A 57,671-nucleotide genomic window follows, 5' to 3' on the forward strand; every position below is an offset into this window, starting at 1 on the left:
GTGCGCGGCGAGGGCGAACCCGGCGTGCACGGCGGCCCCCCCGGCGATCTTTACGTAGTCCTTACTGTGGAGCAGGACAAGCGCTGGCAGCGTCAGGGTCAGGATCTTGTCTTCACGCAGGAAATCAGCTTTGTTCAGGCGGCTCTCGGCCACAGGGTAGAAATACCCGGTCTGGACAATCCCATTTCGCTTGAAATTCCCAAGGGCGTGCAAAGCGGCGCTGTACTGCGCGTGCCCGGCGAAGGCATGCCCTACCCGGGGCGCAGGCAACGGGGCGACATGCTGGTGGAAGTAAAGGTTCTTACGCCCACGCGGCTTTCTGAACGTCAGGAAGAGCTGCTGCGTGAATTTGCAGCCGCCGGGGAACAGACCCCGCTGCAAAAGGTCAAAAAAGCTGCAAAGAAAATCAGCAAGGCTATGGGGCTGGACTAGAGCAGATTAACTTTTTCAAAGTTAAAATGATCCAAGGGCTTCTCCGTCCCGCTGCCGCAGCCAGAGTGCATTCGAAAAAACAGCTGCAATGCACGGACAGGAAACCAGCACCCTGCCCTCACAGACATAAAATATGAATGACAGCTGTATGCAAAAAGGCCCCGGTCAAATTCTGACCGGGGCCTTGGCGTTTAATTCAAGCCCGCCTGATGCGAAAGGATTGCAAGGAACCTCAGGCTGTTGCCGATGTCAGAGCCGTTTGTTACAGCGGTGTACTCCCTCGGTCGCGCGGTCTTTGCCGTCGCCCGAGACCGCCCAAGCGGTTCTTTTTGGAAGCGCGATGCGGTTTGACCGTCAACGCGTCCGGCGGGTATGCGGTCCCGCCTTTTCCAGGTCAGCGTAAGTAAGCGGGCTTGTTCGCCAGTTTTCGGTGTGGAAAATCTTCCCACCGTAAACATTCAAAGCAACATAAAAGCTACAACTACCAATGCCGAGAGCAGTACGGGCATACGGGAAACGGAGTCTGGCATACCCGCTGGTTCCCTCGTGCCTGTCGGTAGATTCTGTCCTGCGCTCTGCCAATGGTTGAGCGCTCAGTCATACACTGTTTGTTTAATCAAGCTAGCAAATGATATCGCCATTGGCAAACTCTAATTTTCACAATATCCACAACTGCAACAACCCCTCCCTGCCGCTCAAAGTGCACCTGGGTCTACACACTGCCCTTCAAAACGCAAAAAGGGACCGTTGCAGGCAACGGCCCCTTTTTCAGTATTGTTCTCTCGGCTTATTCTTCAACAAGCTCGCGCACGGTTTCTCCGTAGGAGTCTGTAACCAGGGTCTTGGTTCCCATAAGTTCAGTCCAGCGGCGGAACGTGCCGACGATAACGAAGACCATAAGTACCATGACCAGGCAGGCCAGAGCGGCCAGCAGATACTTGCCATTGGGGATATAGTCGGTCGTCAGCTGCAAATAGCCAGCCCAGAAGGTCACCACCGTCATGAACACGCCGGGAATGGCTGTTACCAGGCAATACTTGCCCCTGTTCATGCGCAACAGCATGCTGGTGCAGACGATAAGGGCGCAGGCGGCCAGCAGCTGGTTGCTCATACCAAAGAGCGGCCAGATGTTGCTGATATTGCCGGTGTAAACCAGGTAGCCCCACATGGATGTGAAGACAAGGCTGGTGATGACGATGCCCGGTGTCCAGTTCTTGTCGCCAAAGGGCGCGTACACCTTACCAAGCATTTCCTGAAGGAAGAAACGGCCAACGCGTGTGCCGGAGTCGATGGCGGTCAGAATGAACACCGCCTCAAACATGACGGCGAAGTTGTACCAGTAGGCCATCAGGTGATCCATGTAGGGGATCTTGTGGAAGATGTGCGCCATACCCACTGCCAGCGACACTGCGCCGCCGGGACGGGCGTGCAGGTTGAGGCCGATCTTTTCTTCAAAGAAGCCAAGATCAACGGTGTGCAGGTTGGGGTGCACGGCCAGCAGGGCGTCATACTTGGCCGGAGTAGCGTTGATGGCAAAGTAGTCGCCGGGCATCAGCGTGCAGGCGGCGATAAGAGCCATCATGGCCACAAAGCCTTCAGTCAGCATGGCGCCGTAGCCCACGAAAAGAATGTCGCGCTCATTGCCGAGCATCTTGGGCGTGGTGCCCGTACCAATAATTGCATGGAAGCCGGAAATGGCGCCACAAGCAATGGTAATGAAGATGAAGGGCAGCACGGGGCCGCCGATCACGGGGCCGCCGCCGTTGATGAAGGGCGTGATGGTGGGCATGAGAATGGTGGGCTGCACAAAGATGATGCCCACAGTCAGCATAAGAATGGTGCCGATCTTCAAGTAGGTGGAAAGATAGTCACGCGGCACCAGCAGGAACCACACTGGCAGAACCGAGGCAAAGAAGCCGTAAACGGCGATGGCAATGGCCACGGTATTTCTGTCCCAGTCAAAAGCCCAGCCGAGCACATCCTGCTTCATAAGGTCATGCCCGCTCAAAATGCCCACAATCAGCAGCACCAGACCCAGAAGACTGGCCAGCAAAACGCTGTTCTGCTTGTAGCGCATGATGAGGCCCATAATCATTGCAATGGGCATGGTGATGACAACGATAAACAGCGACCAGGGCGCGTTATGCATGGCGCTGATGCAGGCCAGAGAAAGACCGGCCAGGGTCAGGATCAGAATACACAGAATGGCTATACCGGCCACTGTACCAGTGACGGGGCCAATTTCACGAGTGGCGATGGCGGCAAGGCTCTGGCCTTTGTGGCGTATAGAGGCGAAAAGAACCACCATGTCGTGCACCGCGCCGCCAAGAACGCAGCCAATAAGAATCCACAGCGCTCCAGGCAAATAACCGAACTGAGCTGCCAGCACAGGCCCCACAAGAGGACCAGCGGCGGCAATGGCCGCAAAATGATGGCCATAGAGGACATATTCGTTGGTTTTCACATAGTCGTGACCATCGGCAAATCGAACCGATGGCGGAGTGCGGCTGCCATCGAGCCGCAAGACCTTGTTTGCTAAGAAAATACCGTAAATACGGTATGAAATGGCAAAAATACACAATGCCGCAAACACAAGTGTTATGGCATTAATGTTTTCAAGAGCTTCCATTACATACTCCCGTCAGGGCTTGGCTTGGCTTTCTTAACCGGGCAGGCGGCCAGACGAATCGCAGCCCTGCGAAACTGCCCAGAACAACAAAAAAAACACATACCAAAATAGTATTATATCAGCGATGCATACCCTCCTCTTGAGATACTGCTGAAAAAAGTGTCGCGGCAAAGCCCGAATACTGTATCTAAGCCCACTACTACAGTTTATTCGGGCATGTGTTAATTTTCTGCTACACCCATTATTACTCTCTGTCCATGCCACTGGAAACGTTTTTTGCTGATTCCACTGTTGTTACGCTCATCTGAAAACATGCAATTCCCTTCTGAAAACCAGATTTAATATCATTAACATGCCATTTTCATTATCTTTTTTTCCCATAAACCTGCAGATTTTATTATGAGTTATAATCTCCAAAATTTTTCCCAACTTTGTTCTTTTTTGCACAAATAAACTGGCAGCCCCAATCTCTTCTTCGGATTCTGCCCTGTGCAGCCGCCAGCACAGCGGACAGTCCAACCGTCAGTACAGTCGGCATTACCGCAGCTTGCCCTGCCCTAACCAGCTGTTCACAACAAAAACAAAATACCGCCGTGTTATTGGCATTGCCGATGGGCTTGCATTACGCATGGCATGGGTCTATCTTTTTTTCACCGGCTGGGGGAGCCATTATGGCTGAGAAAGGGTGATCGCGCCCTGACCCCTAGGATCGCGTAAAAAGCGCGGTTCTGCACCTGACGCGGATAGTGCCGACGAAGGGAAGCTGGCCAGCCTGGAAACAGGTTTGTGCTTGCCCGCAGCCGCATTGGTTCTGCGGGTTTTTTTGTGGCCTCGCCGGTTGGCCGCCGCATATTCCCGCGAATCATGCTCTTGTAACCTGTGGAGGTTCTTCATGAACATCGTGGTTAATGGCCAGGCCGAAACCTGCACGCCCGGAATCAGCATCAGCGCTTTTCTGGCAGAACGAGGATATGAAGCCAGCGCCGTGGTGGTGGAGCGCAACGGACAAATCCTTGCCAGGGATACTTTTGCACAAACAAGCCTGCAAAAAGACGATTGCCTGGAAATCGTGCAGTTTGTGGGCGGCGGTTAAGCTCCGCCGTCCAGAGCAGATTAGCTTTGCGATGCTCTGCATTTCAAAGTTGGCGTTCTGCTCCAAACGCAATTTCCAGTAGAATCCACAACAGCAATCTTTCAGCAGCGCCTTTGCGCGGAGCAAGTATGAACGCTAATGATCCCTTTGTACTGGGCGGCGTCAGCCTTACCAGCCGTCTTTTTATCGGCACAGGCAAGTACGGAGCCGACAGCCTTATTCCTGCCGTGGCTGAAGCCAGCGGTTCGCAGGTTATCACTGTAGCCATGCGCCGGGTAGACAAGCCCGCCCCCCAATCTGGCGGATCTGCGCCAGCGCAAGGCTCACCGGGTATAATGTCGCACATTCCCGGCCATATGCGCCTTTTGCCCAACACCTCGGGCGCGCGCAACGCTGAAGAAGCCGTGCGTCTGGCCCGTCTGGCTCGTGCCGCTGGCTGCGGCGACTGGATCAAGATTGAAGTCATATCCGACACGCGCCATCTTTTGCCCGATGGCTACGAAACGGCCAAAGCCACTGAAATTCTCGCCAAGGAAGGCTTTACCGTATTGCCGTATATCAATGCCGATCTCTATGTGGCCCGCGCCTGCGCCGAGGCCGGAGCTGCCGCCGTCATGCCGCTGGGCGCGCCCATTGGCACCAACCGGGGGCTGCGCACCAAAGAAATGATCGCCATTCTGATTGAAGAAATGGACCTGCCAGTTATTGTGGACGCAGGTATTGGCCGCCCCTCGCAAGCCTGCGAAGCAATGGAAATGGGCGCAGCCGCATGCCTGGTCAATACGGCCATCGCCTCGGCCAACGATCCTGTGGTCATGGCCCGCGCCTTTGGTGAAGCTGTACAGGCCGGACGCAACGCGTGGCTTGCCGGAGCCGGATTTGTGCGCGGCATGGCAGGTGGAGCCGAAGCGTCTTCGCCTCTTACCGGCTTTCTGCGCTAGGAGGCATCGTATGAAAACATTTCAGGATTTCTTGCAGAACTGGCCTGCCCAAAGACGGGCTGAAGCCGTAGAAAAGGCCACGGAAGAACAGGTGTTTTCTGTTCTGAATAAAAACAACCTTCAGCCAGAAGATTTTCTCACCCTACTCTCACCCGCCGCCTCTCCGCACCTTGAGCGCATGGCACGCCGCGCCCATGAGCTTACCCTGCGTTTTTTTGGCCGGGCGGTGCATATCTTCACGCCGCTTTACATTTCTGACGTCTGCACAAATCAGTGTCGGTACTGCGGCTTTAACGCCAAAAACAAGCAGCCCCGCCACCACCTCAGTGTGGACGAGGCCGCCGCAGAAGCCAGAGCCATAGCTGATCTGGGTTTTCAGCATATTCTGCTGCTTACGGGGGATGCCCGCCACCTTTCCTCGCCCCAGTATATTGCTGACGTTGCCCGCCGCATAAAGCCCTTGTTCGCTTCTGTCGGCATTGAGGTCTATTCGCTCACAACTGATGAATATGCTCTGCTTGTGGACGCGGGTGTAGACAGCATGACTATGTTTCAGGAAACGTATAATCCTGAACTTTATGCATGGCTGCATCCCGCCGGGCCCAAGCGCGACTATGCCTTTCGCCTCAACGCGCCCCAGCGCGCCGCCGAGGCTGGCATGCGTTCAATGGGTGTTGGAGCGTTGCTTGGGCTGGAATCCTTTGAACAGGATGCCTTTGCCACGGGTCTTCACGGCTGGTGGCTCCAGCGCAACTATCCCGGCATGGACGTGAGCGTGTCCATACCGCGCATCTGCCCGCACGAAGGCAGTTTTGACGTTCCGCACGCGCTGGACGACCGTCATCTGGTACAGTATGTAACCGCCCTGCGCTGCTTTTTGCCGCGTGCTGGCATCACCTGCTCCAGCCGGGAAAGCGCCTTTATGCGCGACCACCTGCTGCCTCTCGGTGTCACGCGGGTATCTGCGGGCGTATCAACGGCTGTGGGGGGCCGCGTGACAGAAGATGCACACAACCCCGGCCAGTTTGAAATTACTGATGGCCGCAGCCTTGACGAAATGACCGCAGCCCTGCGGGGAATGGGCTATCAACCCGTGCTCAAGGATTGGGAAAACCCCGCATCGGCCTGTTAGAGCAGATTAACTTTGAGAATATATATTCTCAAAGTTTAAGACACGCTCGCTACGGCGTTTAACCGCGCAAATAAATTGCGCTTACGCCTCCGCAGCGGGCGTCTGCTCACGCAGCCACCTGAGCAGTTCAAAGTTGAAATGCTCTAGCGGCGCGCTCAGATCAGGCTTTCCACCGGGGTATGCGTGGGGGGGGCATCCTTGCCGCGCATGCCCCGAAATTCCAGACTCCCTGCCTTTCTTAGGGCAATGAGCTGACGGCCTTTGAGCGCGGAGATATAAAAGATTCAGGGAGATCACATGACAAATCCCCTTTATGACGGGCTGGGGCGCTACTTCAGCCCCGAGCAACTCAATGCCCTGCGCGCGGCCAAAGTCGGCATTGCCGGGGCTGGCGGCCTTGGCTCCAACGCAGCCCTCATGCTGGTCCGAAGCGGCGTGGGACATATCACCTTGGTGGACGACGATGTGGTGGACGCCTCCAACCTCAACCGCCAGCAGTATTGGCCGCGTCATGTGGGGCGTAGCAAGGTTGAAGCGCTGAGCGAGCTGTTGCTGGAGCTGAATCCGCAATTGTCCGTCGAAACGCACAAGCTGCGCATCACGGCAGATACCCTGCCCGGCATTCTGCCTGCCTGCCCCATTTGGGTTGAAGCCTTTGACAGCCCGAACGACAAAAGCCTGTTTGTTGAAGCGGCGTTGCTGGCCGGGCACAAGGTCGCCAGCGCATCCGGCATGGGCGGCTACGGCGGCGCGCCCATGTCCCGGCGAAACCTGGGCAACCTGATACTTGTGGGCGACTTTACCACGGATATTCTGATGGCCCCGCCTCTGGCCCCCCGCGTAACAGAAGCCGCTGCCCTGCTGGCCGATGCGGTGCTGGAAATGCTGTTGGGCTGATGCCGCTACGGCATGCCAATCTACTACCCCAAAAGGCTGTTCCAGCGAAGCTGCTCCCTTGGGATCAGTTTTGACGGAACAGCCTTTTGCAATAAATGCAGTGTGAGCTCATCCGCAAAAAAATGGGCTACGCCTGCAAAAACCATTGACACTGCTGCCTCTAGGCCCGGACGACCTTGGCCTCCTTGATGGGCAGATTTACAAGAGCCGCCAGAAGGGCCAACGCAATATCCACCTGCCAGACCCACAAGAGGCTGCCCGAATATTGTAATGCCACTCCTCCCAGCCACGCGCCAAGAAAAGCACCAATCTGATGCGTCAGCAAGGTCAGTCCAAAGAGTGTAGCAAGATAGCGAGTGCCGAAAAGCTTGCCCACAATCCCCGCAGTTGGTGGTACCGTGGCCAGCCAGGTAAGCCCCGTGGTTACGGCAAATATATAGAAGGTCAGTTCCGTCTTGGGTGAAACAAGATAAACGGCGATCATCAGCGCACGAAAGGCATAGAGTGCAGACAAAATAAATTTCATGCGAAAATACTTGCCCAGAATACCCGCCCCGATACTGCCCGCGATATTGCAGAGCCCGATAAGGGACAGACTGATGGCCGAAACGGAAGCCTCATGGCCGCACAGGCTGACCTCACCCGGCAAGTGGGTCGTCAGAAAAGCCACATGAAATCCACAGGTAAAAAACCCCGCATGCAAAAGCAAATAGCTCGGATTACGAAAAGCGGCCTTCAGTTGCTGCTTGAGACCTTCATTGCTGGCATGACTGGCAGCGCTTGTGGCGGCATGGGCCATTCCGCCTACAGGCTGGCTGTCAGAAGCCCGCGACATGCCCGTCTGACGGCACAGCAACCAGGATGGCACGATGGACGCCAATGCTGACACCGCCAAAAGCAGTAATCCGCCTGTGTACCCCTTGAGACTGATAACGGTCTGCACCAAAGGCGCAAAGGCAAACTGCCCCATAGACCCCCCGGCATTGATAATGCCGCTGGCCACCGACCGCTTGTCCTCTGGCAAACGCCCGGCCACAATGCCTATAAGTATGGAAAAACTGCCCGCAGCCGCTCCAGCCGGGCTTAAAAACCCTTGAGCAAGGGTCATGCTCCAGAAAGATCCTGCCTGAAGCGTGTATATCTGCCCAAGCGCCAAAAGCAGCGCACCTGTCAGCAGCACGGGAAGCGGCCCCTTCTTGTCGGCCCAGGCCCCAAAAATTGGCTGAAACACTCCCCACATCAACTGGCCGATAGCCAGAGCCATGCTCATTTCAGTGATGCTCATGGCAGTCGCGCTTATCAGCGGATGCACAAACAGACCTACAGTCTGGCGGATTCCCATTGTAATCATCAGCACGAGGCTGGACAGGGCGATGATTACCCATAAACCGCTTGCTGGAGCAGTAGGAGTAAGCTGGCCGTGAGTTGAGCGATTTTCGCTGGGATTTGTCACAGGTACTTTCCTTGGTCTTGTGATCGTTGGTTGAGACAGCACAATGACGACACCAGAGCATACTCAGCCAAAAGCGGCAGCAGGCGATAGCAGTCTTGGGCTACCACAGGATGATTCAGGGTAAACACTATTCCAGCGAGTCAATCTGCGTAAAAATATGCCAAAGCGTTTCATAGTTTTCGCCAAGATGCGCTTTGATACTCGTTTGGGCCTGCTGCCATAACGGCATAGCCTTGGCGAAAACGTCTTCTCCCAACGGACTGAGGTGAAGCTGGCGCTTCCGGCTTCCGGCGGGAGCCTTGTCCACGATGAAACCCTGGCTCAAAAGTGGCTGCAGGGTGCGCACCAGGGTACTGCGCTCCAGCCGCACCCGCTGCGCCAACTGTCCCGTGCCGCAACCCGGCATGCGCGAAATATTGGCCAGCAGGGAATACTGGGTAACGCTGATGCCAGCAGGTTCAAGCGCCGAGTCGTAAAAACCTGTCACCCTGTGAGACATACGGCGCAAATTTGTGCAGACGCATGGCGATTTGGGAGGGGGGGAAACGCTTTTCATTGTCCTGTCTCCATATAGTGTACATACACTATATGGAGACCAAGTTATCTCGTCAAGAAAAAGCGCACGTAGCAACCACTCAAAACTCGAATCGACGCGGGTACCAGGCCAAGCGATTTTGCAAACCCTTGAGCCTAGCGGCGTACAAGCAGCCATGCATGGCCCACGGCGTTTTGCGTCAGCCCTTGCGGGCTCAAACCATAAAAAAGCGCCGCCCCAGACGGGGCGGCGCTTATAATCAGCCTATACTAGATACTTAGGAAGGCAGCATCCAGTGGAGCACGCCAGCCTGCAGATAGGTGAGCGCGCAGATAAACAGGGTCATGGCGATACTGTGACCCAGGGTGAAGCGGAAGAGGTCGCCTTCATGACCCACCAGATTGGTAGCTGCGGTGGCCACACTGATGGACTGGGGCGAAATCATCTTACCGGTAACACCACCGGAGGAGTTGGCGGCCACGGCCAGGTTGGGGTCCATGCCCACAACTTCGGCGGTAGAACGCTGCATACCGCAGAAGAGAGCGTTGGACGAGGTGTCCGAACCAGTCAGGAACACGCCGAGCCAACCCAGAATGGGCGAGAACAGCGGGAACAGCGAACCGGTCAGGGTGAAGGCGATACCCATTGTGGAGCTCATGCCCGAGTAGTTCATGAGGTAGGCCAGGCCAAGAATCATGGCGATGGTCAGAATGGGGAAGCGCAGCTGGAAAATGGTACGGCCAAAGCAGTTGACGGCCTTGCCGAAGGAATAACCGGGCATGAAAGGCACGGCAATGAAACCGGCGATCAGAATGGCGGTGCCGCCAGCAGACAGCCAGTTGAAGGTAAAGACAGCAGCATAGGCGCTGTTCTTGGTCACAATGGGAAGGGTCTTTTCAACCATGCCGTCCAGACCGGGCCAGGCGAACTTCATGACGGCGCCGGGGATGGCGTTCAGCATGTTCTTGAACTGGGGCAGGCCCCACAGGAAGACCATGACGGCCAGAATGATGTAAGGCAGCCATGCACGCACGACAACGCCAAAGGCAGGTGCAGCACCTTCAATCTTGCTTTCCTGCTCGCCTTCAAAACGCCAGATGCGGGCGGGCTTCCACACGCGCAGCAGCAGCACCATGGCGATGATGGTGATCAGGGCCGACATGATGTCGGGCAGGGTCGGGCCGTGGAAGTTGGAGAACAGGAACTGCGAACCGGCGAAGGCCACGCCAGCCACAATAATGGCGGGCAGCACTTCCATAGCACGGCGGAAGCCGCACATAACGCAGCAGAGCCACAAGGGCACAAGAATGGACAGGAAGGGCAACTGACGGCCCACGATCTGGCTGACGGTCATTTCGTTCAGACCAGAAACCTGCGCGCCCACGATAATCGGAATACCGATGGCGCCAAAGGCCACGGGAGCGGTGTTGGCGATAAGGCAGATACCGGCGGCGTACAGGGGCTTGAAGCCCAGGCCCACCAGCATGGCCGCAGTGATGGCCACGGGCGTGCCGAAGCCAGCCGTGCCTTCGATAAACGAACCAAAGGCAAAGGCGATAAAGATGGCCTGCAGACGGCGGTCGTCTGTCAGACGGGCAAGCGAGTCTTTGATGTACTCAAACTCGCCTGATTCCACGGTCATGTTGTACACCCACACGGCCGTGATAACGATCCAGATGATCGGGAAGAGGCCGAAGGCCGCGCCGTAAGTCAGCGCGCTGAATGCCGTGCCTACAGGCATGCCCCAGACAAAAAGCGCGAGAACGAAGGCCAAACACACGGCCAAGGCTGCTGCGTAGTGCCCTTTGGCGCGGCGAACCGCCAACATGTAAAAAAGACTGATCAGCGGAATGCCCGCCACAAGAGCGGACCACACGGCACCACCCATAGGATCATAAACTTGCGTCCATGCCATAACAACTGCTCCCTTAACGCTGTGGGTTTTTGGATGACGAGTGACAGGCGCTTGTCCATCCCACGCGATCTGTACCCGTCCATCCCCAATGATAGCTCTTGGACGGATACCTGTTTCCCGAGCAAAAAACAATGCTTTTTTGAAAGTCGGACGGTATAAAGATAAAAAACCTGTGTTTAACGGCGCAGGCTGGCAGGGAGGGCAAAGTACAGACGGGCGGCAAAATCAAAAAAAATCCCGGGAAAAAAGCTGGCCCACCAGAACATCTGGTATTTTTTTCCGCTGTGCCGCCAGGGCGCTATGGCCTGGCGCGCTTCTGCATTTCTGCCTTCGCGCCACAGCGCCACAGCCTTCTGAAAGGCTGCCCGGCGGGTAAGAAGAAGAACAAGACCGGCATGTTCCTGATCGTAACCGGGGTAGAGGTTACGGTGTTTGTCAAGAATGCGCAGGGTTTCGTCCGCGAACTGGCCGAACTTGCGAAAGGTCGTATTTGATCCGTGTACGCGCCACACCGTAAGGGGTTCGTCCACATGATCCAGTTCCCAGTCATGCGCGATACGGTAAAAAACGTCAGCTTCTTCACAAACGTTGAGGCTTTCATCAAACCAGCCGCCGTTTTCTCCCTGCCCGGTGGGCGTGCCCCGGGCGGAAAGGCCAGCAAGGGCCTCGGCACGCACCGCGGCAGACGACATGGATATCCACTGCCGCTCCATAAGGGCGGCAAAGACCATGCCCCGCTCTGGCCCGGTCTCTGAAAATACGCGCTTGAGCACCCGCTTGCCGTCAAAAATTTCCGTATCCGTACACACAAGCCCCAGCCGGGGATTGTTTTCAAACAGGGCTACCTGCAGCTCCAGCTTGCGGGGCCGCCAAATGTCGTCGCAATCCAGAAAGGCAATATACCGTCCTCTGGCATGGGCAAGCGCCAGGTTGCGGGCAGCCCCAAGAGGTACGGTGGTTTCGCCCCGGAAGTAACGCACCTTCTCGCCATAGCTTTGCGCGATGGCCGGGCTTTCGTCAGTGGAGCCATTGTCCCAGAATATAACCTCGAAATCCGAAAACGTCTGGGCCATAATGCTGTCCATAGCTTCACGCAGATCGCGTGAGCTGTTGAGGCAGTTCATGATGATTGAAATGGCGGGAGCGCTCATGGTCATTCCTCATTGGTTGGGGGATGGACAGACGGTGGCGTTTGCTGCGCGGCCTGCGTTGATGGTCTTATATCCGCGCTTTGCCGGAACACCCAGTACTTGCACAGCAAATAGACCATAACCGGAACAAGCAGCACGGCTACGGGCATGGCGGCCTCATACGTCAGGCTCAAACGTATGAGCAGCCAGATGATGGCAGAATTGAGCCCAAGCCCCAGGGCCTGGGCAGCGGCAAACCGGGCCAGCCTGGTCCAATGGGACAGCCCGCTCGCAGAGCTGGCTGTCCCGAAAGTCCACAGGCTTTGCCCCAAGTAGGAAACAATGAAGCTCAGTGCATAGGCCAGAGCATTGCCCATCAGGACAGGCATGCCCCCAAAATTGACGAACAGCAGCCCCAGCAAGGCATAGGTCAGCGTAGCCGCTCCACCTACCATGCCGAAGCGTATCCACCGCTTGTCCAGCAGCCCCCTTACAAAGGCCGTGAGGTCAGCCAGACGGGGCGGCCGCAGCCCACTCACCGTCTCAAGGCCTCTTCTATGCCAGTGCACACGGCGTCCACATCTTCCAGGGTCAAAGCGGGATGCAGAGGCAGAGTCACCAGTTCGGCATAAAGCTGTTCCGTAACGGGCAGGCTTTCACCGTGACCGAAGTAGGTCAACAGATGGTTGGGCTTGTAGTGGACGCCCGTGGGCAGATCCTGGGTAGCCAGAAACTCTTTCACGGCGTCCTTGCGGCCATCAAGTATGCGCACTGGCATGATATGGCGCACCACAAAATCACGAGGATCCGTGTGCAGCAGGGCTACATGCGGCACAGCAGCCAGACGTTCGGCATAGCGGGCCGCGAGGGCTCGCCGGGCAGGAATGAATTCCTCTTCCAGACGCGAAAGCTGCACGCGTCCGATGGCGGCCATAATGTTGCTCATGTGGTAACGCCAGCCCTGCCGCTTCACGTCGGGGTCCCAGGAGCGGGCTCCGGCAAAGCGCTTTTGCGCGTCATTTTCCACAGAAAGCAGGCGGCCGTCCGAAGCCAGCTGGCCCGCCTCGGCGTCAAAAGCCACAAGGCAGCCGCCTTCGCCGCAGGTGATATTTTTAATGCCATCAAAACTGAAGCAGACCATATCGCCAAAACTGCCGATCTTGCGGCCGTCGTGCTTGCAGCCAAAAGCATGCGCGGCGTCTTCTATCACGCGCAGTCCCTTGCGCCGGGCAAAATCGTACACTTCGTCGAGATGCCAGGGGTTGCTGGCATAGTCCACATACATGAGCGCAATGGTATTGGGAGTAATACGCTTTTCAGCATCGGCCAGATCAAGGGTGCCGGTTTCTGCCAGCACATCGCATGCCACGGGCACGCAGCCCGCAGCGGTGATGGCCTGAAAGGACGCCACAAACGTCAGTGAAGGTACAAGAACTTCGGGTTTTCCGGGCACACGGCACTGGGCGGCCACGGCATCCACAGCCAGATGCAGGGCTGCTGTGCCCGTGTTTGTTGTGATGACCTGCTCTGGCTTTACACCAAGGTACTGGGCCAGTTCTTCTTCAAAAAGACGCACTTCATTGCCCATACCAAGATAGCCGTCCTCAAGAAGAACACGGCTGACGGCACGGGCTTCTGCTTCGCCCACAATGGAACGTGAAAGACGCATGGACATACAGCCTCCTGCTGCGCGAGCGGTTGCCCCGGTGGGCAGAGGCCCATCCGGGAGGCTGCGGCGCGGCATGCGCCGGATCGCCCGAGCGGCCCGACACACGGTGCATCGACGACGCCTAGCCCGCTTCGGCGTTCATTTCGCTCAATAACGTGTCCAGGTCAAGAAGAATAAGCAGGCGGTCATCCAGCTTGCCCACTCCCCTGATATACTCCGATCCAATACCGCAAATCACGGGCGGAGCAGCCTCCACAGTGGAAGCAGGAATGCGCAGAACTTCTGAAACGCTGTCCACAAGAAAGCCCACTATTTTCTGGCTGAACTCCATAACAACAATGCGGGTGTTGCTGTCGCGCTCCACGGCAGGCATGTTGAAGCGGGTGCGCATGTTGATGACAGGTATGACCTTGCCCCGCAGATTGATGACGCCTTCAATGAAGCGCGCCGCATGCGGCACCATGGTTATCTGCATGGGGCGGATAATTTCCTGCACGGAAAGAATGTCTACCCCAAACTCTTCTTCGGCAATGTTAAAGGTGACCAGCTGCAGCCTGTCGCCTTCGTGCTCGTCTTCGCCGTTCAGCTCAAGAGCGGCATCAGCTATATGATCCATGGTCTTACCTCCATCAGTGGCGGGCAAAAGGCCCCATTGGCTTTATCGGCAGAGATGCCCACAGCAAAAGGGGCGCATACAATTCAGAACAGACGAAATTTAAAATACCCTGTGTTCCGGCGTGCGCACAGCGTCTTTTGGCCCGGCGCGCGCTGCCTTGCGGCGGATTGCACCATTTACGCGGCGCTAAATTTTTCAAAACGTGCAGCACAAAGAACTTTGTTCCACAAAAATATCAGGCAACCTCGCGCAGCAGCTTTTCCCGCAGCCGGTCAGCACGCTCTGCCATGCCAGCCGTGTCGAAATCCTTGACCGCCGCCAGTATGGCCACCATATCCCCGGCGTGGGGCGTGCCCTCAACCAGCGACATCAGTGCTTCCAAAGCGCCTTCGACACCGCCCCAGTCCGTCTCCACGCGCTTGGGCAATTCGCCCAAAAGGGCCAGCAGCGCGGTTCGGTGTTCCTCGGCCAGTTGCAAATTGCCGCTTTTTGTTTCGCTGGCACGGGCGTCGATTGCTTGAACATACTCAAGCACCTGCCCCATTTCAATGTCAAAAGCCTTGAGCAACCCTGGGTCCAGCGGATTTTCAGGCAGCGCGTCTTCCATCATTCTGGTCAGCCGGTGTATGCGGTCAACGCCCAAGTTTGCCGCCACCCCCTTGACCGTATGCGCCATGCGGGCTGCGGCATTGAGGTCGCCGTCACGCAGCATGGCGCGCAACCGCACGGGGCTGTCGCCGTAGTGTTCAACAAAACGGAGCAAAAGCTCAAGATACAGCTTTCTGTTGTTGCCAACAGTGGCAAGGCCAGCTTCAATATTGATGGCAGGGCTATGCTGTCCCTTCATGCGGGCCTGCATGGCCTGCAAACGGCTTACGCTGCCATCTTCACTACTGGAACTGGCGTTATCCGTTTTGATAACCGCAGCATTTGCGAGCGGAGAATCCGCCTGCAAGTCCAGACAGCCCATATCCTCCGAAGGCGTTTCCCTGGCGGGATTGCGCCGGAGTTCCCCGGGCAGCCATTTTTCCAGGGTGGCATAGAGCATCTCAGGATTCACGGGCTTGGTGAGATAATCATTCATGCCCACGTCCTTGCCGTCCATACGCGAGGCAATGTCTGTATGGGCCGTCATTGCCACCACAGGCAGATCCTCGGGGCTGAAGCCCAAAGAACGGATGCGCCGGGTAGCCTCAAGGCCGTCCATAACCGGCATCTGCACGTCCATGAGCACAAGGGCAACGTCTGACGGTGCGGAATTTTCCAACTGGTCAAGGGCTTCCTGCCCATTGGCGGCCAGAATAACCTCAAGGCCCGCCTGCTCCAGCAGTTCACGCGCAATCTGGGCATTAATGTCATTGTCTTCCACCACCAGAACGGTGAGGGGCAAAAGCGCAGCAGGGTCTGACGTCATGTCTGCTGACTGATCTGACGGGCCTTCGGCAGTGGAAGCGCCCATATCAGCTGGTCCCGCAGCAGGCTCTGCGCCATAGTGCCCGTCGCCGGGGCTTTGCCCTTGCCCATTGAGCATCTCCACTGGCATTGCCGCAGATACCGTAAGCAAGGTGGCAGCCAGGGCGGCAGACCTGAAATCCCCCTGCCCCTCAAGCAACGTACTTTCTGACGTCACTTCCAAGGCATCGGGCTTTTGGGAAAAAAATGCTGAAGAAACGGTGGGACGGACAGGAATGGAAAAAGAAGTTTTTTCAGAAGAAGCTACGGGCGAGATGGAACGGTCTGCCTTGTCCATTTCTACAGAAAACGAAAAACGGCTGCCCTCTCCCGGCGCGCTCTGCACTGACAGCTCGCCGCCCATGAGGTTGACCAGTTGCCGCGCCAGGGCAAGCCCAAGCCCCAGGCCGCTGCGGGCACGGGTCATAGACTCATCCCCAAGGGAAAATGGCTCGAAAAGTTTTTTCCATTCTTCGCTATCAAGGCCGGGGCCAGTGTCCGACACCACAAAGGTCAGCCGCAAAACCCCTTCTCTTGTGGCCGGCTCGTCTGACGGCACCACGCGAAACTCAACGCCGCCGCTCACAGTATATTTGACGGCATTGTCCAGCAAAATACGCAGCACCTCTTCAAGGTGACGCTCATCGCCCACCACGGTAGCGGGTATGGCCGGGTCCAGCGTAAAATTGAGCAACAGCCTCTTTTCCAAAGCCGTGCCCGCCACGCTCTGCCGCAACAGCTCCATAAAGTAGGGCAAGGCAAAAACCTTGCGCTCCATACGCATGGACCCTTCGCTGGCGCTGGAAAAATCCAGAATCCGGTTGACCATATCCAGCAACACACTGCCAGATTTGTTGATCTGGGCGAGGTAATCGCGCTGCACGCTGCTGAGATCCGTTTGCAGGCTGAGGTAACTCATGCCGATGATGGCATTGAGCGGCGTTCTGATTTCATGACTGATGCGCCGCAAAAAATCGTCCTGCACATGAGAGGCCCGCTGGGCAAGCTCCAGAGAGGTCAGCGCCTGCGACCGGGCCAGCACGGCCTGTTGACGGCTTTTGCGCGCGCGCCTTTCGGCTTCTTTCAATTCTCTAATGCGGGAAAAAAGCGTGCCCTTCATGCGTTGCAAAGAGGCGAACATGAGGGCCAGTTCATCCCTGTGCTTGAGGCGCAGGGGATCTGGATCGAATCCGGCGGCAACGCTTTCGGCATAGCCGCTCACCTGATCCAGCGGATTGACCACGCGGGCTTTGAAAATGTAGGCGTTGCCGAGCACAGTGCCCCCGAGCAGAACCAGAGCGCCTATGGCCGCCAGCATGGTCCAGCGCAAGGGAGCCTCGCGCTCTCCCAGATGGGTCAGAAGTTCGGCGTACTGCGTGTCGCCAAGTTTGCGGGTGGCGTCAGCAATGGCATCGGGCAGGCGGGCCAGATTGTTCTCGTGCATCCAGCGCAGGGCCGCATTTCTGTCGGCCAGAGTCTGGGCGGCGGTGCTGCCCTCTCTCTGCGGGCCCAGAGCAAGAATGATGGCGGCTTCGGTCATCGAATTGAGCATGTCCACCTGAACCAGAATGGACCGCAAGCTGGCACGCGTGGGCGCGTCTATCTCCAGCCTGTCAGCCAGGGCTGCCAACGACAGCGTCTCCCCGGGGTCCAGTTGCGCTTTTTCCGGGCGGGGAACCTCGCCCCGCTCCACGCGCAGCAGCTGCTTCCAGCGCTCAAGGTACCTGGCATCACCCGCAGAAGTGAACTCAAGGGCGGCGCGGTACGTTTCACGCGAGGCGCTGCTTATCTCTGCAAGCAGATTCTCAAAGCGGTAGTAGTTGTGCAGAAACCCGTTGACCTCGTACAGGCTGCGGCCCAGCCAGACCGTGCACAGGCCGAGCATGAGCACCATGCACAATTGCGTCATGTTGGAGGATTTGATGAGGGCCCTGATAGTCATGCCTTATGCTCCAGCGTCGCGGGGATGAACAACGGCCTCCTGCCCTGTAAATCTGATGTATCTCAGCATGGCGGGCCCTGTACCGGCTCCGGAGACCTGCCAATGGCCCGCCCCGCGCCAGCACGGCGCACAGGTTGAACACGAACAGCCATCAGGCTAGCACAGGCCAAGTAGGCCGTAAATGGTTGGCATGTCCAGAGACTTCTCAACCGTATCCGCCAATCTGTCCAGCTCCGGGCCAAGGGCGTAGGGTGCGCCTTCAAGAGGCGGCATACCGCTGTCGACGCGCAGGGAAGCCAAAAAGGCGTGACGGAATGCGTCCGCATCAAACAGCCCGTGAACATAGCTGCCCCACACCCGTGCCCGCCCGGCGGAATCGCACAGCCCCCAGCCAAGAGGCCGCCCTGAAGAATCTGCCATTATTACACGCGGCTGTGGAATCGCAGATTCGCAGGGCCATGAAAAATTGCCCGTCTGCCCAAGCAGCGGTACGGTGCGGCCATGATGTATCTCATAGCCCTCCACTTCCTGCGCCGGAGCCAGCAGCTCTTCACCCACCGCCGCGCCGCCTCTGCCTGACGGAACGTTCGCGGTCAGGCAGGCGCAGGTTCGCCCTGTGACGCGCAACAGTTTTTTATCGGCTTCCAGGCTGGTTGCCAGCGGCAAAATGCCCAGGCCGCATTCGCTGCCGCCTTCCTCAAGCGCCAACGGGTCAGCAATAACACTGCCAAGCATCTGCAATCCCCCGCAAATGCCCACCAAAGCTCCACACGATGTTTCAAGGGTTGTGCGGGCAAAGTGCAGAATGGCGTCCGCCAGCCCCGTGGCGCGCAGAAAGCGCAGATCCGCAACGGTATTCCGGCTGCCGGGCACAATGACGGCATGCGGGTGCCCCCAATCCTCGGCATGTCGCACAATGCGCAGGCGCAAACCAGGCTCCTGCCGCAACGCGTCAAGATCAGTGGCATTGCTGATGTGGGGCAGATCCGGCACCACTACATCCAGCATATCCGCTGCCGTAGCATGGCATTCTCCCATACGGAGACCAGGCGTGATGCCCATTTTGAAACTGACGGAATCTTCTTCGGGCAGGCGCAGGTTTTCCAGCATGGGCACTACGCCCCAGAAGGGTTTGCCCGTGCGCTGTGTGAGGATTTGCAATGCCGGGTCCAGCAGTGTGGGATCACCGCGAAATTTATTGAGAATAAACCCGGCCACCCGCGCCCTTTCGGCCCGCGTCAGCAAGGCCATCGTGCCAGCCAGCGCCGCAAAGGCCCCGCCCCTGTCAATATCGGCCACAAGGGCCACATGGGCGCGGGCGTAGCGGGCCATACGCATGTTTACAATATCGTGAGCCTTGAGGTTGATTTCTGCCGGGCTGCCTGCGCCCTCAAGCACCACCACGTCGGCTTCGGCAGCAAGACTGCGGTAGGCGCGGCGCACGGCCTTCCAGGCTTCGGGCTTGTAACGCAGGTAGGCCCCCACGCGCATCTGTCCCACAGGCTCACCCATGACGATGATCTGCGAGCCTGTGTTTGACGTGGGTTTGAGCAACACGGGATTCATACGCACATCCGCGGCCAAACCGCAGGCGGCGGCCTGAAGCGCCTGAGCGCGGCCCATTTCTTTACCATCGGCGGTGACAAAGGAGTTGAGCGCCATATTCTGCGCCTTGAAGGGCACAACCCGAAGCCCCCTGCGTGCCAGCAAACGGCACAGGGCTGCTGTGAGCAGGCTTTTGCCCGCATTGGAGCACGTTCCCTGAAACATGATGGCGGGTGGCATATCTGCCGGGCCTTCAAAGGAACGGACAGCCGGCGGCGCCGATACGCCTGAAGACTCACATGGAGGGGACAAGGGCGGTCTTTGGCGAGACGTGTGCGAAAGGGGTACGGACGGCATGTTTTTTTCATACGCGCAAGTGCTGCCCGGGGCAAGAGAACCCCTAAAACCAACGTGGGGCAAGGGCTGGGGACGAACTTGCACAGTATTTACGGTTTTCGTATAAAGGAGAAAGTTGGTAAAAGAGCCGGAGCATGTCCGGCAACGCTTTTGACACTAATCCGCGTTGTGCAGTTGGGCCCTTATGGAATCAAGCCCGCCGCGGCATACGAGCCACGAGAGTTTTTGGAGATATAATGAAACGTTTTCTGCTTTGGACCACGGGCGTGTTGCTGGTTATTGCGGCAGCCCTGGCCATTGTTCTCAGCCAGATAGACACCGCGTTTGTGGTGCGCCAGATCGCTGACGCCACGGCCAAGGCCACGGGCAAGCCTCTGGTATTTGAAAATGCCCCGCAAATTTCCTTCTTTCCCCCGGGCGTGCGTTTTGGCCAGGCCCGGTGGGGGCAGTCCGATCAGGGCGACTCCCTTGCCATTTCGGTCAAGGGCGGCATGGCGGAGCTTGAATTCATGCCCCTGCTTTCAGGGACAATGGTTGTACGCGAGGTACGTTTGGACAACCCCGTTGTCAGGATGCGCCAAGGGGAAGTGGCTTCCGCCGCTGCTGCCAAGGCCGCGAAGGTAACGTCGGGCGAGAACCAGTCTGACGCTGCAGCCCCTGCTGCCACAGATACTTCGGAAACCACGCCGACGGCCACGCCGGAAGATGCGCTCAAAGACGCGGCAAAAGCCGTCGCTGCGAGCCCCAATCAGGCCGCTGCCAGTACCCAGACTCCCGCCATTGAACTGAAACGGCTTGTGGTTCGGCAGGGCTCTCTGCACTTCACAGATGACCAGGGGCAAACGCTGGATCTCAGCGACCTGAATCTTTCTGTGGAAAATCTGCGGCCAGGGCAGGAAGCTGTTGCCCAGTGCGACTTTACCTTCACCGCCAATCTTGTTGATAAGGAAAAAGGCAGCAAAGCCAGGGCCAGCACCCCCCTGTCGGGCAATCTGGCCCTGTCTGCCAAGCTGCGCTATGCCCCGCCCCAGTTGGCTTTGCGGCAGACATCGCTGACCCTCAGCCCGCTGACAGGCCCGCTACCCAAAGAAGCAGGGCCTCTGCAACTGAATATTGAAGGCAACGCAGATCTGAACACCCTGAGCATGCATGTGGCCAAGTGCTGGCTGACCACGCCGCAGGCGCGCCTGGGGCTTCAGGGCGAGGCGTCTTTCAGCCCGGTTGCGTTTACAGGAAATCTTGAACTGGACGGATCGCTGCGCAAGCTGGCGGCCTTGGCCGGGCAGACGCTCAAGCCTGCCCCCAAGGGCATTTCGGACGGCATCAAGATCAAGAGCAGGCTGGCCTATGGCAACAACAGCCTCAACCTTTCGGACATCAGCGCCCGCGTGGACGATGTGGACCTGCGCGGCCAGCTCCGCCTTGGCATGGAGCCGAAAGCACCGCTTTCCATAACGGCTGAGGCGCAGGTCAGCGCCATCAATCTCGACAACTACCTGCCCCTGCCGGAAAACGGCAAAAGCCAAACGGCCAGTGAATCGAAAGATAAAAAAACCGCAGAAGACGCTTCCCCCCTGCCGGACATCAACGTCCGGGCGGCGGTTGCGGGCATCCGTCAGGGCAAACTGCAAATCAAGGACGTGCAGGTGATCGCTCAGGGCCTGCGCGGCAATTACAAGATTTCCACCTTCAACTGCGTCCTCGGCAGCGGCGGCACGGTACGCGCCTCAGGAGCGGCCAATATACCGGTTTCGGCCTACGCCGTTAACGGCACCGCGTCCGACGTGAATCTTGGCGCGCTGCTGGAAAGTCTCGGCAAGGGGCACCCTGTCAACGGCTCAGCCCGGCTGGACGTAGACCTGACAATGAGCGGCAAAAACGCCACGGCCCTGCAGAACAGCCTTGCTGGCAAGGGCGAGCTTGAAGTGCGGCAAATGCACCTGGAATCCATGCCCACATTGCCAGCCAATATTCCCGGCATCACAGGCAAGCCATTGCCAGACACTTTTGACCTTGTTCGCGTGCCGTTTACAGCAAGAAATGGCGAAATTAACGCCAACCCCATAACAGTTAGCTCGTCAGGTCTTAACGCACGGGGACAGGCAAGAATAAGCCTGCCGCGCCAAAACGTGGACGCAACCGCCAACGTGGAAACTCTGGGCATGACCGTCCCCGTTATCGTTAAAGGGCCTTTCAGCAATATCTCTTACAGCGTCGACCCCCGTTTTGCTCTGGACATGGCCAAAAAACTGCCGGGACTATTGCAGGATACGGGCAAAAATGCTGGAGATTCCGCCAAGGGCGCAGGAACGCTGTTGCAGAACGGTGCGCGCGGGGCGGAAGGCCTGGTTCGCGGTTTGTTCGGCAAATAGCCGACCTGGAGCAGATTAACTTTGAAAGGTTTTACATTTCAAAGTTATCATTCTGCCGATAATACGATTTTCGGCAGAATTCACGCCGCATTGCGGTACGCTGCACTCTTGTGCAGCGTTAGATCATTTAAACTTTTTCAAAGGTTAAATGCTCTAGAATAAATAATGAAGTAGCGTAAAAACAGACATACAGGCAGAATAATCCCTGCTCTGAAGCCGTTCAGAGAGTATGCTTGAGTCTTGACGGGAGTATTTTTACCCAACCGGACTTGCCTTTTCCGCCCGACAGGCTAAAGCTTTTGTGCGGGCAGGCGTTAAGAAGATAGGGGCCCCGGCCTGCACACGCCACCGACGCATGTTAGCGACGAGCTGATGCAGCCCAAATGGGGCTTTGACTGCGCGGCTTCATGCTGGCATGCTTGCAGTTATGGGGCCGACAGCGGATCTGCGAACCAGCGGTCGCCCAAGTGCGGGCAACCGGAATACGGCGCAGCCCCGCAACAATTTTCCGGGGCAAGGTCTTTTCCCGGCACGGCAGGTGATGGAACGACACAGGAAGAATTGAGCCTACAGGCGGCAATATGTATTTATTAATTGGACTTGGCATCGTCGCGGGCTCGGTGTTTACCGGATACACCCTGGCCCACGGTGAATGGGGCATACTTTTTCAGCCCGCAGAATTCATCATTATTCTGGGCTGTGGCCTGGGGGCATTCTTTGGCTCTCAGACCAAGTATACATTCGGGCTCGTTCTCAAGAGCATGAAGCACCTTTTTGCTGACCCCGGCTCAAGCAAGGGTCGCTATCTTGAAACGTTGGCTCTGCTCTATACCCTCTTTTCCAAAATGCACCGCGAAGGTGTCATCAGCATTGAAAGCGATGTGGAAAAGCCTGAATCCAGCCCTATTTTCAGCAAGTATCCCAATGTGTCCAAGGACACAAAGATCGTCAATTTTATTGGCGACACATTGCGTGTCTACCTGACCACTGGCGACCCTGCCGACATTGACAGCCTCATGGATGTGGACATTGCCACCATGCGTGAGGAAGGCAACCTGCCAGCTCATGCGGTTTCGCACATGGCCGAATCACTGCCGGGTATGGGTATTGTGGCCTGCGTGCTTGGCGTGGTGCTGGCGATGGGCAAGATTAACGAGCCGCCGGAAGTGCTCGGCCACTACATTGGTGCGGCCCTTGTTGGTACATTTTTCGGTATTCTTTGCTGCTACGGCCTGTTTGGTCCTATGGGCTCCAAGCTTGAAAACTATGTGGCCGAAGAACATTTTTACTACCATTCCATAAAAGAGGCCGTGGCCGCCGCCATTCGCGGTTCCACCCCTCTTATCGCCGTCGAATACGGGCGCAGGGCCATTCCTTTCCCCTTCCGCCCCACCTTCGCGGAAATGGAAGACAGACTGAAGAGCGGCTAGGCAAGGCCCCGCCGCTACCATCCCATGCCGACGCTCCGGCCTTGCGTCGGCAGCCCCGGCCTGCCATACTGGCATGAAGCCGGATGAGGAAAATACGCCAATCCCGGTGAGCAGCAACCCTGCCGCCGGGTTATGGCTTTCATGTAACGGCCTGACAGTCCATCGCAAAAAACTTTTGCGCGAGGCATATACGGTAAGGAGTCAACTCTATGGGCGGCGGCGCATGGAAAGTCGCGTATGCCGACTTTGTTACGGCCATGATGGCCTTCTTTCTCCTGCTCTGGGTTCTCAGCATGGTGCCGCCAGATACCAAGGCGGGTCTTGCTGCCTATTTCAGCGGCGAACGCAATTTCGACTCCAGCTCCACCTCGCCTATCTCGAATAACCCCTTCATTCAGAATACGGACAAAATCGACGCGCGTGATATCAAAATCAGCGAAGTGGAAAAATCCCACTACGCCATCGCCCAAAAAATCAAGCAGCTGCTTATGGCAGACGCCGTGCCCCAGAGCGCTTCGGGCATCAGCGCCGACGATGTGGGCGTTCAGTTGCGCGTCAATTCCGACATCATGTTCAGGCCTGGCAGTGTGGATCTGTTGCCCGAAGGTGAAAAAGTACTGGAAGCCGTGCTCAAGCTTATGGAAGAATACAACCTTTACCTGGTTGTGCGCGGCCACGCCGATTCGGGCGAGACAACCCCGCCCTATACTTCGGCATGGGAACTGTCAGGAGCGCGCGCCTCGGCAATGGTCAACTATCTGGTGCAACACGGCGTCAAAGCCACGCGTATGCGCGCAGTCAGCTACGGCGACACGCGCCCGCTCAAGCCGGGCATTGACGAGCAGAGCCGCGCGATGAACCGGCGTGTGGAGTTTTTCTTCCACAGACCGGAAGTTATGTCTTACAGCGTGGTTTATTAGAGCATTTAGTTTTTAAAAAATTAATCTTCTCTAAGATATTTTTTTCACAGAAGAATTGCCGGCAGCGGCGTCCTGTACCCGCACAACTGCAACAGGACGCCGCTGTCTTTGCTTCGGGCGAGTGCAAAAAAGGCGTATGGGTGGTCAAGTGCGCGGCGTCTGGCTGCCGGGCGTATTCTCACGCAATTGACTGAGCAATTTCAAAGGTAAAATGCTCTAAACAGATCCCTGCAACGCGGCGTCACAAGCTGTAGTTAAACCGCTTTAACCTCTGCGCGGCCTTTGCCGGGCAGCTTCAGCCATCAGGAAGTCCCATGCCTCTCATATTTCTTGTCGGTCCCAGAGCCTGCGGCAAAACAACTGTGGGCCGAGCGCTGGCGCAGCGCCTTGCTCTGCCCTTTGCTGACACCGACCTCTATCTTCTCGAAAGTACGGGCCTAACTGTGGCCCAGATTGTTGCTTTAGAGGGCTGGCCCGGATTTCGCCTGCGCGAAAGCGATGCACTGCGCGCAATAGCGGCCAGCCATCCACAAGGAGCAATTGTTGCCACTGGCGGAGGCATGGTTCTTGACGAACAAAACCGTGCCTTCATGCGCAGCCAGGGGCATGTTTTCTATCTATCTGCGCCTGTTGAAACACTGGTGGCGCGGCTCTCCAACAACCCTCTTACAGCGCAACGCCCTTCCCTCACCGGAGGCGGCATAGCCGACGAAATACGGCAGGTGCTGGAGGAAAGATTGCCCCTCTATCAGCAAACAGCGCACCATCATCTGGACGCCAGCCTGCACCCCCGCCGCATTTGTACACTGGCAATGGAGGCGCTGCGGGCATTGGCAACAGATGCTGCAAATGCATCACAGCAGGGCATGGCCGAGTTTGAAGATGAGAAAGAAGAGGCAAAAGCCCCTGTGTTCGCAGACCCACAAGAACCTCGGGATGCACACGGCCCTGACAGTGAATAAGACCGCTCTGCCAGATACTGACGTCAGCCCCCTGATCTCCGTTCTTCTGCCAGCCTACAATGCCGCCCACACTCTGGAAGCAGCACTGCGCAGTCTTTTTGCGCAACAATCTGCCCCTGACGCTCCGCTGCCCTCCTTTGAAATTCTTGTGGTCAATGACGGCTCTACTGACGACACCGCCGCCCTGCTGAGAGCGCTATCCCGTGACAACACAGCCCACGGCAGACTCCGTGCGCTGCATCTGCCGCACGGCGGCATTGTGACGGCCTTAAACACCGGATTGGCTGCTGCGCGAGGCACCTTCATCGCCCGTATGGATGCCGATGATACCGCGCATCCGCACCGCCTGGCCCTACAGACCGCGCACCTTTGGAACAAGCCCGAGCTTACGCTTTCGGCTAGTTTGGTGGCCTTTGGCGGCGATCGCAACTCGGCTTACGGATTTTCGCATTTTGTGGATTGGCAAAACAGTTGCCGCTCCCCGGATGAAATCAGCCGCAGCCGTTTCAGGGATACGCCGATTTGCCACCCGTCAGCCATGTTCCGACGGGACGCGGTTGATCGTTGGGGGGCCTATGCAGACGGTGATTTTGCAGAAGACTGGGAACTGTGGCTGCGCTGGCTTCACAACGGGGCATTGATGGAAAAGCTGCCGCAAACGCTGCTGACCTGGAACGACGCGCCAAACCGGGCCACCAGAGCTGACGCAAGGTACGCCGATGTTGCCTGCAACAGATTGCGCGCCCTGTGGCTGGCCCGTCATCTGGAGAAGCACAACCCTTTTCATCCGCAGGTGTGGGTAATGGGCGGCGGGCGTGTGGCCCGTAAGCGGCTTGCTCCGCTTTGGAATCTCGGTGTGCGCCCGGCGGCCTATATTGATATTGACGCCAAAAAAATCGGCAACGTGGTAGGCGGAATTCCAGTCTGCGGGCGTTCAGCGTTGCCAGAACCAGGGCGCTGCCGCATCCTCAACGCGCTTACCGCACACGGTGCTGCTGAAGAAGCATCTGACTGGCTGGAATCCCAGGGGTACGGGCAAGAAGACTGGATGATTGTCTGACCAATCAAACAATCTGTAATATCTATTCATATAAGGCAAGTGTTTTCTTTCATGACCTCCAAGGCCTCCAATGGCCCCCAAATGCCCCAAAAGGCGTATTCCGCAGTCATTTACTCTCCTGCTATTTATCCTCACTTGCGACAGCAGCTCGGCATGCCTTCAGGCAGGTGTTTTTCAACATGCTAAAATTATTAACTATATTAAAAAAACTTATGGAGTTTGCGAAATTTGTCACCAATACCCTTTGACAGAACAGGGGCAAGGAGATATGTTGCAAGGGCTTAATGTCTTTTTCATTCCTACAATCCGACATCATCGGGAGGATGCGGCATGCTGGATCTTAACGTTACATTGATCTTTCAGCTGGTGAACTTTTTGGTCGCCATTTATGTGCTAAACATCCTCCTTATCCGACCCATCCGCGATATCATAAAAAAGCGCAACGGCATCATGGACGGCATGGCTGAAGAAGCCGAGTCTTTCGAGTACCAGGCAGCGGAACGCCTTACCAACTATGAAGCCGAACTGGCCCGCGCCCGTCAGGACGCTGGCCTTACCCGTGAAGAAGGCCGCGCCGAAGGCATGGTTGAACAGCAGAAGCTTGTGGGCGACGCCCAAAAAAGCGCCCGCGACATCCTTGCCGAAACACGCGACTCTTTGCAGGCTCAGGCCGCCAAAACCCTTGACGAACTGCGTAATCAGGTAAGCGACTTTTCCGCGCGCCTGGCTGCCAAGCTCCTCAAGAGTTAGTTTCACGCGCTTTTCCGGTTCCTTACTGGACGCCCTATGGGCGATCCGGTTTCTTTAGGCACAGTCTACGCTATTGCATTATTCTCTGAACAGAGGGGGGTGGGCTTTGAGCAAATGGAAACACGCGGGTTATATCCTGCCGCTCGTTATTGCCTTTGCCGCGATTGTCTTCATTCCATTGGAGGCGCTGGCTTCCGAAGGACATGCAGAAACTCGCTGGGGCGACTTCGGCTGGCGCGTGCTCAACTTCGTGATCTTTGCGGGCATCCTCTGGTACTTTGTGGGTGGACTGGCCAAGCGTTTCTTCAAGAATCGCCGCGAGACCATCAGCGGAGCGCTGGACGACTTGGATGAACGCCGCGCCAAGGCCAAGGAACAGCTGGCCGCCGTTGAGTCGCGCATTGCCCGCCTCAACGAAGAGCGTGAAGCCATTCTGGCCGAAAGCCGCAAGCAGGCTGAAAACCTGAAGGCTGGCATTGTGGATGAGGCGCACCGTCAGGCGTCGCAAATTGTGGAGCAGGCGCGCATGACCGCTGAAAATGAAGGCCGCGCTGTGCTTGCAGAAGTGCGCGCCGTCATTGCAGACGAAATCGTGGACGCTGCCGAAAAGGCCCTGAGCGGCAAGCTCAATGCCGAAGCCCACGACAAGCTTATCGCCAACTCCCTTAAAAAGGTGGTGCTCCATTGATCGACACCGTGGTTGCACGCAGGTACGCCAACGCTATCTTTGCGTTGGGCAAAAAGGATGGGGACGAAGCCTTGAGCGCGCGTGGCGAATGCCTTGCTGCTCTTGGTGAAACGCTTGCCGCCGCGCCGGGACTTGACCTGACCCTCAAAAGTCCTGTTATCGGCGTGGAGGAAAAGAAGGCGGTTCTTGACAAACTGCTGGGCAAGCTCAAGGCCGACCAGACATTGCGCAACTTCTGCTTTTTGTTGGCAGACAAGGAAAGGCTCGCCTTTCTGCGCGAAATTTCCGCCTGGTATGGCAAACTGCTTGACGAAGCCAAGGGCATCGTGCGTGGCCAGCTCGTCACTGCAGTGAAACTTCCTGCCGACAAAAAGGCAAAACTCAAAGAATCGCTGGAAAAGAAAACCGGCGCTGCCATTGAGCTTACCTTCGCTGTCGACAAGGACATACTTGGGGGTATGGTGCTCAAAATGGGTGACCGGGTGCTGGACGCAAGTCTGCGCGCGCAATTGGGTATCCTCCGGGAGACATTCAAGAGGGGTGAATAGCACATGCAGATCAAAGCGGAAGAGATAAGCAAGATCATTGAGGATCAAATCCAGAACTACGAGCAGCGCGTAGAAATGAGTGAAACCGGCACCGTACTGTACGTCGGTGACGGCATCGCCCGCGTCTACGGCGTGCAGAACGCTATGTCGATGGAACTGCTGGAATTTCCCGGCGGCGTCATGGGCATGGTGCTCAACCTCGAAGAGGACAACGTCGGCGTTGCTCTGCTCGGTTCGGATGTAGGCATCAAGGAAGGCGACCCGGTCAAACGTACCGGCAAGATCTTCTCCGTGCCTGTCGGCGACGGCGTTATGGGCCGTGTGCTCAACCCCCTGGGTGAGCCCATCGACGGCCTGGGCCCCATCGAGGCTGCCGCAGTGCGCCCCGTGGAAATCAAGGCCCCCGGCATCATCGCGCGTAAGAGCGTGCATGAACCAATGCCTACGGGTCTGAAAGCCATTGACGCCATGACGCCTATTGGTCGCGGACAGCGCGAACTTATCATTGGCGACCGCCAGACTGGTAAGACCGCTGTTTGTATTGACGCCATCCTGGCGCAGAAAGAAACGGACATCCACTGCTTCTACGTGGCCATCGGCCAAAAGAAGTCCTCGGTGGCTCTGGTGGCCGATACCCTGCGTCGCCACGGCGCGCTTGAGTACACCACCATCATTTCCGCCACCGCATCCGACCCTGCGCCTCTGCAGTACATTGCGGCCTACACCGGCTGCACGATGGCGGAATTCTATCGCGACAATGGCAAGCACGCCCTCATCATTTACGATGACCTTTCCAAGCAGGCCGTGGCTTATCGCCAGATGTCCCTGCTGCTCCGTCGTCCTCCGGGACGTGAAGCCTTCCCCGGCGACGTGTTCTACCTGCATTCGCGTTTGCTCGAACGCGCTGCCAAGGTGAACGACAGCCTCGGCGCGGGTTCCATGACGGCTCTGCCCATCATTGAAACCCAGGCTGGCGACGTGTCCGCGTACATCCCCACCAACGTGATCTCCATCACCGACGGTCAGGTGTACCTGGAGCCCAACCTCTTCAACGCCGGTGTGCGTCCGGCCATTAACGTGGGTCTTTCCGTATCCCGCGTGGGTGGCGCGGCCCAGATCAAGGCTATGAAGCAGGTTGCTGGCACAATGCGTCTTGACCTCGCCCAGTACCGCGAACTGGCGGCTTTCGCCCAGTTTGGTTCGGACCTGGACAAGGGCACCAAGGCCAAGCTTGACCGCGGCGCGCGCCTGGTGGAGCTGCTCAAGCAGCCCCAGTACCAGCCCATGCCTTCCAATGAACAGATCGTCTCCATCTACGCCGCTACCCGTGGCCTTATGGACGACGTACCGGTGGATGACATCCGCCGTTTTGAAACTGCCATGCTGACTTTCCTGCGTGATACCAGGAAAGACGTGCTGGACGCCATTAAAGAAAAGAAAGTCATTGATGAGGCAGTGGAGAAAGCGCTTACCGAAGCTATTGCCGCCTTCAAGCAGGGCTGGACGGCCTAGGGCCCCAATACCGGGAGAAAAGCATGCCTTCACTCAAAGACGTAAAAATGAAGATCGTGGGGGTCGGTAAGACCAAGCAGATCACCAAGGCCATGAACATGGTGGCCTCGGCGAAACTGCGAGGTGCTCAGGCCCGCATTGAGCGCTTCAGACCGTACGCGGCCAAATACCGCGACGTGCTGGCCGAACTGTCGAGCAAGGTGGAGGGCAACGCCCACCCCCTGCTGGCCGAGCATGAGGAAAAGAAGCATTGCGCCATTGTGCTGGTGACATCCGACCGTGGACTTTGCGGCAGCTTCAACGGCAATATCATTGCCACTGCGTTGAAGTTGGCCAAGGAGAAAAAAGCGGAAGGCCTTGAAGTGAGCTTTGTCTGCATGGGCAAGAAGGGCCGCGACGCCGTAAAGGCGGCCGGTTACAATATTGCCAAAGCGTATGCTGACCGCATGGGCAGCATAGACTTTGCCCTGGCAAGCTCCGTGGCCCAGGAAGTCATCTTCGGCTACGAAACCTTTGGTCTTGACGAAGTGTGGCTGATTTACGGTGAGTTTGTGTCTATGGGCCAACAGCCCCCGCGCACGCTCTGCCTGCTGCCCCTGAAAACGCCTGAGGCTGAGGAAATCGCCGAAGAAGCTGGAGAACCGCGCTGCGAATACGTTTACGAGCCGCAGGAAGAAAAGCTGTTGGCGGAGCTTCTGCCCCGCTACGTCAAGGTGCAGGTTTACCGTGGCATGCTGGACACATCGGCCAGCGAACATGCTGCCCGTATGGCCGCAATGGACAACGCCACGCGCAACTGCAACGAAATGATCAACATGCTGACCCTGCTCTATAACAAGACGCGGCAGGCTTCCATCACCAGCGAACTCATCGACATCGTCGGCGGCGCTGAAGCGCTGAAGGGTTAAGGAGCCAACTAATGAGCAAAAACATCGGTAAAATCGTCCAGGTTATCGGCGCTGTTGTGGACGTTGAGTTCAGCGACGGCAACCTGCCGAATATCTTCACCGCCCTGGAGATCAACAATCCGAACAACACCGACGCCCCCTACCTGGTCTGTGAAGTTGCACAGCACCTGGGCGACAACGTTGTTCGCACCATCGCCATGGACGCCACCGAAGGTCTGGTGCGCGGCATGGAAGCGGTTGACACTGCTCAGCCGATCATGGTGCCCGTGGGCAAGCCCTCTGTGGGCCGTATCCTCAACGTTATCGGACGCCCCGTGGACGAACTGGGCCCCATTAACGCTGAAAAGTACTACCCCATTCACCGCCCGGCTCCGGCCTTTACCGACCAGAACACCAAGGTCGAACTGCTGGAAACCGGCATCAAGGTTGTGGACCTGCTTGTGCCCTTCCCCAAGGGCGGCAAGATGGGCCTCTTCGGCGGCGCCGGCGTGGGCAAGACCGTTATTCTGATGGAGATGATCAACAACATCGCCAAGCAGCACGGCGGTTCGTCAGTCTTCGCGGGCGTGGGTGAACGCACCCGTGAAGGTAACGACCTTTATCATGAACTCAAGGATGCGGGCGTTCTGGAACGCGCCACCCTTGTCTACGGGCAGATGAACGAGCCTCCGGGAGCCCGTGCCCGCGTGGCCCTCACCGCCCTTGCCTGCGCGGAATACTTCCGCGATGAAGAACATCAGGACGTGCTCCTCTTCATCGACAACATATTCCGCTTTACCCAGGCTGGTTCCGAAGTGTCCGCTCTGCTGGGCCGCATGCCTTCGGCCGTGGGCTACCAGCCCACCCTTGGCACGGACCTTGGTTCGCTTCAGGAACGTATTACCTCAACCAACACCGGTTCGATCACGTCCGTGCAGGCCGTTTACGTCCCTGCTGACGACTTGACCGACCCGGCCCCGGCTACCACTTTCTCGCATCTGGACGGCACGCTCGTGCTTTCGCGCCAGATTGCAGAACTTGGCATCTACCCTGCCGTGGACCCGCTTGACTCCACCTCGCGCATCCTCGCCCCCGACGTCGTGGGTGAAGACCACTACTTGGTGGCCCGGCGCGTGCAGATGGTGCTGCAGAAGTACAAAGAACTGCAGGACATCATCGCCATTCTCGGCATGGACGAACTGTCGGACGAAGATAAGCTCACTGTGGGGCGCGCGCGCCGCATTCAGCGCTTCCTGTCCCAGCCCTTCCACGTGGCCGAAACCTTCACCGGTACCCCCGGCCAGTATGTAAAACTTGAAGACACCATCAAGGGCTTCAAGGGCATTCTGGACGGCGCGTACGACCACTTGGCAGAAGGTGACTTCTACATGCTGGGCGGTATTGAACAGGCCGTGGCCAAGTTCGAGCAGCGCAAGCTGCAGGAAGAAAACTAGAGAGTTGACCGTCCAGTGATCGTGCTTTGCGGCACGGTCACTGGACAGCCGCATCTGGCATATCAGGAGCGAAGGAGTACCTATGGGCACACTGCAACTGGAAGTGGTGACGCCAGACAAAACCGTAGTAAGCGGCGAAGTTGAAATGGCCGTCTGCCCCGGAATTGAAGGCGAATTTGGCGTGCTGCCCAAGCACGTCTCCCTGCTCTCCGCTCTCAAGATTGGTGGTTTGCGCTACAAGGTGGCTGGCGGTAAGGAAGAACATGTGTTCATTTCCGGCGGTTTTGCTGATGTGAACAACGATGTGCTTACCGTGCTGGCCGAATCTGCCGAAATGGCGCAGAATATCGACACAGCAAGAGCCATGGCCGCCAAGGAACGTGCTGAAAAGCGTGTTGCCAGCCATGAAGAGCAAGTTGATACGGTTCGTGCTGAAGCCGCATTGCACAGGGCTGTTGTCCGTCTGCAAGTGGCCCAGTTCCGCTAGACCGCTTTGTTCAGAATAGACAGGCCGTGCCGCGTTTATACGCAGTACGGCCTTTTATTTTATGCAATAGCTCCACGGGGCCACGACAAAACAGAACAAATTGCAAATACCTTCAGCCTAAAAAAGCTGTTGCTGTTCACAAGCACGACACGACACCCGCACCCCCTGCTGCAGCTTAACCTAGCTTTGCTGCATGGCACTTAGGAATCCCAGCGATACAAAGCCATTCTTTCCGGCGCACAGGCCAAGCAGCTATTGGCGTTTACTGTCGCGCCAGTAGTAACTTTGTATATTTCCGGTGTTCTAGTCTGAAACCTTGAGCACTATAATCGCCGCAATAATCAAGGAAACATAAAGCGCTTTTTTGATGCTCCTCTTTTCGCCCCAAAACAGAATTCCGCAAGCCACAGTGCCGACCACGCCAATTCCTGTGTAGGACGTATAGGCAATGGAGACATCAATCTGACGCAGCGCAAGGTAAAGAAAAAACAGTGAGGACGACAGCCCAGCCGCGTAAACGAATATTCCCCTGATATAGCGTTTGAAGGCGATATCTCTCACTCCGGCGACAACCGCTATCTCCAGAAGGCCAGCCAGTATCAAATAAATCCAGCCCATAGGGCTAACCTTCTTCCCGCTTGAGGCAAACTATCGAAACAAGGATGACAATAATCGCGGCAACCGCTGTGAACGTCATTTTTTTGCCAAAGAATGAAATATCAAGAAGGTATGTTCCAACAGCGCCCAATGTTACAAACAGCACATAGGCAATGGATGCCTCCATTCTTTTTGTTGCCAGCACAAGGAAAATAAAACTGCCCGCAACACAGCCAAGGGTTGCAACCCAGCCCAGAGGCGAATCAGCATATTTTAATCCCGCAGCCCAGGCGATTTCAAGGCTGCTGGCTATAAACAGAAGAGTCCAGCTCAACATGATAACTTTTCCAGCGGTTATGCTTGGTTTGATGGCTTTTCAAAAATGATTTCGTCAATATCGCTAAAAATGCTCTTCCATTGTGCATCGCTTACTTCCAGCAAGCCGAAGTGACGCAGCAAAAAAGCTCCTTCCGCCGCCAGATAGGCGACTCGCGCGGCCCGCTCTTCCTTGTTCGCCATATCAAGAGTGTTCACCCTGCTGTTGTGCCAGCTGCGTATCCAGTCACGCAGCTCCTGCGACTCCACCAGCATGGCCAGATGGCATGCGGCCCGGGCGTTCAGCGATTTCTCGGCAGCGGTAATCCCAACGTGGGCACGTACTTTTTCCAGACCAGAAATGTCCTTAATGTTTTTGCCCGCAGTTTTTTCAAGGCATTCGTCGTAATTTCTGCCCCACCGTTCGGCCATTGCGCTGACAAGACCACTCTTGGCGCCAAAGCAGGACTGTACTCCCCCCTTGGTGATCCCCGCCGCCCTGGCAACAGCGTCAAACGTCAACGCCGCAGGCCCGTTTTCAGTGACTATTTTCTCGGCCATATCAAGAACCAGATCTCTGTTTATGGAACGTGGCTTACTCATATTTATTTGCTCCGTATGAATACATACGTATGTATTCATACTATTAAGGACTGTCAATACCTCGATCCACAGGCGGCAGCACTATAACGCTGCCTGATAGCACAACAAACTTACACGCAAATCTGCTGCCAGCCTTCGGCTGAGAGCCACAAAACCTTCGAAGGGCACTCTGCCCCCTCTTCATACCCCTCAACGAAACCTCTGGCCTTTGCATGGACTTCATGACAAATCTTAGCTATACAATTCTGCTACGCACCCAGATTTTACGCAGGAAAAAACATGGTCAAGCAGGAAAATATCCGCAACTTTTGCATCATCGCCCATATCGACCACGGTAAGTCCACCTTGGCCGACCGTATTCTTGAACTGACCAAGGTGGTCAGCCAGCGCGAAGCGCGCCAGCAGTACCTGGACAGGATGGATCTGGAGCGCGAACGCGGCATCACCATCAAGGCCCAGACCGTGCGGCTTCCTTACTTTGCCGCTGACGGTCAGGAATACGAGCTGAACCTCATCGACACGCCCGGCCATGTGGACTTCAACTATGAAGTTTCACGCTCGCTGGCAGCCTGTGAAGGCGCTTTGCTGGTGGTTGACGCCACACAGGGCGTGGAAGCGCAGACCCTTGCCAACGTCTATCTGGCACTGGATCATGACCATGAGGTTCTTCCGGTGCTCAACAAGATTGACCTGCCCAGTGCGGAAGTTGACCGCGTCAAGGCTGAAATCGAAGAGAGCATCGGGCTGGACTGCACACAAGCGCTTCCCGTGTCGGCCAAAACAGGCATGGGCGTGGACGCTGTGCTCGAAGCTGTTGTGCAACATCTGCCCGCCCCCAAGGGCGACCGCACTGCACCGCTCAAGGCGCTTATATTTGACTCATGGTACGACAGCTATCAGGGTGTTGTGGTACTTTTCCGCATTATGGACGGCACCGTACGCAAGAATGACAACGTGCGCCTCATGAGCACGGGCAAGGAATACGAAGTGCTGCGTCTGGGCGTATTCTCCCCCGAAGCCACAGACGTTAAAGAACTGGTGGCGGGCGAGGTGGGCTTTCTTTGCGGCTCCATCAAGGAACTGGGCGATGCCCGCGTGGGCGACACCATCACCCTGGCTGACCGCCCCGCCGAAAGCCCTGTACCTGGCTTCAAAGAAGTCAAACCAATGGTTTTTTGCGGTCTCTACCCCACAGAATCCGAAGACTACGAGAACCTCAAGGCCGCCCTTGAAAAACTGCAACTCAACGACGCAGCTTTTTCCTACGAGCCGGAAACGTCGCAAGCTTTGGGCTTTGGCTTTCGCTGCGGCTTCCTTGGCCTGCTGCATATGGAAATTATTCAGGAGCGGCTGGAGCGCGAATTTGAGGTCGGCCTTATCGCCACTGCGCCTTCAGTGGTCTACAAGATCGACACAATGGACGGCAAAACGCTGGAAATCGACAACCCCAGCCACCTGCCAGATCCTACCAAGATCAACACCCTGTACGAGCCCTACGTCAACATGGATATTCATGTGCCCAACGAGTATGTGGGCAACGTCATGAAGCTCTGCGAAGAAAAGCGCGGCACCCAGAAAAACCTGCACTATCTTGCCTCCAACCGCGTGGTAGTCACCTACGAACTGCCCTTTGCCGAAATCGTTTACGACTTCTTTGACAGGCTCAAGTCCGCCACGCGCGGCTATGCTTCGATGGATTATCAACCTCTGGACTACCGGTCCTCTGATCTGGTGCGTCTGGACATCATGCTCAACGGCGAAACAGTGGACGCCCTGGCGGTCATCGTACACCGCGACCGTGCATACACCTACGGGCGCGGCCTGGCGCTCAAGCTCAAGCGCAGCATTCCGCGCCAGCTTTTCCAGGTTGCCATTCAGGCGGCCATCGGGCAAAAAATCATTGCCCGTGAAACAGTTTCCGCTTTCCGTAAGGACGTTACCGCCAAATGCTACGGCGGCGACATCACGCGCAAGCGCAAACTGCTGGAAAAGCAGAAAGAGGGCAAACGCCGCATGAAGCGTATGGGCAACGTTGAACTGCCCCAGGAAGCCTTTTTGGCCGCACTCAAGGTGGGCGACGACTAAACGAAAGCTGAAATACAGAGAACCTTTTTGCGGGGAAGAATCTTTACAACGAAGATTCTTCCCCGCTTGCATTTCTGTTTTCCAGATTGGATGGACTGGGAGCCTGCACGCGAGACGGGTGCAGTGGATGCTCAAGGCGCGGGACGAAGCTGTGTGTGTTTAACGAGCTATCAGCGCAAAATTTTTTGGATCAGATTAGCTTTGAAAGCCTCAGGCGGCTGCGGGAGCAGAGACTCATAGTGAAGCCATAAGAGCTGGTTATTTGAGCGGATAAGCGCCGCACCGGGCGTTCCCGAATCTTAGAGAGTATACATTCGCAAACCCGCGCTGCCCAGATAGGTTGCAAGCCAGTAAGCATTTCATCCCTGGGCGCGCGAGGCTTCATATTCTTCAAGACTGCCCCTGCCCAGCAGGCGTGCCAGACAGCGGTGCCGCTCCACTGCCATATTTTTCCCCACACTGCGCGCACGGCGCACTTCACGGGCATAGCTTTCCAAGGTGCCCTGCGAAAGCGTTTCCAGCTCGCACCGCAGATAGCGGCGAAACATATCCCCCCCGCCGCGTCTTATCACGTTTGGAAAAAGAACGCTGGCCTCTTCCAGAAAAGCCAATTCCGCGTCGGCAACTTCGTCCAGCAGCGGGCTTGTGCTGAGGGGTGGAAGACGGTCGTCCATACGGGCGTATTTTTCCACCATCAGGTTTCGCCCCACTGCTGCTGCCGCTTGCAGGTCAGCCAGATAGAAGGCCAGCGTGGTGTCGTCCAGAGGCTCATGCGTCATGCGCCGCATGACCCGGAATGTTTCTGGCCGCTGCTGACAAGCCGAAATACCGCCTTCATTGGGCGTGGCAAGAAACATGTCCAGCTCAAGGTCAACAATTTTGCGCAACGCGGCTTCGCGGTCAAATGATTGTGGCATAGCTCTCTTCCTTACCAATGGGCAAATCTGCCGTCGCGGGAAGCGGGCACGCTCCACTGTAAACAGGGTGCACCCGCCATAGGCATTGGGCAGCCCCACGCCCGGTCTCGCCTGCCGCAGGGCTAATAGACTAAAGCATTTAAACTTTGAAAAAGTTAATCTGTTCTAGTCCCGCCGGGCAGCTTCTATTTCTTTAACCTTGCGAAAGATGGTGCTGCGGTCCATCTGAAAATGGCGCGAGAGTTCGCTGATGGAACCATACTGCTTCATGCCCTTTTCAATAACAGCAGTTTCCACTTCCTTCATGATGCTTTTCAACGAACGCCCCTCAATGGAAGGCAGGGCAAAAGCGCTGTCCTTATCATCATGCATAACGGCAGGACGGATACCTGAAAGGTCGCGGGCCTCAATGCTGCCGTGCTTGCAGGTCACCACAAGCCCCTGCACAAGATTTTCCAGTTCGCGCACGTTGCCGGGCCAACTGTGGCCTTGCAGAATATGCTCGGCTTCTTCAGAAAGATGGATTTTTTTGTGATATTTTTTGGCGTAATACGTCAAAAAGCTCTGGGCCAGAGGTAAAATATCGGCCCTGCGGCTGCGCAGAGGCGGAATATTCAGCACCGCCACCTTGAGCCGATAATAGAGGTCTGAGCGAAATGCGCCCTTGGCCACTTCCTTTTCCAGATCCTTGTTGGTAGCGGCAATGACGCGCACGTCCACCTTCTTGGGTCTGGTGGCTCCCACGCGCATGACTTCCCAATCCTGAAGCACACGCAGCAGGCGCGACTGCATGGTCATTGGCAGTTCGCCTATTTCATCCAGAAAAAGCGTGCCAGAAGAAGCCGCTTCCACAAGCCCGGCCTTGCCGCTCTTGCTTGCCCCTGAGAAACTGCCGGGCACATAGCCGAACAGCTCGGTTTCAATAAGATTTTCAGGGATACTGCCGCAGTCTACCTTAACAAAAGGGGCGTCGGCGCGCTGGCTTTTGCGATGTATATGCCGCGCCACCACGTCCTTGCCCACGCCTGTTTCGCCCTGCAACAGCACGGTGGCGTCTGTTTCGGCAATGGCTATTGCTTCGGCGTACAGCCGCTGCATGGCCTGGCTCTGCACCACACGCGGGTACTGATTGCCAGTGATGCCGTCGCTGCTCAGGGTTTGGAACGTTTCCAGCAGTTCCTTTTGCGCCATGACCTCTTCACGCAGCTCGGTAAGAGCCGTCACGTCACGGATAACAGTGACAACATAGGCCACATGCCCCGAGGCATCCTTGACCGGATGCCCGTCCAGAAGCAACGTGCGTCCGTTAAAAAGATTCTGCACGCTGGAGACCTTCTGCCCGGTTTCCACAATGCGCGGGTTGAGAACCACGTCAAAAATGCCGTTCTGCACCATATCCTGAATACGGCTGCCGGTCATTTTTTCCTTGGGAATGCCTGTAAGCTCCGCATGGCGCTTGTTTACAAGCACCACCACGCCCTCCCGGTCCGTAACGCAGATGGCGTCCCGGAAGGTATCGCAAAGTTGTTCAATATATTCAGCCAACATTCGTGGGTTATACATACACTTCCTCCAGGGGCGCAAGAGCGCCCCCATACCGGCATCAAATATGGGGGCGCCCGACTATGGCTACCGCACGGCAGATACGGTCAGCCCTTTGGCCTTGTCTGAGCGGCGCATTTGAACGCTGCTCCGGCAAAGGCTACCAGTTCTAGAAGCCGTCCGCCCCGGCAGGAGCGCCGATGACGGTGGAGGAGACCGTGGCTTCTTTCATGGCCTTATTAGCGCGATTTTCACGGGCAAGCTTGCTCAGCCACCAGGTGGACAGAGCGCTGATGGTGCCCACAACGGCCATGTAGGCGCAGAGGAACCAGGGCGCGCCGTCGGCCATGCCCGTAAGCACGGCGGCAACCATTGGCGTCATGCCTGAAGCAAAGATGGCGGTGAACTGATAAACAAAGGAAATACCAGAGTAACGCACAGAGGCGTCAAAGCTTTCAGAAAACACGCTGGACATGGTGCCGAACACGGCGGCGTGCACGATACCGAAGGGCAGGCCCAAAGCGACAACCACGAGGAAGTAGTTATTGGCATAGTTGTGCAGCACCCAGAAGGCAGGGAAGCTTGAGAAGCCCAGAATCAGGGCGCAAATACCGTACAATTTGGCCTTGCCGACCTTGTCGGCCATATTGCCCCAGAAAGGAATGAAGAGGGACATGATAACAGAGGAAATCATGACCGCCGTAAGCGCGGCAGAGCGGTCGATGCCGTGCTGCTGCGTCAGATAGGTCAGGGAGTACACGCCGAAGACGTTGAAAGATACGCCGTCAATGAAGCGCGCGCCCATGCAGGCAATCATCATCTTGGGGTAGCGCTTGAAGGCGTCCAGCAGGGGGTACTTGGCTTCGGGCAGGCTTTTTTTGGCTTCAGAAAAATCCTTGGTTTCCTGCACGGTGCTGCGCATGTAGCCGCCCACGGCCAGCAGCACGGCGGAGAGCAAAAAGGCCACGCGCCAGCCCCAGCTCAGGAAGGCTTCGTTGGAAAGTGTGGCAGAGAAAAAGCCCACGATGCCCGAGGCCAGCAACAGGCCTAGCGACATGCCGATCTGGGGCAAACTGGCGTAGAAGCCGCGTTTGTGCGCAGGCGCGGATTCGTAGGACATAAGCACAGCGCCGCCCCATTCGCCACCAAGGCCAATGCCCTGGGCCAGACGGCAGATAATAAGCAGAATGGGCGCCCAGATGCCGATAGTGTCATATGTGGGAATAAGACCGATGCAGACCGTGGCTATACCCATAATTTCAAGGGTAAGGATAAGCATCTTCTTGCGTCCGAGCTTGTCGCCGAAATGGCCGAAGATGATGCCGCCGAGGGGGCGGGCCACAAAGCCCACGGCAAAGGTGGCGAAGGCCAGCATGGTGCCGATGCGGGGGTCAAATGACGGAAAATACAGCTGATTGAAAAACAGGCCAGCCACAACGCCGTACAAAAAGAAGTCGTACCATTCGATGACAGCCCCGATAATGGACGAGGCCACAACGCGGCGCAGGTTTTTTTGCTGTTCCGGAGTAAGGTTTTCGGTTTGCATGGTGATCCTTATGGTTGCTGTGCAGATGTATTCACATGCAGGGGCTGCCGTCCAGCCCCTGCCAGCGGAAAAACGCTTTCCGCCGTTCCATTCCGGTAACCGCCCGCAAGCCAGCGCGCTGACAAACCGGCGCTTGCAGCGGGCGCAGCCCTATAGGCCGAGCAGCCTCGCGGCATTGTTGAACATGACGTTTTCAAGAACTTCAGGCGTGAAGGGCAAACGCTTGTAAAGGGCGATCTGTTCCTGAAAATCCATAAAGGGCGCCGCGCTGGCAAAAAGCACCTTGTCGCCAATGAGCGTATTGGCCGCCTGGATGTAGCCTTCAGAAAAAGGCTGTTCTTCGTATTCCGCCAGGTCGATGTAGACGTTCTTGTGCCTGTGTACGGTCATGATGACTTCGCTTACCCAGGGGTAGCAGCCGTGGCTGATGACGATCTTGAGCTTGGGAAAGTCCGTGGCCACCCGGTCGATATGGCGGGGATGGGCATCTTCCATCACGGCTCCGCCCACAAGAGTGCCAGGGCCGGTGGTGATGACGATGGGCACATCAAGCTCGCAACACTTTGAATAGATGGGATAGTATTTGGCGTGGCTGGCAGGAATGCGCGCAAGATAGGGGTCAATGGCCGCCCCGCGCATGCCGTGCTGCGTTACCATTGCCGACAGTTCGTCCACTGCGTCCATGCCCTTGTGGGGATCAAGCCCGGCAAAACCGATGAACTTGTCAGGATAAAGACGCATAAGCTCAAGAATGCCGGGGTTGGCAGAGCCAAGGCCATAGGTGGTTTCGGCATCGCGCCCTGTCACCACGCCCTTGACCACGTTCTGCTTTTCCATATCGGCAACAATTGTTTCGATGGGCTCCGGTTTGGCGCGGTCGGCATACTTGAACAGCTCGAACATGCCCCCGAAAACCTTGTTCGCAAGCATGCCCTTTACAGCGTCAGGCGTACTGGGGCGAAACCGGAAATCTATGATTTTCATGAATAATCCTTTAAAAATTGATGGTGCCCGTGAACTCTTTACTGACTAAAGGCAAGAAGCGTGCCTATTGTGAATTTGAGCGCAATAAATCTGGCTGATTTTCATAGCAAATCACTTTTATATAATCTTTTAATGTTAAATTTAAATTAGTTATATAACAATAAACGCTTTCGTCTTTATCCAAAACTTGGGTCAGACAAGCGAAGAAATACTGCCCTTGTACCAAATCTGGCGAGATTGCCCCAATTATGTGGAAACGAGGATGAAGTTCTATTAATAACATGCTAATATTATTATATAATTTTATCTATAATAGTAATTATTTGTAATGACATTACAATAATTACTACCTTGTTGCTTTTTTGCAACAAGGGTGTTTATCATAAAATTTTTTTAAAATAAGCATGTTATAGCATTTTTTACCTGCAATGTGTGCAAAAAAACACACCCCACAGCAGACAATTGTGTAAAAAAACACAATTGTCTGCTGTGGGGTGAAAATGCGCGATTTTTCAATTTTTGCCAGCGGCACGCGCGCGCCATACGCGGGACTCAGCCTTCAGAATCACAACGCACGGGCAAGCTCGTGCGGCCTATTGAGCCAATTCCCGCAACCGCTCCATGCGTGCTTCGTCAGCTTTCACGTCATCAAGTTCATACCGCCGGCCAAGATAGGAATACTTGGGCTGCCCCATGCGGTGATAGGTCAAAAGCTCATATTCAATATTGGGCCTGCGCGGAATAAACTCGCGGATGGCAAGAATATCATCGTCAGAATCGTTGAAGCCCGGCACAACAGGAGTACGCACCAGTATGGGCAAATAGGGAAAATCTTCACAGATAGCGGTGAAATTTTTAAGAATCAGAGCATTGTCCACGCCTGTAAACTCTTTATGCTTCACCGGGTTAAGACTCTTTATGTCGAAGATAAGCTTGTCGAGGTGCTTGCAAGCTTCATAAAGATGCCCATAGGGATAACACCCGCAGGTTTCTATGGTGGTATTGATATGGTGTCTCTTGCCTTCACGCAGCAGGGCGTGGGCAAACTTATGCTGGGTAAGTGCCTCGCCTCCCGAAAGGGTCATGCCCCCGCCAGAGCGGTGATAGAACACGCCGTCTTCTTCCACCTTGTTCAGCACCTGCTCAACACTCATGCTTTCACCGTAAATGCTCTGCGCGCCTGACGGGCAGGCGTGAACACAGGCCATACACTCCGTGCAGCGGCTGCGGTCATGCAGAATGATGCCCTCCACCAGCCCCAGCGCTCCAGAGGGACAAACCTTGAGGCAGCGCCCGCAAACCTGGGCGGAGAGGCAGCGTGAAGGATTGAAGGCGTGTTCCGGCTTGATGTTTTGTGATTCAGGGTTGCTGCACCAGAGGCAGTGCAAGGGGCAGCCCTTGAGAAACACCAGGGTACGGATACCTTCGCCGTCGTGAACGCTGAACTTCTGTATATTGAAAACAGTGCCTTTAACTTGTGCGTCCGTCATGGGTCATCCTTGTGTTGCGGCCCGGCCGGGCGCGCCTTCGTGTATGAAAAAAGGGGGAAGGGGTGCTCCCCTCCCCCCCGGGTTGGTCGTGTTGCAGCTATGCCCTAGAACTGGGCGTGCTCTGTGCGGTCGATGATGTCATTCTGCAAGTCGCGGGACAGGTCGCAGAAATACGCGCTGTACCCGGCGATGCGCACCAGCAGGCTGCGGTAGTTGTCCGGCTCCTGCTGGGCCTTGACCAGAGTTTCCTTGTTCACGATGTTGAACTGCAAGTGCCACAGCTTGAGGTCGCACCAGGTACGGATGAGGTTGACGATCTTCTGCGTGCCGTCTTCACCAGCCACGCACTTGGGCGACAGCTTGATGTTCAGCAGGCGTGAAGCGCGGTTGGTCATGCCGTAGTTCTTGGAGTGGTAGTTCGAGAGCAGCACCGCGGTGGGGCCGTTTTTGTCCGCGCCGTGAGAGGCCGAAGAACCGTCGGACAGGGCCGTCCAGGCGTGACGGCCATTGGGCGTGGCAGAAACAACCTTGCCAAAAGGCACGTGCGAGGTGATGGGCACATAGCGCACGTCCACATGCACGCCGCGTTCACGCGAGCTCTTGGCGGCTTCAACCTGGGTAACGCGGTCCACGTCCTTGGCTACGCTGTCGGCATAGGCATCGTTGTTGCCGTAGCAGGGGGCGTTGCGCAGCATTTCGCGCACGGCTTCGTGGCCCTTGAAGTCGGCCTTGCAAGCCTCAACAACTTCCTTGAGGGTCAGCTTCTTGTCTTCAAACACCAGTTTTTTGATGGCAGACAGGGAGTCCACCACGGTGCCGTAACCAAGGAATTCAAAGTAGGAGTAATCCACGCCGCCGGGGATCTTTTCAGCGTGCAGGTCCATGAGGTTTTCCATGCACAGGTTGTGCAGCACGGAAGACATCGGAGCCGAGAAGTGCTGGGGACGCAGCTTGTCCACCACATGCTGCTGCTGGAAAGCCTTGCGCAGCAGGTTCAGGTGCTGGGCCTTGTAGGCTTCGTAAAACTCTTCCCAGGTGTTGAACTTGGTGACGTCGCCGGTTTCAAGGCCGATGACTTCATCGCCATAGTGCAGCATGCGGCCATTATAGAGCAGCATTTCCAGCGCCGTGGCAAAGTTCACATACACGCAGCCAGAGGTGTAGGTATCGCGGTTGGGCATGCGCGTTTCAGTGCAGCCCGACACGGCGTAGTCCAGAGCTTCGTTGACCGGGCAGCCCTTGATGGCGTTAAGGAAAACCACTTCTTCGTCATTGATGAGCTTGGGGAAGCCCGAGCCGTCCTTGATGGTCAGAGCCACTTCGCGCAGGAAGCGTTCTGGCGAGCGGGAGTGGATACGCGCGGCCAGGTCGGGGTAGTTCAGGGGGAACTCGCGCTTGGACTCAAGGAAAAGATAGCTGAGGTCGTTGGTGGCGTCTTCGCCTTCGGGAGTCTGGCCGCCGATGGTCACGGCTTCCCAGTGGGCATAACCTTCCTGAAATTCAACGCCCGTGGGGTTGATGTACAGATCGATGAACTGGGCCATATCCACCCACATGCATTCCAGCAGGTCCTTGGCTTCTTCGCGGGTGATGCGCCCTTCATCAAGGTCTTTTTTATACAGGGGGTAGAGGTACTGGTCCATGCGGCCGTTGGAAATAATGGCGCTGGCCTTCTGCTCGATGCGCGAGAACATCTGCACGAACCACTGGCACTGCATGGCTTCACGGAAGGTGCGGGCCGGATGGGCAGGCACATGATCGCAGGTTTCGGCGATCTGCAGAAGCTCGGCCTTGCGCTTGGGATCAGATTCCTTGGCGGCCAGTTCACGGGCGAGGTCGGCGTGGCGCTTGGCCCAGATCATGATGGCGTCGCACACAATAATCATTGCTTCAAGGAAGGGTTTTTTGTCCCAAAGATCCACTGAGTTGTTCAGATCAAGGTTGGCAAGTTTTTCCTTGGCTTCGTTCTGAATGTCGATGAAGCCGCGATTGATAACTTTTTCGTAGTCCGGCACCCACTGAAGGGCCGAGCGGTATGAAGAGGTTTCGCTGACCACGAACTTGGACTTGAGGCCGCGTTCGTCGTGATAGGTCACGCCACGGATGTCTTCGGGCAGCGCCTTGTTAAGGTGCTCATGGTAGGTCTTGCCTTCCCAGTAGGGGGCGATTTCTTCCATAACAACCTTGATGTCTTCCTGCGAAATCTGGAAGGGGCTCTTGTCGCGATTGGCGAGGTCAGCCAGCACTTCGCGGTAAAAGTCACCGTCAATTTCAGGGTAGAGGATGCCGTAGCGGCCAAGCATGCCCACGCGGCCAGCCAGCAGCTGGTTGGGCGTGATCCAGACCGTGATTTTTTCGGCCACGTTCTTCAGCGCCTTGGCCCAGCGCAGGGTCAGCAGTTCGCCCTCGGTTTCGCGCATGGATTCGGTGAAATACTTGGCGCGTTCCACGTCCACATTCGGCAGGGTGAACTGATTGCTCTCCAGAATACTGTAGACGCGTTCACGCCCCTGACGATTGACGCTCTTGTTGACAACGCGCTCTTCCTGGGGGGACATGCAGCAACCGCACTGGCTCATAATAAAACTCCTGAATGGGTGTTATGTTCTTTATTTGGGTGATTGTGATATTCATCCCAATATCCCCTCTTGAGCATCATTCATGCCATTTGCGTAACACTATTTTATATTTGGATATTTTTTAAATTATGCGTAATGCCAACAAATATGCCAAGGCTGCGATTGTTGCAAAAAAACAACAATAGTATCCACAATTATGCAAAATCATTGAATAAAATTATTTAGTGTTTTTTTGCAACGGTGTAAAAAAACACTTTTTCACAATCTCTCCTGAATAAAGCCCAATTTTTGAAAGCAGCCGCTCTTCTTCAGGTCATCAAGCCCTTGAAGCACTCTGTCCTATGGGCAGCAAAACAAGCTGTAAAATTCTGCGAAAAACAGGCTCTGTGAGCGCATAGGCCAGTCAGGCAAAGACGCCTGCCAATGCGGCACAGCGCTGACTCAGCCCCCTTGCGGTGTTTCTGCTTGCAGCGCATTTGGCTCGCAACGGATGGCTCTTGCAGTGCTTCTGGCTGCGGCATACGGCCCCCCCGGCGTTGTCTTGCCTGAGCCAGCCTGCGCGCGGCAGCGTAGCACGCGCCGCTCATCCGGTCACTGGCGAACCAGCTCAGACCGTGCACTTCAATACAGCGCAACACGCCGCCGTGACGTGACCAGAAAAACATGGATATTGCTTGAAAGAATATGCTGGCGAGATAAGGAGGGCTATGGCGCGGCGCAGGGCATAGCCGCTGTAACTAGCTGCTTGCCCTGAAAAAAATTTAACCCCGACCGGAGTGGGCCGGTCGGGGTTAGCAAGGAGGCTCACGGGGATGAGCATGGGCGTCAGGCGGGCGTTCTGGGTGCGCCCGCCTGACGCTTCGGGGTTGTCACAGGAGGAGGGTGTGGACAATCCAATCTGCGGTCAGCCCCTGCCTGGAAGGCTGGCCGACTAAACCATTAGCGGGAGCATTATACTAATGGCAAGAGGCGTGCCAGGCATGAGATATTCTCATATCATGCTGCTTTAATAGATTAAATAAAAACAAATCCCCATGAGCCATTCAACGATTGTGCTACAATTTTACTCATTCATATCCAGACGGTGCGTAATAATTACTCACACTATTCCTCGTCTGTCCAAATCCCGGCCAATCTTGCATATGCGCCGGGCGGCACGCGCGGCAAACAGCTAGCCGAGAACAGGCAGGCGCAATACCAGCCAGACCACAAAAGGGGCCAGCGCGGCAGTGATGATGCCAGCCAGAATAAGCGCCAGACCAGCCATAGCCCCCTGTTCCTCACCTTCCTGAAGGGCCGCAGCGGTTCCCTGAGCGTGAGACACTGTGCCCAGGGCCAGTCCTCTGGCAAAAGGGTCAGCCACATGTGCAAGGTTCAGAGTCCAGCCGCCTATAAGGGAACCAAGCGTACCAGTGGCTACCACAAAGGCAGCCGCCAGCGACGGTATGCCGCCATACATGCCTGCGATTTCAATGGCAAAGGGGATGGAGACGCTCTTGGGCATGATGGATATGACAACTTCCTGCGGCAAGCCGCCAACTCTCGCCATCAGCCCCGTGGAAAACATAGCCACAAAGGCTCCGGCGCACACGCTGCCCATAATGGCAAGTGCGTAGCGCAAAAGCACAAGGCGGTAGCGGTACAAAGGTAATGCCAGAGCAACCGTGGCAGGGCCAATGAAGGAAGTCATAATCTTTGAAGCAGGCTCGTACACGGCGTAGGGAATATCAAAGCCCACCAGCACAATAATGACCGCAGCGGCTCCAAGAGCCACGATATTCAACAAAGGATGCTTGTAGCGCAGATACAGCGCACGCACCGCCATATATGCCAACAGCGTGCCCAGAATGCACAGCACTGTGCTTATGCTTACATAGGATTGCATGATTCGCCCTCCCGCCTGCGCGCCCTACAGCGTAAGGCACGACCTAACAGCCCCACGGTGAGCAAGGGCAAAACAGCGCCCACAACTATGGCTACCAGCAATATCCAGCCGTAGTCATAAAAAACGCCGCCCCACTGCATGAGGCCAACAGCAACAGGCACAAAGAAAAACACCATATGCTTGAGCAAAAAGTTGGCCGCTGTGCTTATGTGGTCTTCCTTGACGATTCCGGTGAGCAAGAGAAGAAAAAGCACCACAATGCCAAGCACATTACCGGGCATTGGCAGCCCGGTGGCGCGTACCACCCAGTCCGAGCCCCAGAACAGACCCGCCAGAATAGCCATCTGCCATAAAAACTTCCATGCCTCTTTCATTTCCAAATACCGCCAGTGTTGGGCCTTTGCGCGGCAACCGCGCCATAATTTGATGGCAATCCGGCACATCCGGCAAAATTGTGAACTGTGCCTCCACAGAAAAACGCGGCCTTGCCCTACGGCAAAATTCCCGGCTCTCGCAACGGATCCCACTCTCCGCTGTTATTGGGCACTTTCCGGTTCAGAAACCTTGCTGACAGTCTGTAAAAACAGCCAGTTGCCACTTACCATTGCAAACAGGTTATACAATGGCTATATTCATGACAAATGAATATAAATAACAAAGAACATCAAAATTGGTGAATATATGGAATTGACGGACCTGCGCACTCTTGTCAGCGTTATGGAAACGGGCAGCATTACAGCCGCCGCCAAGGAGCTGAACCGCGTTCCCTCGGGCGTGACCACGCGTATTCTTCAGCTGGAAGAATCGCTGGGGGTAAAGCTTTTTCTGCGTGAGAAAAAACGCCTCCATCCCACGGACAAGGCGCAAACCCTGTACGATTATGCCCTCAAGATTCTTGCAATGGTGGACGAAGCCGAAAATCGCGTCCAAAGCATGGCTCCGGGCGGCAAATTTCGCATCGGCGCGCTGGAAAGCGCGGCGGCTGTGCGGCTGCCCGAAGTTCTGGCACGCCTGCACGCGGGGTATCCGCAAATATCGCTGGAACTCTCCATCGGCACCAGCCGTTCGCTGTATGAGGACATTCTGCAAAACAGGCTGGACGCGGCCTTTGTTGTGGATATGCCGCAAGACGAAAGACTGGCGCGTATGGACGCATTTTCTGAAGAACTGGTGGTTATCGCACCGGAAGGACACGACGCCATCCATTATCCCGACGACATCGGCCGCAAGACGGTGCTGGCCTTTCAGGGCGGCTGCGCCTACCGCGACCGTCTTGTCAGCTGGTTTAGGGCATTCGGGCGGGAGCCGGAACGCATAGCGGAACTGGCTTCCTACCACGCCATTGTGGGTGGCGTTATTGCAGGTATGGGCGTGGGCGTGGTGCCGGAATCGGTGCTGCACCTTTGCCGCTCGGACGGAACACTTTCCGTGCATCCGCTGGAGCATCCGCTGTGCAAGGCCACCACAGAGCTGGTCTGGCGCAAGAGCATGCTTTCCGCCAACATGACGGCCCTGCACCAGTGCCTGCACAGGCAGGAAGCGCAAAACACCCGGGAGTAAGTCAACGGCTGCACGATTTGCAGGGAGGCTGGCCGCAATTTTTGCAAAGAATATCCGCGGTACACGCTCACAGAACGCCCGCCGGGTAACAATATATGCCAGAGGCTACAAAAAGCCGCCGCAACAGTTGCCCAGCCGTAGGTGTGGCGACACATATATTCAGGCACATATGTGCAGGCAGAAATATGCAGACAAAAGCGGGACGCTCATCCAGTGGAGGAGCGTCCCGCTTTTAATGTTTGTATCGTACCTGCGTAATTTTTACTCACCAACTGACGGCCTTTTATTCCGCGTCATTCCAGCCGTGGTATTTCACTGTGGAGGGTTTGTGCCCCGCAAAGAATTTAACGTAAAAATGTCTGGCTGCTCTTTCTAAGGAAGCACTGATTAACGAGCCGGAAACGCGCAGGTCTTTCGTTTGGCAAGGCGCGATCTTTTTTTGAAGCAGGAGTGGACTCTTCCATCCCCGACTGTTTCAAAAAAAGTGAAGCAACGCAGCCAAACGGAATAAATCAGCGTTTTCTTAGACCAATCGCTATCCCTGCAAACCCTGATGCATGGCTTCACGTACGGCCCGCACGCTGGCCGCCACGTCAGGCGCGCCCACCAGTTCGGATACAAGGCAGCAGCAACGTGCCCCATGCCGGGCCACGTCAGCGATATTGTGGGCCTTGATGCCCCCAATAGCCACAAAGGGCAGATCAATATTGGCAGCAACCCAGTCCAGATAGGCAAAGCCCACTGGAGCCACCACATCTTCCTTGGTCTGCGTGGCGAAAATCGGCCCCACGCCCAGATAGTCGGCGCCAAGTCCTCTGGCTGCCAGGGCCTGCTGCGGCTCATGCGTGGAAAGGCCGATAATCATGTCCGGCCCTACCAGTTTACGCACTTCCGGCACGGGCAGGTCTTCCTGACCAACATGCACGCCGTCGGCTTCAACCAGCATGGCTATATCCACATGGTCGTTGACGATGAAGCAGGCTCCGGCTTCACTGGTCATGCGGCGCAACAGGCGGCATTCTTCAAGCATTTCGCCACCCTTGAGGTTCTTTTCGCGGTACTGCAAAATGCGCACGCCCGCGCCCAACAGGGCCGAGGCTACTTCTTCAAGTGAGCGTCCCAAAGACAGGCGCGAGTCCGTGATGGCGTAAATATCTGCTTCACCAGGAAGAATTTTGGGCATTATCAGTTCCTCATTTTTTTATGGCTGCGGCAATACGGCGTATGCAGCTCTGCACAAAGCGTGCGGGATGAAAGGAAGTATGGGCAAGCTGTTGTGGCAGCTCAAAGCCGCGAGCATCAAAATTTTCTGGCCGCAGCAGGGGAAAAGCCGTTTCCGTGCCGGATGCCGCGCTGCCCGGCGCTTTACGGCGCATCAGGGCCGCCCCAAGAGGCACAGCCTCGGGCGCAAGACCAAACACCGCGTACAGGGCTTCGTCCAGAGCAACAGCCGAGGCGCTGGCTCCCATCAGCTTGAGCACAAAAGGCTTGCCCCCTGACGGCCCGGTGACGTGCATGGCCACACCGCCGTCGGCAAGGGCCGCCACTGGCGGCAAGGTGGCCCACAAGGCAGCCAGACAGTCAGCAAAATATTCCGGGTCGCGCCCCTCGCGGGCGTGGGCCACGGCCTTGTGCAAACCGCTCACGCAGCCAAAACAATTTTTTACTGCCAAGGTGAGCAACATCTGCCCGTGCGCCTTGACCCGTGGCAGAGAAAGAATGAAATCGCATTCCCGCACGGCGCTTGCCACATGAAAACGCGGCCCGCCCTTGCCTGAAAGCGCTGACCGAGCGCCTGACAGCAACGGCAACGTTACGGGTACGGGTTTATCCAGCTGGCGCACGGCAAGCCCCAAAGGCCGCAAGGCGCTCTCAAGCCCGATGGCACGCGCCACAGACTCGGCCCGGCCAAAACCGGGAGAATCCGCCACGGCCATCTGCGCACCGTGGTCACGCAGCCAGCGGCAGGCGGCCACAACCACCCCCGGCGAGGTGCACGCCAGCGACTTGCCCATAAGCAGGTTGGGCTTCACAAGCACCTTGGCCCCCACTTTGAGGGAACAGGATTGAGCAATCTGAGCGGCGTCCAGCACGTCCCCCACCAGTTGGTCAAGGGATTTGCGGTCGTAACCTTCACAACGGGCAAGAGCCACGGGCACGGCATGGGCGGAGACGGGTTGTTTTTCCATTGGCCGAATATGCCGTTGAGCGGTCGCCTTGTCCAGCCCCGGTTGCGCCAGAAAGCCTGCGCGGCGGCAGGCAGGAATGGACATGCCGTGTCCTACCGGAGTCACGGCCCCCAGCCTGCGCTCTTTTCAAAGCTCAGCTCTTGGCGTATGGATTCAGAACGGCGTAATGGCAATGATGTCACGCCGTTTTTCATGCGCCCTGCGGGAAAATTCCCCTTTCGGGCAGTGACGAAAAACTCCTGCAGATCCCCTTGAGGTTGTTCATGCATTCCATATCCCGTTTTCTTGCTTTCTTTCTGCTGATCCTGTGCTGTTTCATGACGGAGCAGCGGGCCATGGCCGCTGAAGCCGCTGCGCCGCAGGAAGCAACTGCTGTTGAAAAGCCCCGGCAAGGCGACGCCGCTCCCGCCAGCGACAGCCCTGCCCGCACTGCGGACACCGCAGCAGCGGCTCCTGTTCAGCCGGAGCCTCCGGTTGGACGGCCCGTCTCCCCTGAAAGCGTGCCTGCCGCCGCTCAGCCCCAGCCTGTAGCGCCTGCGGCAGAGTCCGGCGCGAACACGCAGCAGCCGGAAAAGGCTGACAAGCAGGAGAAAAAAGAAGCTCCCAAGCCCAAGGCCGAAAAAAAAGCAGCGGCCAAGCCCAAGGCTGAAAAAAAGGACACCGCAGCGCCCAAGGCTGATAAAAGCGAAGGCCGCGCTGCCGATGCAGACAAAAAAGACGCCCAGGAAGGCGAAGACGCCGCGCAGGAAGAAGATAAGTCCGGCGTGCTGCACGACCCCTGGTCAATGGTCTGGAGCAACCAGCACAACATGCTGGATGAGGTCAACGCCAAGGCGCTGGCCATGAGCGACACCTTTGGCGACCGCGCCTTCAACGTAAGCGAAAAAGTGCAGCCCTTTATTGAGGAAGCACGCCGTCTGCTTGTGTTGAGCAATACCTATAAAAACTGGCCCAATGCAATGGAGGCCGTGAGCCGCCGCCTTACGGTGACCATTGCGGAAGTGAACAAGATTCTCGCGCCTATGACGGTAGCGCGTGTTGAATCGCAAGCCTTGCTTGAACGCATCAGCTATCTGGCCGACAGCCTGCCTGAAGACCTGCACGACGAACGCCTCAGCCCAGAGATGCAGGAATACATCCGTTCTCTGGCTATGACCCGCCTGCGTCTTACGGCGGTGCTTGCGCAGTACGACACGGCCCTTGCCCCTTCACTGGCGCTGCTCAACCGTCTTGAAAAAACGCGCGAGGAAATCGCCTCGCAACTGCCCGCCCTGTGGAAGGACTATTACCTGCAAAAGCCGGTGCCCTGGCTCAGCCCCACCGCCTGGACAGATTTTTCCAAGCAGATGACCTATTCCTTACAGGGTATGCTGCTGCGCATCCCCGTCGAAGTTCCCATTACGCTGGAAACCTGGGGCACGGCCATTCTGCGTTTCTTCGTCTGCCTGCTGTTTACGGGCGTCATCACGGTGATGCTGTCACGGCGCTGGCTGAACGAAAAATCCAGCCCAACGGTAAAACACATCTTCCATGTGACCCTGCCCTGGCTTTGCGTGGGACTGGCGCTTCTTGGCAGTTCCTTGTCAGCCTCGGGCGAGTTCTTCCGGCTATTTCTGGCTTTCGGCAACCTGAGCCTTATTGTGGCCCAGATATACCTGGCCTGGGACTTGCGGCAGCTCAAATATCCTGAAGTGCAGATCGAGCGGTCGCCATTGTGGCACCTTATTCCGCTGACGCTGTGCGCCTATGTGCTGCTCTATCTGCCGCTGGTCAAACCGCTGGTGCTCATCATCTGGATGGCCCTGCTTATTGCGGACATCATCCGCATGCGCCGCCGCAAGGAACAAGACCTCGGCCCCCTGCACGCGGAAACCTCGGTGCTGGAAAGCGAACCCGTGGTGCTGTGGATATGCCTCATCATGAGCATCTTCGGCCTGCATCTGTACAGTATGGTGCTCTACCTCTGCTTTGTGTCCTGCTCCATCGCCTTGCAACTTTCGCTGGGCGGCATGAGCTTTGTGACCACTGTAAGCGAAAAATTGCCCCAGGAAGGCGTGCGCGCGGCACTGGCCCACATGGCCGTGGCCCTGGCCGCTCCTGTTGTGCTGGTGCTGGCCTTTGTGGGCGTTACACTGTGGGTAAGCACGCTGCCCGGCGGCCTGCCCCTGTTGCAGTACTACATACTGCGGGGCGTCAACGTAGGTACAACGCAGTTCAACATACTGCATCTGCTTATGATCGTCAGCGCCTTCTATATCACGCGCACAGCCGTGGGCATGGGTTCCCGCTTTCTGGGCCGCCTGCCCAAGCAGGGGCTGCAAATAGACTCCACCCTCATTCCCCCGATGCAGACGGCCTTTTCCTACGCCCTGTGGTGCTGCTTTGGCCTTTTTGTGCTCAAGGCGCTGGGTATGGAACTGAGCAATCTGGCTATGGTGGCTGGTGGTCTTTCCGTGGGTATCGGTTTTGGCATGCAGACCATCGTGAACAACTTCCTTTCCGGCCTCATCCTTATTTTCAGCCGCACGCTTCAGGCTGGCGACGTGGTTGAGGTGGGCGGTACCCAGGGGCGGGTACGCAAAATCAGCGTGCGCGCTACAATGGTGGAAACATTTGATAATGCTCTCATTATTGTTCCTAACTCTGAGTTTGTGGCCAGCCGCCTGATTAACTGGACACGCAACAGCCGCACGGTGCGCAAGGAAATCAAGATAGGCGTTGCCTACGGCAGCGACACGGCCACTGTCATGCGCGTCTTGCTGGCCACGGCCAATGCCAACAGCAACGTACTCAAATATCCCCCGCCAACCGTTGCTTTTGCGGATTTTGGGGCCAGCACCCTTGATTTCAGCCTGCGCTTCTGGGTGCGGGACTACGACGTGGGCACCTCCACCGCCTCTGATATCCGTGTTGAAATCGAGAAAGAGTTTCGCAATCAGCGTATTGAAGTGGCCTTTCCGCAACTGGATATCCACATCAAGGATATTCCGCCCCGCGTGAAAAGCGCGCGTCCGCCGTCGGAAGAGCGCGCCGTCAAAAAGCCGACCCGGCGTCCCCGGCGCAGACCCCTTGCCCATGGGGCAGCGGGAACCGCTCTTGCCGTGCCTGCGCCCGCCACGGCTGATGACGATGAAGACGAAGCATAGGCAAGCAGAACGCGCCCGGCCCGGCACTGCACAGGGCCAAAGCGCTCCACGGCTGCAGCTCCCCCAGGATCGCAGTCAAACACAAGGTACAAGGAGAGCATATGATCTATCGCGCCGACGCACTGGACGGATTTGAAAAAGAAATGTTTGGTGGCCCCGGAGCTGCCAAGTTCACCAAAATTGTCAATGAAGACGGTCTTGCCGATAAGGGCCGCCTGTTCAGCCATGTGCATCTCAAGCCCGGCTGCGCCGTTGGCAGCCACAAGCACAGTGGCGAAATGGAAATCTACTATGTTCTCAAGGGTCAGGGCACCTATAACGACAACGGCACAGACATGCAGGTCAAAGCTGGCGACGTGACTGTCTGTAACGACGGTGAAGTGCACGGCATACTCAACAGCGGCACTGATGATATGGAAATGATCGCCCTTATTCTGTTTACGAAATAGCATCGGCCTGCGCAGATTTGCGCAACAAGCCAAATGCTCCTTTAGAGCAGGATGCAAAAAACACTGGGGATACCGTACAGTATCCCCAGTGTTTTTTTGTTTTCTATTTGTGACAACCCGAAATCAGAGCATTTTATCTTTGAAAAAGCTTACATGCTCTGCGCTGCACAAGCGTGCAGTGCGCCACAATGCGGTTTGGGTTCTGCAGAAAATCGCATCTTCCGGCAGAATGACAACTTTGAAACGTACTGCATTTCAAGGTCGCTCTGCTCTAGAATAGATTATCCTACGGGCTGAGCTGCCTAATACTGAATATAGGCAACGTGGGTTTGCAGGTATTCCATAAGACCGTGCTTGCCGTCGGCTCCGCCAATGCCAGACTTGCGCCAGCCAGCGTGGAAGCCCTGCATGGCCTCAAAGTTTTCGCGGTTTACATAGGTTTCGCCAAACTTCAGCTTGTTCACCGCCTCAAGGGCGCTGCTGATATTGCGCGTGTATATGGAAGATGTCAGGCCGTATTCGCAGTCATTGGACAAGGCAATGGCCTCATCCAGATCGCGGAAGGTCAGCATGGGCAGCACCGGGCCGAACACTTCCTTACGCACGATTTCCATATTCTGATGGCAGTTGCGCAACAGGGTCGGCGTGTAAAAATAGCCGTTGCCCCGTGGAGCACGCGCGCCGCCGGTGACTGTTTCTGCCCCGTCAGCCTGGGCACGGGCCACCATGCCTTCAATTTTAGCAAGATGTTCCGCGCTGATCTGGCTGCACATATCCGGCGCAGGATCGTCAAAGGGATTGCCAAGACGCACATTATTGAATGCCACCGCCAGTTTTTCGGCAAACTGGTCGGCAATGCTTTCATGCACATAAAGGCGTTCGGCGCAGTTGCACACCTGACCGCTGAAGATGGTACGCGAGGCAGTGATGGCCTTGACGGCCAGGTCCTGATCCGCATCCAGGCACACAATGGCCGGAGCCTTGCCGCCCAGTTCCAGCGAAACCTTGGTAACGTTTTCAACGCTGGCAGCAATAATGCGCTGCCCGGCTTCGACGCTGCCCGTAAGGGAAACCATGTCTGCCTGCGGGCTGGAGGCAAGAGCCTCGCCCATGCTGCTGCCGCCGCCAGTGATGATATTAAGCACGCCAGCTGGCAGGTCCACTTCTTCGGCCACCAGCCGCGCAAATTCCATCGTGGTGGCCGGGGCCACACTGCTGGGTTTGATGACGGCGGTGCAGCCCACCAGCAGTGATGGGGCAACCTTGCGGGCCATGACGAAGAAGGGGAAGTTCCAGGGGCAGATGCCCACGACCACGCCGATGGGCTGCCGATACAGCAGGATATTTTCGCGCGGGCGGTCACTTTGGATGATCTCGCCTTCATAAATGCGCGCCCAGCCAGCGTAGTAGTCAAAATAGTCTGCCGTAAAATCCACTTCAACCTGGGCAAGGGGGTGGGTTTTGGCTTGTTCATCGGCCAGAATGCGGCCCAGTACCAAACGATTTTTACGAATGACCGCCGCGAACTTTTTCAGATATTCCGCACGCGCCGCCGACGTCAGGGCGGCCCAGCCGCTCTGCGCCCTGTGGGCCGCTTCCAGAGCCGCCATTGCATCTTCACGCCCGCCATTGGGCGTATGGGCCATTATTTTTCCGGTCGAGGGGTTTTCAACTTCAATCATTGAATCCGAGAGACCGGGTACCAGCTTACCGTTGATGAACTGCAAATATGTACGCATGTTCTCTCCTTGGTTTGCATCAACTTAGCCATAAAAAAGAGTTAAGGTAAAGCCGCCCGGAAATGCCGCAGTGACGCGCCCTGGCGTCCCACGCATTGAACCTTGCCGTAATACTTGCCGTTCTCAATACCAGTCAACGCAAGCCTTAAACCCAACTCCCCCCACACACAGGCAAACTGCGCTTGCCCGCCATTTCCTGTAATCCCCAGTAGTGACATTCTGTAATCCGTCACCACAGAAAGGAGAGCTGCGGTGTGCAAGCCAAGCTTTTTATTATTTTTTATCATCAAAAATTAGTTAGTTAGCCCTGATAATGACAGCAGGAGAAATCTTTCTTCAGGAGAGTTATTGACATATGCCATAAAATGGCCATATTTTATTTATGACATATGTCAATAAATGTATGCGCCACTGTGGCGTATACCCACCAACTAAATTGAGGAGATTTACTATGTATGATAGCAATTCTACAGGCCGCAGAAGCGCAGGCCAGCATTCAGGACACGGCTTTGGCAGATGCGGCAGAAGGGCCACCACAGACGCCATGGCCCCCGAAGGAATGTCGTATGGCGGGATGTGCGAGGAAGACATGCGTCAGGGCGGAATGCAGCAGAACGGCATGGGGCAAAATGGCATGCGCATGCGCCACGGAAGACGACACGGCGCTTGCCAGGGCATGTGCCAGGGCAACCAGAACGAAGGGCGTGCCCCTGCCCAAGGCTGTCGTCAGGCGCATGGCCGCGGACACGGACACGGTATGTGCCGTGACCGGAATATGGATTCCGCTCCTGCCTGCCCAACTGTCTGCCCCACAAGCGACGACGCCAACTAGCCGTTTTTGCTTTGAAAAAGGTTAATCTGGTCTAGAACAGATTAACCTTGAAAATGTGTATTTTCAAAGTTTAATACAAACTAGTTACGGCGCTTAATCGCACAAATAAATAGCCGTAAGTCTTCATCCGTAGCTTCGCGGCAGCCGTCGCCCCAAGAGCTTACGGATGGCGACAGCGATTGCATGGAAAAAACAGGGTTGTTACACATGCTGTCTTTAGGCGTAGTTTCCTTCGTCACAACGCTTAAAGCCTGCATAGCAACGACTGAAGCTGCGCTTGCGCCTCAACGGCGGGCGTTTGCTCACGCAGCCACCTGAGCATTTCAAAACAGAGCAGATAAACAGTTGCACTATGAGTCAGTTTGCGAGCCAGCGCGCCTTTGCCGCCGATCCGTATCTTCTGAT

46 protein-coding genes (1 of these 46 cut by a window edge) are annotated in these 57,671 nt (G+C 56.4%); 22 read left to right on the plus strand and 24 right to left on the minus strand.

Annotated features, from left to right (window positions below; genetic code table 11):
- Positions 1-432 carry the 3' end of a molecular chaperone DnaJ gene (gene dnaJ, locus HNQ38_RS07545; protein ID WP_183719041.1) on the plus strand. The gene continues 675 nt to the left of window position 1, outside the view, so the window shows 432 of its 1,107 coding nt (coding positions 676-1,107); its start codon lies off the left edge, out of view; its stop codon occupies positions 430-432.
- Positions 433-1,219: 787 nt separating this feature from the next.
- Here dnaJ and HNQ38_RS07550 read toward each other — a convergent pair.
- Entirely contained in the window at positions 1,220-3,061 is a 1,842-nt protein-coding gene (locus HNQ38_RS07550; protein WP_183719043.1) for a carbon starvation CstA family protein, read from the minus strand.
- A gap of 892 nt (positions 3,062-3,953) precedes the next feature.
- Here HNQ38_RS07550 and thiS point away from each other — a divergent pair.
- The 4 genes from thiS to thiF all read left to right on the plus strand — a co-directional run bounded on the left by thiS (position 3,954) and on the right by thiF (position 7,124).
- Entirely contained in the window at positions 3,954-4,154 is a 201-nt protein-coding gene (thiS, locus tag HNQ38_RS07555) for a sulfur carrier protein ThiS (RefSeq protein ID WP_183719045.1), read from the plus strand.
- A 128-nt stretch (positions 4,155-4,282) separates the two neighbouring features.
- Entirely contained in the window at positions 4,283-5,095 is an 813-nt protein-coding gene (locus HNQ38_RS07560) for a thiazole synthase (RefSeq protein WP_183719047.1), read from the plus strand.
- Between the two features lie 10 nt (positions 5,096-5,105).
- Complete coding sequence (gene thiH / locus HNQ38_RS07565) at positions 5,106-6,227, plus strand: 2-iminoacetate synthase ThiH (RefSeq protein ID WP_183719049.1); 1,122 nt, start codon at positions 5,106-5,108, stop codon at positions 6,225-6,227.
- 297 nt (positions 6,228-6,524) lie between these two features.
- Positions 6,525-7,124 carry a sulfur carrier protein ThiS adenylyltransferase ThiF gene (gene thiF, locus HNQ38_RS07570; RefSeq protein WP_183719051.1) on the plus strand — a complete coding sequence of 200 codons (600 nt, stop codon included), beginning with the start codon at positions 6,525-6,527 and terminating at the stop codon, positions 7,122-7,124.
- 160 nt (positions 7,125-7,284) lie between these two features.
- Here thiF and HNQ38_RS07575 read toward each other — a convergent pair whose 3' ends face one another.
- The 9 genes from HNQ38_RS07575 to HNQ38_RS07615 form a co-directional block, all read right to left on the minus strand.
- Positions 7,285-8,577, minus strand: a complete 1,293-nt coding sequence (locus HNQ38_RS07575; RefSeq protein ID WP_221277847.1) for an MFS transporter — start codon at positions 8,575-8,577, stop codon at positions 7,285-7,287.
- A gap of 127 nt (positions 8,578-8,704) precedes the next feature.
- A complete protein-coding gene (locus tag HNQ38_RS07580; RefSeq protein WP_183719053.1) occupies positions 8,705-9,133 on the minus strand; it encodes a MarR family winged helix-turn-helix transcriptional regulator in 429 nt (142 codons plus the stop codon).
- A gap of 256 nt (positions 9,134-9,389) precedes the next feature.
- Positions 9,390-11,027 (minus strand): L-lactate permease, encoded by a 1,638-nt coding sequence (locus HNQ38_RS07585; RefSeq protein WP_183719055.1) that lies wholly within the window; start codon positions 11,025-11,027, stop codon positions 9,390-9,392.
- Between the two features lie 176 nt (positions 11,028-11,203).
- Positions 11,204-12,178 (minus strand): glycosyltransferase family 2 protein, encoded by a 975-nt coding sequence (locus HNQ38_RS07590; protein ID WP_183719057.1) that lies wholly within the window; start codon positions 12,176-12,178, stop codon positions 11,204-11,206.
- 2 nt (positions 12,179-12,180) lie between these two features.
- On the minus strand, positions 12,181-12,696 hold the full coding sequence (locus tag HNQ38_RS07595; RefSeq protein WP_343060130.1) for a GtrA family protein: 516 nt from the start codon (positions 12,694-12,696) through the stop codon (positions 12,181-12,183).
- On the minus strand, positions 12,693-13,832 hold the full coding sequence (locus HNQ38_RS07600; RefSeq protein ID WP_183719059.1) for a DegT/DnrJ/EryC1/StrS family aminotransferase: 1,140 nt from the start codon (positions 13,830-13,832) through the stop codon (positions 12,693-12,695). Before HNQ38_RS07600 ends, HNQ38_RS07595 begins: the two co-directional genes overlap by 4 nt.
- 115 nt (positions 13,833-13,947) lie before the next feature.
- Positions 13,948-14,442, minus strand: a complete 495-nt coding sequence (locus HNQ38_RS07605; RefSeq protein WP_183719061.1) for a chemotaxis protein CheW — start codon at positions 14,440-14,442, stop codon at positions 13,948-13,950.
- Positions 14,443-14,677: 235 nt separating this feature from the next.
- The gene (locus tag HNQ38_RS07610) at positions 14,678-17,836 is read right to left on the minus strand and encodes a hybrid sensor histidine kinase/response regulator (protein WP_183719063.1); all 3,159 of its coding nucleotides are present in this window, start codon (positions 17,834-17,836) and stop codon (positions 14,678-14,680) included.
- 156 nt (positions 17,837-17,992) lie between these two features.
- A complete protein-coding gene (locus HNQ38_RS07615) occupies positions 17,993-19,621 on the minus strand; it encodes a cobyric acid synthase (protein ID WP_183719065.1) in 1,629 nt (542 codons plus the stop codon).
- A 353-nt stretch (positions 19,622-19,974) separates the two neighbouring features.
- Between HNQ38_RS07615 and HNQ38_RS07620 the strand changes: the two genes are divergently transcribed.
- The 12 genes from HNQ38_RS07620 (at position 19,975) to HNQ38_RS07675 (ending at position 32,808) form a co-directional block, all read left to right on the plus strand.
- Entirely contained in the window at positions 19,975-22,110 is a 2,136-nt protein-coding gene (locus HNQ38_RS07620; RefSeq protein WP_183719067.1) for an AsmA family protein, read from the plus strand.
- Between the two features lie 581 nt (positions 22,111-22,691).
- Positions 22,692-23,540, plus strand: coding sequence for a flagellar motor stator protein MotA (gene motA / locus HNQ38_RS07625; protein WP_183719069.1), 849 nt, complete (start codon positions 22,692-22,694; stop codon positions 23,538-23,540).
- 209 nt (positions 23,541-23,749) lie between these two features.
- A complete protein-coding gene (locus tag HNQ38_RS07630) occupies positions 23,750-24,460 on the plus strand; it encodes an OmpA/MotB family protein (protein ID WP_183719071.1) in 711 nt (236 codons plus the stop codon).
- 314 nt (positions 24,461-24,774) lie between these two features.
- Entirely contained in the window at positions 24,775-25,422 is a 648-nt protein-coding gene (aroL, locus tag HNQ38_RS07635) for a shikimate kinase AroL (protein WP_183719073.1), read from the plus strand.
- Complete coding sequence (locus tag HNQ38_RS07640; RefSeq protein WP_343060131.1) at positions 25,415-26,482, plus strand: glycosyltransferase family 2 protein; 1,068 nt, start codon at positions 25,415-25,417, stop codon at positions 26,480-26,482. The genes aroL and HNQ38_RS07640 overlap by 8 nt, the downstream gene beginning before the upstream one ends.
- A gap of 330 nt (positions 26,483-26,812) precedes the next feature.
- Entirely contained in the window at positions 26,813-27,232 is a 420-nt protein-coding gene (locus HNQ38_RS07645; RefSeq protein WP_183719075.1) for a F0F1 ATP synthase subunit B, read from the plus strand.
- 106 nt (positions 27,233-27,338) lie between these two features.
- Positions 27,339-27,920 (plus strand): F0F1 ATP synthase subunit B, encoded by a 582-nt coding sequence (locus HNQ38_RS07650; protein ID WP_183719077.1) that lies wholly within the window; start codon positions 27,339-27,341, stop codon positions 27,918-27,920.
- Positions 27,917-28,468, plus strand: a complete 552-nt coding sequence (gene atpH / locus HNQ38_RS07655; protein ID WP_183719079.1) for an ATP synthase F1 subunit delta — start codon at positions 27,917-27,919, stop codon at positions 28,466-28,468. Before HNQ38_RS07650 ends, atpH begins: the two co-directional genes overlap by 4 nt.
- 3 nt (positions 28,469-28,471) lie before the next feature.
- Positions 28,472-29,980 (plus strand): F0F1 ATP synthase subunit alpha, encoded by a 1,509-nt coding sequence (gene atpA, locus HNQ38_RS07660; protein WP_183719082.1) that lies wholly within the window; start codon positions 28,472-28,474, stop codon positions 29,978-29,980.
- Positions 29,981-30,003: 23 nt separating this feature from the next.
- Positions 30,004-30,888, plus strand: coding sequence for a F0F1 ATP synthase subunit gamma (locus tag HNQ38_RS07665; RefSeq protein WP_183719084.1), 885 nt, complete (start codon positions 30,004-30,006; stop codon positions 30,886-30,888).
- Between the two features lie 11 nt (positions 30,889-30,899).
- Entirely contained in the window at positions 30,900-32,321 is a 1,422-nt protein-coding gene (atpD, locus tag HNQ38_RS07670) for a F0F1 ATP synthase subunit beta (protein ID WP_183719086.1), read from the plus strand.
- Between the two features lie 82 nt (positions 32,322-32,403).
- Positions 32,404-32,808: a F0F1 ATP synthase subunit epsilon gene (locus HNQ38_RS07675; RefSeq protein ID WP_183719088.1), complete on the plus strand. Its 405-nt coding sequence runs from the start codon at positions 32,404-32,406 to the stop codon at positions 32,806-32,808.
- A gap of 303 nt (positions 32,809-33,111) precedes the next feature.
- Here HNQ38_RS07675 and HNQ38_RS07680 read toward each other — a convergent pair whose 3' ends face one another.
- From HNQ38_RS07680 to HNQ38_RS07690, 3 genes are read right to left on the minus strand one after another with little or no spacing between them, the layout of a single operon-like run.
- Positions 33,112-33,426 (minus strand): DMT family transporter, encoded by a 315-nt coding sequence (locus tag HNQ38_RS07680; protein WP_183719090.1) that lies wholly within the window; start codon positions 33,424-33,426, stop codon positions 33,112-33,114.
- A gap of 4 nt (positions 33,427-33,430) precedes the next feature.
- The gene (locus tag HNQ38_RS07685; RefSeq protein WP_183719091.1) at positions 33,431-33,742 is read right to left on the minus strand and encodes a DMT family transporter; all 312 of its coding nucleotides are present in this window, start codon (positions 33,740-33,742) and stop codon (positions 33,431-33,433) included.
- A 17-nt stretch (positions 33,743-33,759) separates the two neighbouring features.
- Complete coding sequence (locus tag HNQ38_RS07690) at positions 33,760-34,323, minus strand: TetR/AcrR family transcriptional regulator (protein ID WP_183719092.1); 564 nt, start codon at positions 34,321-34,323, stop codon at positions 33,760-33,762.
- Between the two features lie 279 nt (positions 34,324-34,602).
- Between HNQ38_RS07690 and lepA the strand changes: the two genes are divergently transcribed.
- Positions 34,603-36,408 (plus strand): translation elongation factor 4, encoded by a 1,806-nt coding sequence (gene lepA / locus HNQ38_RS07695; protein ID WP_183719093.1) that lies wholly within the window; start codon positions 34,603-34,605, stop codon positions 36,406-36,408.
- Positions 36,409-36,767: 359 nt separating this feature from the next.
- On the opposite strand, the gene HNQ38_RS07700 is transcribed toward lepA, so the two are convergent.
- The 8 genes from HNQ38_RS07700 to HNQ38_RS07735 form a co-directional block, all read right to left on the minus strand.
- Positions 36,768-37,325 (minus strand): DUF4125 family protein, encoded by a 558-nt coding sequence (locus HNQ38_RS07700; protein WP_183719094.1) that lies wholly within the window; start codon positions 37,323-37,325, stop codon positions 36,768-36,770.
- Positions 37,326-37,490: 165 nt separating this feature from the next.
- Complete coding sequence (locus HNQ38_RS07705; RefSeq protein ID WP_246388045.1) at positions 37,491-38,888, minus strand: sigma-54 interaction domain-containing protein; 1,398 nt, start codon at positions 38,886-38,888, stop codon at positions 37,491-37,493.
- Between the two features lie 148 nt (positions 38,889-39,036).
- The gene (locus HNQ38_RS07710) at positions 39,037-40,413 is read right to left on the minus strand and encodes an MFS transporter (RefSeq protein ID WP_183719095.1); all 1,377 of its coding nucleotides are present in this window, start codon (positions 40,411-40,413) and stop codon (positions 39,037-39,039) included.
- Between the two features lie 150 nt (positions 40,414-40,563).
- Positions 40,564-41,397 (minus strand): amidohydrolase family protein, encoded by an 834-nt coding sequence (locus tag HNQ38_RS07715; RefSeq protein ID WP_183719096.1) that lies wholly within the window; start codon positions 41,395-41,397, stop codon positions 40,564-40,566.
- Between the two features lie 593 nt (positions 41,398-41,990).
- Positions 41,991-42,887, minus strand: a complete 897-nt coding sequence (gene hpsH / locus HNQ38_RS07720) for a (2S)-3-sulfopropanediol dehydratase activating enzyme (RefSeq protein ID WP_183719097.1) — start codon at positions 42,885-42,887, stop codon at positions 41,991-41,993.
- A gap of 104 nt (positions 42,888-42,991) precedes the next feature.
- Positions 42,992-45,466 (minus strand): (2S)-3-sulfopropanediol dehydratase, encoded by a 2,475-nt coding sequence (gene hpsG / locus HNQ38_RS07725; protein WP_183719098.1) that lies wholly within the window; start codon positions 45,464-45,466, stop codon positions 42,992-42,994.
- A 1,171-nt stretch (positions 45,467-46,637) separates the two neighbouring features.
- Positions 46,638-47,351 carry an LrgB family protein gene (locus HNQ38_RS07730; protein WP_183719099.1) on the minus strand — a complete coding sequence of 238 codons (714 nt, stop codon included), beginning with the start codon at positions 47,349-47,351 and terminating at the stop codon, positions 46,638-46,640.
- Positions 47,336-47,725, minus strand: a complete 390-nt coding sequence (locus tag HNQ38_RS07735) for a CidA/LrgA family protein (RefSeq protein ID WP_183719100.1) — start codon at positions 47,723-47,725, stop codon at positions 47,336-47,338. The genes HNQ38_RS07730 and HNQ38_RS07735 overlap by 16 nt, the downstream gene beginning before the upstream one ends.
- 307 nt (positions 47,726-48,032) lie before the next feature.
- On the opposite strand from HNQ38_RS07735, the gene HNQ38_RS07740 reads away from it, so the two are divergent.
- The gene (locus HNQ38_RS07740; protein ID WP_183719101.1) at positions 48,033-48,911 is read left to right on the plus strand and encodes a LysR family transcriptional regulator; all 879 of its coding nucleotides are present in this window, start codon (positions 48,033-48,035) and stop codon (positions 48,909-48,911) included.
- 535 nt (positions 48,912-49,446) lie between these two features.
- On the opposite strand, the gene thiE is transcribed toward HNQ38_RS07740, so the two are convergent.
- Both thiE and HNQ38_RS07750 read right to left on the minus strand, forming a co-directional pair.
- Positions 49,447-50,094, minus strand: a complete 648-nt coding sequence (gene thiE / locus HNQ38_RS07745) for a thiamine phosphate synthase (protein ID WP_183719102.1) — start codon at positions 50,092-50,094, stop codon at positions 49,447-49,449.
- Positions 50,095-50,104: 10 nt separating this feature from the next.
- On the minus strand, positions 50,105-51,184 hold the full coding sequence (locus HNQ38_RS07750; RefSeq protein ID WP_246388046.1) for a DUF362 domain-containing protein: 1,080 nt from the start codon (positions 51,182-51,184) through the stop codon (positions 50,105-50,107).
- 179 nt (positions 51,185-51,363) lie between these two features.
- Between HNQ38_RS07750 and HNQ38_RS07755 the strand changes: the two genes are divergently transcribed.
- Both HNQ38_RS07755 and HNQ38_RS07760 read left to right on the plus strand, forming a co-directional pair.
- Positions 51,364-54,246, plus strand: coding sequence for a mechanosensitive ion channel family protein (locus tag HNQ38_RS07755; protein WP_183719103.1), 2,883 nt, complete (start codon positions 51,364-51,366; stop codon positions 54,244-54,246).
- Positions 54,247-54,347: 101 nt separating this feature from the next.
- On the plus strand, positions 54,348-54,695 hold the full coding sequence (locus tag HNQ38_RS07760; protein WP_183719104.1) for a cupin domain-containing protein: 348 nt from the start codon (positions 54,348-54,350) through the stop codon (positions 54,693-54,695).
- A 302-nt stretch (positions 54,696-54,997) separates the two neighbouring features.
- Here HNQ38_RS07760 and aldA read toward each other — a convergent pair whose 3' ends face one another.
- Positions 54,998-56,434: an aldehyde dehydrogenase gene (gene aldA, locus HNQ38_RS07765; protein WP_183719105.1), complete on the minus strand. Its 1,437-nt coding sequence runs from the start codon at positions 56,432-56,434 to the stop codon at positions 54,998-55,000.
- A gap of 451 nt (positions 56,435-56,885) precedes the next feature.
- On the opposite strand from aldA, the gene HNQ38_RS07770 reads away from it, so the two are divergent.
- Positions 56,886-57,266 (plus strand): hypothetical protein, encoded by a 381-nt coding sequence (locus HNQ38_RS07770; protein ID WP_183719106.1) that lies wholly within the window; start codon positions 56,886-56,888, stop codon positions 57,264-57,266.
- The last annotated feature ends 405 nt before the right edge of the window (positions 57,267-57,671 follow it).

Source organism: Desulfovibrio intestinalis (assembly GCF_014202345.1).
In the GTDB taxonomy this organism is placed as follows: Bacteria; Desulfobacterota; Desulfovibrionia; order Desulfovibrionales; family Desulfovibrionaceae; genus Desulfovibrio; species Desulfovibrio intestinalis.

Coding starts and splice junctions, on each gene's coding strand:
- thiF (WP_183719051.1), top strand. CDS start 6,525: ATGACAAATCCCCTTTATGACGGGCTGGGGCGCTACTTCAGCCCCGAG.
- HNQ38_RS07615 (WP_183719065.1), bottom strand. CDS start 19,621: ATGCCACCCGCCATCATGTTTCAGGGAACGTGCTCCAATGCGGGCAAA.
- HNQ38_RS07560 (WP_183719047.1), top strand. CDS start 4,283: ATGAACGCTAATGATCCCTTTGTACTGGGCGGCGTCAGCCTTACCAGC.
- HNQ38_RS07755 (WP_183719103.1), top strand. CDS start 51,364: ATGCATTCCATATCCCGTTTTCTTGCTTTCTTTCTGCTGATCCTGTGC.
- thiH (WP_183719049.1), top strand. CDS start 5,106: ATGAAAACATTTCAGGATTTCTTGCAGAACTGGCCTGCCCAAAGACGG.
- HNQ38_RS07585 (WP_183719055.1), bottom strand. CDS start 11,027: ATGGCATGGACGCAAGTTTATGATCCTATGGGTGGTGCCGTGTGGTCC.
- HNQ38_RS07605 (WP_183719061.1), bottom strand. CDS start 14,442: ATGGATCATATAGCTGATGCCGCTCTTGAGCTGAACGGCGAAGACGAG.
- HNQ38_RS07715 (WP_183719096.1), bottom strand. CDS start 41,397: ATGAAAATCATAGATTTCCGGTTTCGCCCCAGTACGCCTGACGCTGTA.
- HNQ38_RS07740 (WP_183719101.1), top strand. CDS start 48,033: ATGGAATTGACGGACCTGCGCACTCTTGTCAGCGTTATGGAAACGGGC.
- HNQ38_RS07580 (WP_183719053.1), bottom strand. CDS start 9,133: ATGAAAAGCGTTTCCCCCCCTCCCAAATCGCCATGCGTCTGCACAAAT.
- HNQ38_RS07710 (WP_183719095.1), bottom strand. CDS start 40,413: ATGCAAACCGAAAACCTTACTCCGGAACAGCAAAAAAACCTGCGCCGC.
- HNQ38_RS07620 (WP_183719067.1), top strand. CDS start 19,975: ATGAAACGTTTTCTGCTTTGGACCACGGGCGTGTTGCTGGTTATTGCG.
- HNQ38_RS07705 (WP_246388045.1), bottom strand. CDS start 38,888: ATGTATAACCCACGAATGTTGGCTGAATATATTGAACAACTTTGCGAT.
- HNQ38_RS07550 (WP_183719043.1), bottom strand. CDS start 3,061: ATGGAAGCTCTTGAAAACATTAATGCCATAACACTTGTGTTTGCGGCA.
- HNQ38_RS07590 (WP_183719057.1), bottom strand. CDS start 12,178: ATGAGCGCTCCCGCCATTTCAATCATCATGAACTGCCTCAACAGCTCA.
- HNQ38_RS07735 (WP_183719100.1), bottom strand. CDS start 47,725: ATGAAAGAGGCATGGAAGTTTTTATGGCAGATGGCTATTCTGGCGGGT.
- HNQ38_RS07600 (WP_183719059.1), bottom strand. CDS start 13,832: ATGTCCATGCGTCTTTCACGTTCCATTGTGGGCGAAGCAGAAGCCCGT.
- aroL (WP_183719073.1), top strand. CDS start 24,775: ATGCCTCTCATATTTCTTGTCGGTCCCAGAGCCTGCGGCAAAACAACT.
- thiS (WP_183719045.1), top strand. CDS start 3,954: ATGAACATCGTGGTTAATGGCCAGGCCGAAACCTGCACGCCCGGAATC.
- HNQ38_RS07750 (WP_246388046.1), bottom strand. CDS start 51,184: ATGTCCATTCCTGCCTGCCGCCGCGCAGGCTTTCTGGCGCAACCGGGG.
- HNQ38_RS07685 (WP_183719091.1), bottom strand. CDS start 33,742: ATGTTGAGCTGGACTCTTCTGTTTATAGCCAGCAGCCTTGAAATCGCC.
- HNQ38_RS07675 (WP_183719088.1), top strand. CDS start 32,404: ATGGGCACACTGCAACTGGAAGTGGTGACGCCAGACAAAACCGTAGTA.
- HNQ38_RS07610 (WP_183719063.1), bottom strand. CDS start 17,836: ATGACTATCAGGGCCCTCATCAAATCCTCCAACATGACGCAATTGTGC.
- atpD (WP_183719086.1), top strand. CDS start 30,900: ATGAGCAAAAACATCGGTAAAATCGTCCAGGTTATCGGCGCTGTTGTG.
- HNQ38_RS07680 (WP_183719090.1), bottom strand. CDS start 33,426: ATGGGCTGGATTTATTTGATACTGGCTGGCCTTCTGGAGATAGCGGTT.
- HNQ38_RS07770 (WP_183719106.1), top strand. CDS start 56,886: ATGTATGATAGCAATTCTACAGGCCGCAGAAGCGCAGGCCAGCATTCA.
- HNQ38_RS07665 (WP_183719084.1), top strand. CDS start 30,004: ATGCCTTCACTCAAAGACGTAAAAATGAAGATCGTGGGGGTCGGTAAG.
- HNQ38_RS07645 (WP_183719075.1), top strand. CDS start 26,813: ATGCTGGATCTTAACGTTACATTGATCTTTCAGCTGGTGAACTTTTTG.
- HNQ38_RS07700 (WP_183719094.1), bottom strand. CDS start 37,325: ATGCCACAATCATTTGACCGCGAAGCCGCGTTGCGCAAAATTGTTGAC.
- HNQ38_RS07630 (WP_183719071.1), top strand. CDS start 23,750: ATGGGCGGCGGCGCATGGAAAGTCGCGTATGCCGACTTTGTTACGGCC.
- HNQ38_RS07690 (WP_183719092.1), bottom strand. CDS start 34,323: ATGAGTAAGCCACGTTCCATAAACAGAGATCTGGTTCTTGATATGGCC.
- HNQ38_RS07730 (WP_183719099.1), bottom strand. CDS start 47,351: ATGCAATCCTATGTAAGCATAAGCACAGTGCTGTGCATTCTGGGCACG.
- hpsH (WP_183719097.1), bottom strand. CDS start 42,887: ATGACGGACGCACAAGTTAAAGGCACTGTTTTCAATATACAGAAGTTC.
- atpA (WP_183719082.1), top strand. CDS start 28,472: ATGCAGATCAAAGCGGAAGAGATAAGCAAGATCATTGAGGATCAAATC.
- hpsG (WP_183719098.1), bottom strand. CDS start 45,466: ATGAGCCAGTGCGGTTGCTGCATGTCCCCCCAGGAAGAGCGCGTTGTC.
- aldA (WP_183719105.1), bottom strand. CDS start 56,434: ATGCGTACATATTTGCAGTTCATCAACGGTAAGCTGGTACCCGGTCTC.
- thiE (WP_183719102.1), bottom strand. CDS start 50,094: ATGCCCAAAATTCTTCCTGGTGAAGCAGATATTTACGCCATCACGGAC.
- motA (WP_183719069.1), top strand. CDS start 22,692: ATGTATTTATTAATTGGACTTGGCATCGTCGCGGGCTCGGTGTTTACC.
- HNQ38_RS07760 (WP_183719104.1), top strand. CDS start 54,348: ATGATCTATCGCGCCGACGCACTGGACGGATTTGAAAAAGAAATGTTT.
- lepA (WP_183719093.1), top strand. CDS start 34,603: ATGGTCAAGCAGGAAAATATCCGCAACTTTTGCATCATCGCCCATATC.